48 protein-coding genes (2 of these 48 cut by a window edge) are annotated in these 57,671 nt (G+C 65.2%); 35 read left to right on the top strand and 13 right to left on the bottom strand.

Annotation, left to right across the window (positions count from 1 at the left end; translation table 11 throughout):
• The 4 genes in view from atpD to IWX81_RS04765 are tightly spaced (at most 22 nt apart) and all read left to right on the top strand, a layout consistent with a single transcriptional unit that may run on beyond the window.
• On the top strand, nucleotides 1–1,045 hold the 3' portion of the coding sequence (gene atpD, locus IWX81_RS04780; protein WP_199280070.1) for a F0F1 ATP synthase subunit beta. 434 nt of this gene lie to the left of the window's left edge; the window shows 1,045 of its 1,479 coding nt (coding positions 435–1,479); its start codon lies off the left edge, out of view; the stop codon is at nucleotides 1,043–1,045.
• A 2-nt stretch (nucleotides 1,046–1,047) separates the two neighbouring features.
• A complete protein-coding gene (locus IWX81_RS04775) occupies nucleotides 1,048–1,308 on the top strand; it encodes a F0F1 ATP synthase subunit epsilon (RefSeq protein ID WP_199280069.1) in 261 nt (86 codons plus the stop codon).
• Between the two features lie 22 nt (nucleotides 1,309–1,330).
• Nucleotides 1,331–1,849, top strand: coding sequence for an AAA family ATPase (locus IWX81_RS04770; RefSeq protein WP_199280068.1), 519 nt, complete (start codon nucleotides 1,331–1,333; stop codon nucleotides 1,847–1,849).
• Nucleotides 1,850–2,587 carry a YaaA family protein gene (locus IWX81_RS04765; RefSeq protein WP_199280067.1) on the top strand — a complete coding sequence of 246 codons (738 nt, stop codon included), beginning with the start codon at nucleotides 1,850–1,852 and terminating at the stop codon, nucleotides 2,585–2,587. It abuts the gene before it with no gap.
• A gap of 22 nt (nucleotides 2,588–2,609) precedes the next feature.
• Here IWX81_RS04765 and IWX81_RS04760 read toward each other — a convergent pair whose 3' ends face one another.
• On the bottom strand, nucleotides 2,610–3,227 hold the full coding sequence (locus IWX81_RS04760; RefSeq protein WP_334593074.1) for a DNA-3-methyladenine glycosylase I: 618 nt from the start codon (nucleotides 3,225–3,227) through the stop codon (nucleotides 2,610–2,612).
• On the bottom strand, nucleotides 3,224–3,763 hold the full coding sequence (locus IWX81_RS04755; RefSeq protein WP_199280066.1) for a methylated-DNA--[protein]-cysteine S-methyltransferase: 540 nt from the start codon (nucleotides 3,761–3,763) through the stop codon (nucleotides 3,224–3,226). Before IWX81_RS04755 ends, IWX81_RS04760 begins: the two co-directional genes overlap by 4 nt.
• A gap of 94 nt (nucleotides 3,764–3,857) precedes the next feature.
• Here IWX81_RS04755 and IWX81_RS04750 point away from each other — a divergent pair, with 94 nt between their 5' ends.
• On the top strand, nucleotides 3,858–4,805 hold the full coding sequence (locus IWX81_RS04750) for an aldo/keto reductase (RefSeq protein ID WP_199280065.1): 948 nt from the start codon (nucleotides 3,858–3,860) through the stop codon (nucleotides 4,803–4,805).
• A gap of 6 nt (nucleotides 4,806–4,811) precedes the next feature.
• On the opposite strand, the gene IWX81_RS04745 is transcribed toward IWX81_RS04750, so the two are convergent.
• From IWX81_RS04745 to IWX81_RS04725, 5 genes are all read right to left on the bottom strand, one after another.
• Nucleotides 4,812–5,861 carry a hypothetical protein gene (locus IWX81_RS04745; protein WP_334593072.1) on the bottom strand — a complete coding sequence of 350 codons (1,050 nt, stop codon included), beginning with the start codon at nucleotides 5,859–5,861 and terminating at the stop codon, nucleotides 4,812–4,814.
• 35 nt (nucleotides 5,862–5,896) lie between these two features.
• Nucleotides 5,897–6,454 (bottom strand): YceI family protein, encoded by a 558-nt coding sequence (locus IWX81_RS04740; RefSeq protein WP_199280064.1) that lies wholly within the window; start codon nucleotides 6,452–6,454, stop codon nucleotides 5,897–5,899.
• A gap of 87 nt (nucleotides 6,455–6,541) precedes the next feature.
• Complete coding sequence (locus IWX81_RS04735; RefSeq protein ID WP_199280063.1) at nucleotides 6,542–7,900, bottom strand: NAD(P)/FAD-dependent oxidoreductase; 1,359 nt, start codon at nucleotides 7,898–7,900, stop codon at nucleotides 6,542–6,544.
• A 13-nt stretch (nucleotides 7,901–7,913) separates the two neighbouring features.
• The gene (locus IWX81_RS04730) at nucleotides 7,914–9,350 is read right to left on the bottom strand and encodes an aspartate aminotransferase family protein (protein WP_199280062.1); all 1,437 of its coding nucleotides are present in this window, start codon (nucleotides 9,348–9,350) and stop codon (nucleotides 7,914–7,916) included.
• Between the two features lie 5 nt (nucleotides 9,351–9,355).
• Nucleotides 9,356–9,838 (bottom strand): Lrp/AsnC family transcriptional regulator, encoded by a 483-nt coding sequence (locus IWX81_RS04725; RefSeq protein ID WP_199280061.1) that lies wholly within the window; start codon nucleotides 9,836–9,838, stop codon nucleotides 9,356–9,358.
• A 147-nt stretch (nucleotides 9,839–9,985) separates the two neighbouring features.
• On the opposite strand from IWX81_RS04725, the gene IWX81_RS04720 reads away from it, so the two are divergent.
• The 9 genes from IWX81_RS04720 to IWX81_RS04680 all read left to right on the top strand — a co-directional run bounded on the left by IWX81_RS04720 (nucleotide 9,986) and on the right by IWX81_RS04680 (nucleotide 27,611).
• Complete coding sequence (locus tag IWX81_RS04720) at nucleotides 9,986–10,585, top strand: FHA domain-containing protein (RefSeq protein WP_199280060.1); 600 nt, start codon at nucleotides 9,986–9,988, stop codon at nucleotides 10,583–10,585.
• Entirely contained in the window at nucleotides 10,578–11,408 is an 831-nt protein-coding gene (locus IWX81_RS04715) for a PP2C family protein-serine/threonine phosphatase (RefSeq protein WP_199280059.1), read from the top strand. Before IWX81_RS04720 ends, IWX81_RS04715 begins: the two co-directional genes overlap by 8 nt.
• Before the next feature lie 116 nt (nucleotides 11,409–11,524).
• On the top strand, nucleotides 11,525–12,958 hold the full coding sequence (locus IWX81_RS04710) for a serine/threonine-protein kinase (RefSeq protein WP_334593069.1): 1,434 nt from the start codon (nucleotides 11,525–11,527) through the stop codon (nucleotides 12,956–12,958).
• A gap of 10 nt (nucleotides 12,959–12,968) precedes the next feature.
• Nucleotides 12,969–18,872, top strand: coding sequence for an Ig-like domain-containing protein (locus IWX81_RS04705; RefSeq protein ID WP_199280058.1), 5,904 nt, complete (start codon nucleotides 12,969–12,971; stop codon nucleotides 18,870–18,872).
• Between the two features lie 72 nt (nucleotides 18,873–18,944).
• Nucleotides 18,945–19,916: an AAA family ATPase gene (locus IWX81_RS04700; protein ID WP_199280057.1), complete on the top strand. Its 972-nt coding sequence runs from the start codon at nucleotides 18,945–18,947 to the stop codon at nucleotides 19,914–19,916.
• Nucleotides 19,916–21,346, top strand: coding sequence for a DUF58 domain-containing protein (locus IWX81_RS04695; protein WP_199280056.1), 1,431 nt, complete (start codon nucleotides 19,916–19,918; stop codon nucleotides 21,344–21,346). Before IWX81_RS04700 ends, IWX81_RS04695 begins: the two co-directional genes overlap by 1 nt.
• Nucleotides 21,343–23,661, top strand: a complete 2,319-nt coding sequence (locus tag IWX81_RS04690) for a transglutaminase-like domain-containing protein (RefSeq protein ID WP_199280055.1) — start codon at nucleotides 21,343–21,345, stop codon at nucleotides 23,659–23,661. Before IWX81_RS04695 ends, IWX81_RS04690 begins: the two co-directional genes overlap by 4 nt.
• Before the next feature lie 126 nt (nucleotides 23,662–23,787).
• Nucleotides 23,788–24,681, top strand: a complete 894-nt coding sequence (locus IWX81_RS04685) for an FHA domain-containing protein (protein WP_199280054.1) — start codon at nucleotides 23,788–23,790, stop codon at nucleotides 24,679–24,681.
• A gap of 110 nt (nucleotides 24,682–24,791) precedes the next feature.
• Nucleotides 24,792–27,611 carry an FtsK/SpoIIIE domain-containing protein gene (locus tag IWX81_RS04680; RefSeq protein ID WP_199280053.1) on the top strand — a complete coding sequence of 940 codons (2,820 nt, stop codon included), beginning with the start codon at nucleotides 24,792–24,794 and terminating at the stop codon, nucleotides 27,609–27,611.
• Between the two features lie 47 nt (nucleotides 27,612–27,658).
• On the opposite strand, the gene ald is transcribed toward IWX81_RS04680, so the two are convergent.
• Complete coding sequence (gene ald, locus IWX81_RS04675) at nucleotides 27,659–28,774, bottom strand: alanine dehydrogenase (RefSeq protein WP_199280052.1); 1,116 nt, start codon at nucleotides 28,772–28,774, stop codon at nucleotides 27,659–27,661.
• Between the two features lie 184 nt (nucleotides 28,775–28,958).
• Here ald and IWX81_RS04670 point away from each other — a divergent pair, with 184 nt between their 5' ends.
• From IWX81_RS04670 to IWX81_RS04655, 4 genes are read left to right on the top strand one after another with little or no spacing between them, the layout of a single operon-like run.
• Nucleotides 28,959–30,182 (top strand): ABC transporter substrate-binding protein, encoded by a 1,224-nt coding sequence (locus IWX81_RS04670; RefSeq protein ID WP_199280051.1) that lies wholly within the window; start codon nucleotides 28,959–28,961, stop codon nucleotides 30,180–30,182.
• Nucleotides 30,182–31,381: an ABC transporter ATP-binding protein gene (locus IWX81_RS04665; protein WP_199280456.1), complete on the top strand. Its 1,200-nt coding sequence runs from the start codon at nucleotides 30,182–30,184 to the stop codon at nucleotides 31,379–31,381. Before IWX81_RS04670 ends, IWX81_RS04665 begins: the two co-directional genes overlap by 1 nt.
• Nucleotides 31,381–32,295 (top strand): ABC transporter permease, encoded by a 915-nt coding sequence (locus tag IWX81_RS04660; RefSeq protein WP_199280050.1) that lies wholly within the window; start codon nucleotides 31,381–31,383, stop codon nucleotides 32,293–32,295. Before IWX81_RS04665 ends, IWX81_RS04660 begins: the two co-directional genes overlap by 1 nt.
• Nucleotides 32,292–33,092, top strand: a complete 801-nt coding sequence (locus tag IWX81_RS04655) for an ABC transporter permease (RefSeq protein ID WP_334593061.1) — start codon at nucleotides 32,292–32,294, stop codon at nucleotides 33,090–33,092. The genes IWX81_RS04660 and IWX81_RS04655 overlap by 4 nt, the downstream gene beginning before the upstream one ends.
• A 12-nt stretch (nucleotides 33,093–33,104) precedes the next feature.
• Here IWX81_RS04655 and IWX81_RS04650 read toward each other — a convergent pair whose 3' ends face one another.
• Both IWX81_RS04650 and gabT read right to left on the bottom strand, forming a co-directional pair.
• Nucleotides 33,105–34,064 carry an asparaginase gene (locus IWX81_RS04650; RefSeq protein ID WP_199280049.1) on the bottom strand — a complete coding sequence of 320 codons (960 nt, stop codon included), beginning with the start codon at nucleotides 34,062–34,064 and terminating at the stop codon, nucleotides 33,105–33,107.
• A complete protein-coding gene (gene gabT / locus IWX81_RS04645; protein ID WP_199280048.1) occupies nucleotides 34,064–35,407 on the bottom strand; it encodes a 4-aminobutyrate--2-oxoglutarate transaminase in 1,344 nt (447 codons plus the stop codon). Before gabT ends, IWX81_RS04650 begins: the two co-directional genes overlap by 1 nt.
• Nucleotides 35,408–35,458: 51 nt before the next feature.
• Between gabT and IWX81_RS04640 the strand changes: the two genes are divergently transcribed.
• From IWX81_RS04640 to dxr, 3 genes are all read left to right on the top strand, one after another.
• Nucleotides 35,459–35,926 (top strand): OsmC family protein, encoded by a 468-nt coding sequence (locus IWX81_RS04640; protein WP_199280047.1) that lies wholly within the window; start codon nucleotides 35,459–35,461, stop codon nucleotides 35,924–35,926.
• A 68-nt stretch (nucleotides 35,927–35,994) separates the two neighbouring features.
• Nucleotides 35,995–36,978: an FKBP-type peptidyl-prolyl cis-trans isomerase gene (locus IWX81_RS04635; RefSeq protein ID WP_334593054.1), complete on the top strand. Its 984-nt coding sequence runs from the start codon at nucleotides 35,995–35,997 to the stop codon at nucleotides 36,976–36,978.
• Nucleotides 36,979–36,985: 7 nt separating this feature from the next.
• Nucleotides 36,986–38,068, top strand: a complete 1,083-nt coding sequence (dxr, locus tag IWX81_RS04630; RefSeq protein WP_199280046.1) for a 1-deoxy-D-xylulose-5-phosphate reductoisomerase — start codon at nucleotides 36,986–36,988, stop codon at nucleotides 38,066–38,068.
• Here the strand turns inward: dxr and IWX81_RS04625 are convergent.
• Nucleotides 38,065–38,466, bottom strand: coding sequence for a hypothetical protein (locus tag IWX81_RS04625; RefSeq protein ID WP_199280045.1), 402 nt, complete (start codon nucleotides 38,464–38,466; stop codon nucleotides 38,065–38,067). The two genes, dxr and IWX81_RS04625, sit on opposite strands and share 4 nt — an antisense overlap.
• A complete protein-coding gene (locus IWX81_RS04620) occupies nucleotides 38,463–39,656 on the bottom strand; it encodes a serine/threonine-protein kinase (protein ID WP_334593051.1) in 1,194 nt (397 codons plus the stop codon). The genes IWX81_RS04625 and IWX81_RS04620 overlap by 4 nt, the downstream gene beginning before the upstream one ends.
• 105 nt (nucleotides 39,657–39,761) lie before the next feature.
• Here IWX81_RS04620 and IWX81_RS04615 point away from each other — a divergent pair, with 105 nt between their 5' ends.
• The 13 genes from IWX81_RS04615 (at nucleotide 39,762) to ndk (ending at nucleotide 55,229) form a co-directional block, all read left to right on the top strand.
• Complete coding sequence (locus tag IWX81_RS04615; protein WP_199280043.1) at nucleotides 39,762–41,120, top strand: M50 family metallopeptidase; 1,359 nt, start codon at nucleotides 39,762–39,764, stop codon at nucleotides 41,118–41,120.
• Between the two features lie 68 nt (nucleotides 41,121–41,188).
• The gene (ispG, locus tag IWX81_RS04610) at nucleotides 41,189–42,337 is read left to right on the top strand and encodes a flavodoxin-dependent (E)-4-hydroxy-3-methylbut-2-enyl-diphosphate synthase (protein WP_199280042.1); all 1,149 of its coding nucleotides are present in this window, start codon (nucleotides 41,189–41,191) and stop codon (nucleotides 42,335–42,337) included.
• A gap of 45 nt (nucleotides 42,338–42,382) precedes the next feature.
• A complete protein-coding gene (locus tag IWX81_RS04605) occupies nucleotides 42,383–44,176 on the top strand; it encodes a proline--tRNA ligase (RefSeq protein ID WP_199280041.1) in 1,794 nt (597 codons plus the stop codon).
• Complete coding sequence (locus tag IWX81_RS04600) at nucleotides 44,173–45,174, top strand: AAA family ATPase (protein ID WP_334593047.1); 1,002 nt, start codon at nucleotides 44,173–44,175, stop codon at nucleotides 45,172–45,174. The genes IWX81_RS04605 and IWX81_RS04600 overlap by 4 nt, the downstream gene beginning before the upstream one ends.
• 45 nt (nucleotides 45,175–45,219) lie before the next feature.
• Nucleotides 45,220–46,107, top strand: a complete 888-nt coding sequence (locus tag IWX81_RS04595) for a DUF58 domain-containing protein (RefSeq protein WP_199280040.1) — start codon at nucleotides 45,220–45,222, stop codon at nucleotides 46,105–46,107.
• A 2-nt stretch (nucleotides 46,108–46,109) separates the two neighbouring features.
• Nucleotides 46,110–46,589 (top strand): hypothetical protein, encoded by a 480-nt coding sequence (locus IWX81_RS04590; RefSeq protein WP_199280039.1) that lies wholly within the window; start codon nucleotides 46,110–46,112, stop codon nucleotides 46,587–46,589.
• Nucleotides 46,580–47,560: a vWA domain-containing protein gene (locus IWX81_RS04585; RefSeq protein ID WP_199280038.1), complete on the top strand. Its 981-nt coding sequence runs from the start codon at nucleotides 46,580–46,582 to the stop codon at nucleotides 47,558–47,560. Before IWX81_RS04590 ends, IWX81_RS04585 begins: the two co-directional genes overlap by 10 nt.
• A complete protein-coding gene (locus IWX81_RS04580; RefSeq protein WP_199280037.1) occupies nucleotides 47,557–48,624 on the top strand; it encodes a vWA domain-containing protein in 1,068 nt (355 codons plus the stop codon). The genes IWX81_RS04585 and IWX81_RS04580 overlap by 4 nt, the downstream gene beginning before the upstream one ends.
• Nucleotides 48,621–49,319: a hypothetical protein gene (locus IWX81_RS04575; protein ID WP_199280036.1), complete on the top strand. Its 699-nt coding sequence runs from the start codon at nucleotides 48,621–48,623 to the stop codon at nucleotides 49,317–49,319. Before IWX81_RS04580 ends, IWX81_RS04575 begins: the two co-directional genes overlap by 4 nt.
• A 236-nt stretch (nucleotides 49,320–49,555) precedes the next feature.
• Nucleotides 49,556–52,834, top strand: a complete 3,279-nt coding sequence (gene ileS / locus IWX81_RS04570; RefSeq protein WP_199280035.1) for an isoleucine--tRNA ligase — start codon at nucleotides 49,556–49,558, stop codon at nucleotides 52,832–52,834.
• The gene (locus tag IWX81_RS04565) at nucleotides 52,827–54,392 is read left to right on the top strand and encodes a bifunctional folylpolyglutamate synthase/dihydrofolate synthase (RefSeq protein WP_199280034.1); all 1,566 of its coding nucleotides are present in this window, start codon (nucleotides 52,827–52,829) and stop codon (nucleotides 54,390–54,392) included. Before ileS ends, IWX81_RS04565 begins: the two co-directional genes overlap by 8 nt.
• Nucleotides 54,389–54,781 (top strand): DUF4233 domain-containing protein, encoded by a 393-nt coding sequence (locus IWX81_RS04560; protein ID WP_199280033.1) that lies wholly within the window; start codon nucleotides 54,389–54,391, stop codon nucleotides 54,779–54,781. Before IWX81_RS04565 ends, IWX81_RS04560 begins: the two co-directional genes overlap by 4 nt.
• Before the next feature lie 34 nt (nucleotides 54,782–54,815).
• A complete protein-coding gene (ndk, locus tag IWX81_RS04555) occupies nucleotides 54,816–55,229 on the top strand; it encodes a nucleoside-diphosphate kinase (RefSeq protein WP_199280032.1) in 414 nt (137 codons plus the stop codon).
• A gap of 100 nt (nucleotides 55,230–55,329) precedes the next feature.
• Here ndk and IWX81_RS04550 read toward each other — a convergent pair whose 3' ends face one another.
• Complete coding sequence (locus IWX81_RS04550) at nucleotides 55,330–55,923, bottom strand: vitamin K epoxide reductase family protein (protein ID WP_199280031.1); 594 nt, start codon at nucleotides 55,921–55,923, stop codon at nucleotides 55,330–55,332.
• A 428-nt stretch (nucleotides 55,924–56,351) separates the two neighbouring features.
• On the opposite strand from IWX81_RS04550, the gene IWX81_RS04545 reads away from it, so the two are divergent.
• A protein-coding gene (locus tag IWX81_RS04545; RefSeq protein ID WP_199280030.1) for an Rne/Rng family ribonuclease crosses the window boundary here: on the top strand, nucleotides 56,352–57,671 show its beginning. The gene runs 1,341 nt beyond the window's last position; the window shows 1,320 of its 2,661 coding nt (coding positions 1–1,320); it begins with the start codon at nucleotides 56,352–56,354; its stop codon lies beyond the right edge, outside the window.

Below are 57,671 nucleotides of genomic sequence, written 5' to 3'. Positions count from 1 at the left end.
GCTCGAGTCGAAGACCGAACTCTTCGAGACCGGTATCAAGGTCATCGACCTGCTGACGCCCTACGTGCTCGGTGGAAAGATCGGCCTCTTCGGTGGTGCAGGTGTCGGCAAGACGGTCCTCATCCAGGAGATGATCCAGCGCGTCGCCCAGGATCACGGTGGAGTGTCGGTGTTCGCCGGAGTCGGTGAGCGCACCCGTGAGGGCAACGACCTCATCGCCGAGATGGACGAGGCCGGCGTCTTCGACAAGACCGCGCTTGTGTTCGGCCAGATGGATGAGCCGCCGGGAACGCGACTTCGCGTGGCGCTCTCCGCCCTGACCATGGCTGAGTACTTCCGTGATGTGCAGAACCAGGATGTGCTGCTCTTCATCGACAACATCTTCAGGTTCACCCAGGCCGGTTCTGAGGTGTCGACCCTTCTCGGTCGTATGCCGTCCGCCGTGGGTTACCAGCCGAACCTCGCCGACGAGATGGGTGTGCTCCAGGAGCGCATCACCTCGACGCGTGGCCGCTCGATCACGTCCCTGCAGGCCATCTACGTGCCTGCCGATGACTACACCGACCCGGCTCCGGCGACGACCTTCGCGCACCTCGACGCAACGACCGAGCTCAGCCGTGAGATCGCGTCGAAGGGCCTCTACCCGGCCGTCGACCCGCTCACCTCGACGAGCCGCATCCTCGACCCCCGTTACCTGGGCGCCGACCACTACCGCGTCGCTACGAGCGTCAAGGCGATCCTCCAGAAGAACAAGGAACTCCAGGAGATCATCGCGATCCTCGGTGTCGATGAGCTTTCCGAGGAAGACCGCATCACCGTGTCGCGCGCACGCCGCATCCAGCAGTTCCTGTCGCAGAACACCTACATGGCGAAGAAGTTCACCGGTGTCGAGGGTTCGACGGTTCCGCTGAAGGACACAATCGAGTCGTTCGACGCGATCGTCAAGGGCGAATTCGACCACGTCGCGGAGCAGGCGTTCTTCAACGTCGGTTCAATCAACGACGTCGAAGAGCAGTGGGCGAAGATCCAGAAAGAGAACGGCTGATAATGGCCGAACTCAAGGTCAGCGTCGTCGCGGCCGATCACGAGGTGTGGTCGGGCAAGGCGAAGCAGATCATCGCGCGCACCACCGAAGGTGAGATCGGTATCCTGCCGGGCCATGAGCCTGTGCTGGCGATCCTCGCCCAGGGTGAGGTGCGTGTGACCACTGTCGAGGGAAACGTCATCACCGCTCAGGCTGACGACGGATTCCTCTCGGTCGAGAACAACACCGTGACTGTCGTCGCGCGAAACGCCGAACTGGTCTAATCGCCATGTTCGAGCCTTCATCATGCTGATCGCGATGGCTGGGCTTCCCGGATCCGGGAAGTCCACCATCGGGCAGGTTCTCGGTTCCCGTCTCGGGCTCCCCGTGATCTCCGTCGATCCGATCGAATCGGCCATCCTGAAGGCCGGGATCGACTCAGACCAGCCGACGGGCCTTGCCGCGTATCTCGTAGCCGAGATGCATGCTGAGACCACGCTGGCGGCCGGTCGAAGCGTGATCGTGGATGCCGTCAACGCGGTGAATCCCGCTCGTGAGCAGTGGATCAATCTCGCCCAGCGGCGAAGTGAGCCCCTGAAGTTCATCGAAGTGATCTGCTCGGATCCCGAGATCCACCGGGAGCGCATCGAGAATCGTGAACGGCAGCTGCCACACCTCCAGCTCACCTGGCACGCCGTCGAGCAGAGCCTCGAAGAGTACGCGGAGTGGTCGGGAGCCAGCGCCGCTGTCGGGCGCATCACGCTCGACTCCGTGGAGCCCCTCGGTGTGAACATCGACCGCGCCATGGCGTTCCTCGAGTCATAGGTGCTCGTTCTTCTCCCACCGTCTGAAACGAAACGGGACGGCGGGATGGATGCCGCGTCGCTCGACCTCGGCGGGCTCAGTTTCGCGAGCCTCGCCCGGCAGCGCGGCGAAGTGATGACCGAAATACGGCGGTTGTCCCGCTCGGTCAGCGGATCCATGGCCGCGCTGTCCCTCGGCCCCACCCAGCGTTTCGAGGTCGATCGCAACCGGACGGTGTCGACCTCTCCGGTCATGCCTGCGCTGGACCGCTATACGGGAGTGCTCTACGACGCACTCGACGTCGAGAGTCTCGACGCCGGTGCGCGCGAGTTCGCCGACGACCACCTCGTGATTCACTCGGCGCTGTTCGGCCTACTGAGGGGCAGTGACCCCATCCCGGCCTACAGGTTGTCGCATAATTCCCGGCTGCCGGGGTTGTCATTGCGCAGGCATTGGCGCCAGGCCGTCACGGAGGCGCTGGTGGCGACCGATTCGCTGGTGATCGACCTCCGTTCCGACTCCTACATCGCGCTCGGGCCCGCTCCGGCATCGGCGGTCACGGTGCGGGTGGTCTCCGAGGATGCCCGGGGGCGTCGCACCGCGCTGAGCCACTTCAACAAAGCTGGGAAGGGGCGCTTCGCGAGGTCGCTCGTGGAGTCGGGGATTGCGCACGCCGACGTCGACTCGCTGCTGGAGTGGGCGGCCAGCCGCGACATCCGGCTGGATCGTACGGAATCCGGGGTGGATCTCGTCGTCTGACCTGCCACAGTGGGAAGCTGGGTCAGTGCGTCCGCCAGCATGACTGCACGTGGTCGTCGACCATGCCCGAGGACTGCATGAGGGCATACATCGTGGTCGGTCCGACGAATTTAAAGCCGCGTCGTCGGAGTTCAGTGCTCAACGCTGTGGATTCGGGTGTGATGGCCGGAACTTCGGCCATCGAGACGAATTGCGTGGCGCGAGCGGGCGGTGCGAAGCTCCACATGAGTTCATCGAGGGCGCCGGGAGTCTCAGCGATGAGGTCGAGTGCACGCTGCGCGTTGTTGATCGTCGCGAGCACTTTCGCCCTGTTGCGGATGATGCGCTCGTCTCCCATCAGCCGGTCGACGTCCCCTGCGCCATAACCGGCCACGCGATGCGGATCGAACCCGTCGAACGCGTCACGGAATCCGGGACGCCTGCGCAGGATAGTGATCCATGACAGCCCGGCCTGGAACGCTTCGAGGCTGAGCTTCTCGAAGAGCGGAAGGTCACCGTGGAGGGGGTGGCCCCATTCCTCGTCGTGGTAGCGCTGGTATTCGAGGTCTGTGCCGACCCAACGGCAGCGTGCGATGCCATCGTCCCCGATGATCACGCCTCTGTCGAGTGTGGTGCCTGCCGAACTGCTCGAGTCCGTCACGACCGGTGCTCGATGCCCTCATGATCGAGGAGCCACGCCTTGGTGGCGATGCCTTCCCCGGCGCTGAACCCCGTGATGCGACCGTTGGCGGCGAGCACCCTGTGGCACGGCACAATGATGGGGACCGGATTCGCTCCCACCGCTCCGCCGACGGCCCGTCCTGCCGTTGCCCTGCCTGTGACCCCGCCCAGGAAGCCGTAAGAGACGACGGAACCGTACGGCAATCGCGAGAGCTCGGCCCAGATCTTCTTCTGGAAGTCTGTGCCGGTGACATCGACCGGTACGTCGAACTCGGTGCGCCTGCCATCGAAGTACTCGGCGAGTTGTGTCAGGGCGACCTCGAGCACAGGTGCGGTGTTCTCGGGACGATCGCCCCACGGCAGCGACCCGGCGCGCTCGATGGCCAGCGACGTGATGGACGTACCGTCGCTCAGAAGTTCGATGCGACCCAGGGGAGAGTTAGTCCGGCGGAGGAATACCGGGGCGCTCCCGCGTACGGTCGAGCGAGTGGTGCTCGAGTGCTGTGCTGTGGTCATGACACGACTGTAGCCGCGGAATTCGACAGGGCTCTGGCGCAAATCGGACATCGGGGTGAAGCGATCCGAGGCGACGACGGTGGAGGATAGGAGGATGGCTGACATTGAATTCCGTGCACTGGGTCTCGGTGGCCCCCGGGTCTCGACGATCGGGCTGGGCTGCAACAACTTCGGTAGGGCGGGCACGGCCACGGAACATCAGGACGGGACCAACGCCCTCATCTCCGAGGCGATCGAGCTCGGTGTCACCCTGTTCGACACGGCCGATATGTACGGAGGAGCGCCGGGAGTGAGTGAAACCCTCATGGGTATCGCCCTCGACGGTCATCGTGACAGCGTGTTCCTCGCCACGAAATTCGGGCACGACAGCTTCGACATGGGAATCGCACCCGGGGTACCGAAAGGATCGCGGACCTATATCCGGGAAGCGCTGGAAGGCTCCCTGCGCCGCCTGCAGACAGATCGCGTCGATCTGTACCAGATGCATACGCCGGACCCGCATACGCCGATCGAGGAGACGATCGCTGCCCTCGATGAGCTCGTGGAGGAGGGCAGGGTCATCCACTACGGCCATTCGAACTTCTCCGCGAACCAGATCGATGCTGCTGCCGCTGCGGGTGGGCGATTCGTGTCGTCCCAGAACGAATACAGCCTGCTGGCACGAGGCATCGAAAGAGACGTGTTGCCGGCCATCAACCGCCATCACCTCGGGCTGCTGCCGTACTTCCCGCTCCAGAACGGATTGCTCACCGGAAAATTCACGCGATCCGACTTCCCCGCGGATTCCCGGATCATGCGCCAGCGTCCCCACATTGCCGAGAACGCGCACTGGGACGTGCTCGAATCCTATGCGGCATTCTGTGAAGAGCGGGGAATCACGATGCTCGAGGCCACCTTCGGATGGCTGCTCGCCCAGCCCGGGCTGTCGAGCGTCATCGCCGGGACGACGAGGCCCGAACAACTGAGGCAGAACGCCGCGGCAGCGACGGCATGGACGCCGACACCGGCGGAGGTCGCGGAGGTCACAGCGATCTTCGAGTGACCGGCGTCAGGAATCACCCTCGCTGCGCGGTCTGATGTTGATGCTCTGGTTGAGCTCGGTGACTTCGGCGTTGAGCGCGTCGAGCTGCGCGACCAGGTCGTCATACTGCGTGACCCTGTCGGCAATGGATGAATACAGTGCGTCGAGATCCGCCTGCCGCGTGACCAGCTCATCGCGCTGATCGTCGAACTCCCGCTGAGTGAAATAGCCGCCTTCGTCAGCCTTCTGGTTGAATGCGGTGATGTCGGCGTTGAGCGTGTCGTAGCCCGAGTTGTACGACGCGTAGTCGGCATCGATGCTCGACTTCAGGGCGGTGGTCTGGTCGACGATGGTGGTGATGGCGGCCTGGCGCTCGGTGAACACCGCGTCGGACGCGAGGTGGAGCTGCACGAGTGCCTGCCGGTCGGCGAAGTAGGTGGCGTAGTGGGACTCGAGTTCGGGGCTCACGTCGGCGAACTCTGTGCCGACGATGGAATGGAGCTCGTTGAGCCGCTCCCCGGGCTCGGCTGTGGCGTAGTAGTCCAGGGTCTTGACGAATGCGGGATCATCGGCACGCTCGGTGGCCTCGGCTTCGAGCAGGGGAGTGATGGCGGCGCGCTCGGCGTCCGGCATCCGATCCCATGCCGCGTGGAGCATCTCGTGGGCGGCGACGACCTCTTCCAGGCCGTCCAGCCTGTCGTCGGTCACGTTGAACAGGAAGATCTTGCGCTCGCCGTGCACGTAGCATCCGAGAATTCCGACGTCTTCGGTCTCGCTGGCGCAGTGCGTGTCGAACGACTCAGTCGATTCGATGGTCGGACGGCTCGCGTAGAACAGGAACCGCCCTTCGTCAGTCATCGTCGAGCGCTCGGCATACGCCGCGATCGTTGCCGTGGGCTCGTACTGCCAGACGACGAGCTGGTCGCTGACCCGTTGCTGGTGAGTGAGCACCCAGATGCCGGCTCCGCCGAGGGCCAGCACGAGGATGACGCCGAGCGTCGTGAGCAGAATCCGTGCAAAACCGGGTCGAGCCCGCTCCCGCTGCACAGGCAGCGGTGCGGGCTCGAAATCTGTCACGGCAGCGACTCTATCTTGGCGCTGTCACGATCCGGTTACGGCTGGAGGACAACCTGAAGTTCGAAGTTGATCGTCACGTCGTCGCCGAGGGTGAGTCCGCCGGCTTCGAGGGCCGCGTTCCAGCTCACTCCGTAGTCGTGACGGTTGATAACGGTGGATGCGGTCGCGCCAGCCTTGGTCTGGCCGTATCCGTCGGTGACGATGCCGCCGAATTCGCCCGTGATGACCTCTGACTTGGTGACGCCACGCAGCGTGAGGTCGCCGGTCACGGCGAACTTTTCGCCAGAGACCTCGATGGACTTCGACACGAAGGTCATTGTCGGGAACTCGTCGGCAAGGAAGAAGTCGCTCGTGCGGAGGTGAGCGTCGCGGTCCTTCTGGTTGGTGTCGACGGAGGCGATCTCGACGGTGGCCTCGATGGTGGAATCTGCGGGATTCTCGGCGGTCACGATGGTGGCATCGAAGGTCTTGAACGAGCCGCGCACCTTGCTGATCTTGAGGTGCTTGACCGAGAACGAGATCTCGGAGTGGGTCGGGTCGAGCGTCCAGGTGCCTGCGACGTAGCCGGGGAATGTGTCAGTTGAAGTAGTCATAGGTACATGCAATCGCATCGAACCCGAAAGTATTCCCAAAAAGGGTGACGTGTCACATTAATTCTTCGAAAGTTAATCTGGCCGGGCTTAATGCCCCGTCAGAGGGCCCATCAGTCGTGCCGCGATGGACGCTCGACCCGTCACCTTCTCCTCCGCATCGGCGACCGTCATCGCGGTCAGTCCGGCGTTAGCCCCGAGGAAACGCCACGGCTCAGGTTCCCAGGACGGAGAGCGGTGGTTGACCCACGGCAGTGCGACGAGTGCCGTGTCAGCCCCGGTGATGAGGTCGGCGAGGGTGCGCCCCGCGAGGTTCGTCGTGCTCAGACCATCACCGACATATCCGCCGGCGCTGGCCAGGCCGCTGCTCGGGTCATAGTTCGCGCTGGCGTGCCAATCGCGTGCGACACCGAGCGGACCACCCCAGCGGTGGGTGACGCCGGCGTCTCCGATAGCGGGGAACATCTCACCCAGCGTGCGTCGGAGGTGGTCGAACACCGCAGGAACGCGGTCGTAGTCCGACCGGATCGAGCTGCCCCAGTGGTACCGGGCGCCGCGCCCGCCGAAAGCGAAGCGGTTGTCGGCCGTGCGCTGCCCGTACACGAGAAGATGCCGGAAGTCGGTGAAGGTCTGCCCGTGCTCGATACCGATCTCCTCCCAGAGCGTGTCCGGGAGCGGCTCTGTCGCGATCATCAGCGAGTAGAGAGGAAGTACGCGACGTCGGGTGGCGGGCAGCGTCGCGCCATAGCCTTCTGTCGCCACCACCACGTCCCTGCACCGCACAGTTCCGCGGGTCGTTCGCACCGTCCGTGACTCGTAGTCGACGACCTCGGTGCCTTCGACGATGGATACGCCTCTCGCTTCGAGCGCACGAGCCAGGCCCCTGACGAGTTTCGCCGGATGAAGTCGCGCGCAGGTGGGATCGAAGGTGGCTCCGAGTGCGCCGGCCGCCCTGACCCGATCCTGCCCCCAGAATTCGACGAGGTCGACGCCGAAACCTGCAGCCTCGGCCACCTCGGCCCTTGCTGCGTCGAGCTGCACGCCGGAACGCGCGAACGCGACGGTGCCACCCTTGACGAAGTCGATATCGAGACCGATGGATGCCGCAACCCGCCCGACCTCGTCGACGGTATCGATCATCGCCCGCCGCATCGCCAGGGCCGCCTCCCGGCCGTGTGCCCGTTCGAGTGATGCCGTCGATCGCGGAAACAGTGCGCTGCACCATCCGCCGTTGCGCCCTGAGGCGCCGAACCCGACAATCTCTTTCTCGAGAACGGCGATCGAGAGGCTCGGATCACGCTCGAGCAGATACCACGCCGTCCAGAGACCGGTCAGGCCCCCGCCCACGATCGCGACGTCGACCTCGCGATCCCCGTCGAGCGCAGGGCGGGGAGTGAGGTCATCCGGCACCGTGGCATGCCAGAAGCTCAAGTGGCGGAAGTCGGTCACAGGAGTATCTGGCTCAGAGCCGCGCCCATGCCTCGGTCAGCACGGAACGGAGGATCGCCTCGATCTCATCGAACTCAGCCGGCCCGATCGTGAGGGGCGGAGCGAGCTGGATGACGGGGTCGCCCCTGTCGTCGGCGCGGCAATACAGGCCGGCGTCGTAGAGCGCCTTCGACAGGAACCCGCGCAGCAGTCTCTCCGACTCATCGTCATCGAAGGTCTCCTTGGTCACCTTGTCTTTGACGAGCTCGATGCCGAAGAAGTAGCCGGCTCCGCGCACATTGCCCACGATGGGCAGGTCGAGCAACTTCTCGAGCGTCGCGCGGAAGACGGGGGAGTTCTCGCGCACGTGCGCGTTGAGGTTCTCCTCCTCGAAGATGTCGAGGTTCTCCATGGCGACGGCCGATGACACCGGATGCCCGCCGAACGTGTAGCCGTGGTAGAACGCCGTCGAACCGTGCTTGAACGGCTCGTAGATGCGGTCGGACACGATCGTGGCGCCGATGGGGGAGTAGCCACTGGTCATTCCCTTGGCGCACGTGATCATGTCGGGGACGTATCCGTACTCGTCGCAGGCGAACATGTGTCCGATGCGACCGAACGCGCAGATCACCTCGTCGCTGACCAGGAGCACGTCGTACTTGTCACAGATCTCGCGGACCCGTTGGAAGTAGCCGGGCGGTGGCGGGAAGCATCCACCCGAATTCTGGACAGGCTCGAGGAACACCGCGGCCACGGTCTCGGGCCCCTCGAACAGGATCATCTCCTCGATGCGGTTCGCTGCCCACACGCCGAATTCGGCCTCGATGTCGGTGGCGCCCGCCGATGCGACGAACCCCATCTCTTCAGCACGGTAGAAGTTCGTGTTCGGTACACGGAAGCCGCCGGGCACGACGGGTTCGAACATCTCCTTCATGGCGGGGATGCCCGTGATCGCAAGCGCGCCCTGCGGAGTGCCGTGGTACGCCACAGCACGAGAGATGACCTTGTGCTTGGTGGGGCGCCCCTGCAGCTTCCAGTAGTACTTGGCGAGCTTGAACGCGGTCTCCACGGCTTCGCCTCCGCCGGTCGAGAAGAAGACGCGATTGAGGTCTCCCGGCGCGTAGTGAGCGAGCCGGTCGGCCAGCTCGATCGCGTTCGGGTGGGCATACGACCAGAGGGGGAAGAAGGCGAGCTCCTCCGCCTGTTTCGCGGCGACCTGTGCGAGCCGCTTGCGACCGTGCCCGGCGTTGACGACGAACAGGCCGCTCAGCCCGTCGATGTACTTCTTTCCGTTCGAGTCCCAGATGTGGTGACCCTCGCCCTTGGTGATGATGGGAACGCCGTGACCGTCTTCCATGAGCGACTGTCGAGTGAAGTGCATCCAGAGGTGGTCTTTCGCCTTCTGTTGCAGCTCCGCGTCATTCCAGGTGTGACGCGATACCGTGGTCAGATCCGGTTCGGTGATAGTCATCGGTTTTACCTTGTTCCCCAGTTGTAGAACTGTTTTTGTAGTTTCAGGTACACGAACGTCTCGGTGGACGCCACGCCCTCGATGGAGCGGATCTGCTTGTTCAGCAGGTTGATCAGATCGTCGTCGTTCTCGCAGACGACCTCGGCGAGGATGTCGAAGCTTCCCGCGGTGAGCACCACGTAGTCGACAGCGCTGAGCGCGCTCAACTTCTCGGCGACGGCGGTCGTATCGCCGGCGACCCTTACGCCGATCATGGCCTGCCGGTAGAAGCCGAGCTGCATGGGGTCGGTCACGGCGACCACCTGCATCACTCCGGAGTCCGTGAGCTTCTGCACCCGCTGCCGCACGGCGGCTTCACTCAGGCCGACGGCTTTGCCGATTTCGGCGTACGAACGTCGACCGTCAGCCTGGAGTTGCTCGATGATGCCTTTCGACACGTCGTCGAGTTGGATCGGACGGGATCCCGGATGACGCGGCGAAGAGCTCATGAGACGATTCTCTCAGCGTGACGGTGTAGAAACAAGCGATTCCGAATGAGTTTCGGCCCATTTTCGACGAAATCGGTAGCCTGAGGCCGCCGGATCCTCGCATGCTGTGGCGGATGCCGCGCCCCATCAGCCCATAAAGTTAGGCGCATGACTGAGGAACGCGACGACACACGGCCAGCGCCGTTGCGGCGGGATTCCGGTGCATCCACTCCGCCCTCGGAGCGCGCAGACGAGGTAATGGCTGACACGGTGATGACATCGCGACGACCCGTGGCCGACCTCGTGGAACCCCAGCGTCAACAGGTGTCGCGACAGGTGATGGATGCCGCGCTCGGGCTGCCGTCGGGAGATGCGCAGCGCCCCAGCGGTCACTACAGCTTCAGGGTCGGCGAGTATGCCGAGCCCGTGATGCTCGACAGGCCGGCGAGAGTGGGACGTGATCCTCGCCTGTCCCGGATTCCGACCGGCGCAGAGCCCAGGCTCGTCCCGGTCTCGTCGCCCGGGCACGAGGTCTCTGGAACGCACGTCGAGCTGCGCCAGGTGGGGACATCCGTCATCGTCACCGACCTGCGTTCGACCAATGGATCCGTGGTGAAGCAGCCCGGAAGCGTTCCCCGAAAACTGCGTCAGGGTGAGTCGGTGGTCGTCTCACCGGGCGCGCTGGTGGATATTGGTGACGGGAACATTCTCCAGATCCTTCCGATGCAGCGCCTCGGCCAATCGATTGAGAAAGGCAGCCGTGACTGAAATCGGCTCGAATAATTCCGGAGTGGACGTGTCCATACCCGCGAGACCGGAGGCTGCCGTCAGGCTGGCGTGGGCATCTGCGACCGATGTCGGTCACCGGAGGCACGTCAACGAAGACAGCTATGTCGCCGCCGTGCCGCTGTTCGCCGTCGCCGATGGCATGGGCGGACACTCTGCGGGCGATCTCGCGAGCCAGGCTGTCGTCACTCGCCTCGCCGAGATCGACGGCGGGGAGTTCGTCGACCCCGAGCTCGTCGAAGAAGCACTGCTGCTGGCGACGGAGGACATCACGGTCATTGCGCTCGACAGTGAGCTGGGCGTAGGAACCACCGTCACGGGAGCCGTCCTGACGCTCCAGGGTGACGAACCGTACTTCGCCGTCTTCAATATCGGGGACAGCAGGGTCTACAAGTTCGAGGCGAACGAACTGAGCCAGGTCACCACCGACCATTCAGTGGTGCAGGAGCTTGTCGAATCCGGGGCTCTCTCGCGCGAGGAAGCCGAGAACCATCCCGACAGCAACATCATCACGCGGGCTGTCGGATTCAGTGCGCGACCGTACCCTGATTTCTGGATGCTGCCACTGCGCACGGGCCTGCGGCTGCTGATCTGCTCAGACGGCCTGACCAAGGAGGTCAGCGATGATCGCCTGCGCCTTCATCTGGCGGCGGGATTGAGTCCGCAGGAGACGGCGGGGGCACTCGTCGACGCAGCCCTCGCCGCGGGCGGACGGGACAACGTCACGGCGGTCGTGGTCGACGTTCTCGAGGCGCCGGATCAGGTCGACCTGGACGACACCGCACCCCGATTGCGTCGCCTGTAGCACGTTTGGGCGCTACTCGGAATGGGGGGCGCGCAGACGCCCCCCATTCGGGGGCTATAGCGGCTCTTGCCGCTATGGACCTGCCTACAATTGGGAATCCGACCAAAGTCCAGGAGGTGACCGTGGCCCGCCGACTGCCGTCGTCCCCTCCGATCCTGCCCGGATTTTCCCACATTCACGTGCTGGGATCGGGCGGATTCGCTGACGTTTTTCTCTACGAACAGAACATGCCGCGCCGCCAGGTCGCGGTCAAGGTGATGCTCAGCGAAGTCGTCAACGACCAGGTCAGGCAGATGTTCCAGGCCGAAGCGAACCTCATGGCCCAATTGAGTTCGCACCCCTCGATCCTCACGGTCTACCAGGCCAGTGTGTCATCCGATGGCCGGCCCTACCTCGTGATGGAACTGTGCTCATCGTCACTGAGCCAGCGCTACCGCACAGAGCGGCTGCCGGTTGCCGAAGTGCTCAGGATCGCCGTGAAGATCGGCAGTGCTCTCGACACCGCGAACCGTGCGGGAGTGCTCCATCGCGACGTGAAGCCGTCGAACATCCTCACCACGGCCTACGGAAATCCCGTGCTTTCTGATTTCGGTATCGCTGCCACGATCGGCGAGGCGGGGAATTTCGATGCAGTGGGGATGTCGATTCCCTGGTCTGCTCCCGAAGTGCTGATGGACGAGACGGCGGGCACCATCCAGTCGGAGGTCTGGGCGTACGCCGCGACCATCTATTCCCTTCTCGCTGGCCGGTCGCCGTTCGAGGTGCCGGGCGAGTCCAATAAGTCGACCGATCTCATCTCACGTATCAACCGCGCAAAGCCCCAGCCGATCGGGCGAAGTGACGTGCCGGTGGCACTCGAACGGGCCCTCGTACGCGGCATGTCCCGTAAGCCCGATGCGCGACAGGGATCCGTGATCGAGCTCGTGCATGAACTGCAGGCGATCGAATCCGACCTCGGGCTCCCGCAGACCGCGATCGAGACCGTTGTCGATGAATGGGCACTGGCGACGGTGTCGGATCTCGAGGACCGCACCAGGGTCAGGGGAGGCGACTCGCCCGCCGTCTCGGTGGGGGAGCGGCGGCGTCGCCGTCGTGGAGCGGCGGCCAGCACTCCATATACGGGCATCGACACCATCGGCCGCGGCTCACAGTCCGTGCCCAAAAGCTCGGTGGCTTCGGCCCCCAGAGATACGGGAAACAGGCGGGGGTGGATCTGGGTCGGCGTCGCCGGCGCTGCCCTGATCGTTGCGTTGATCACGACCCTCGTGGTCGTCTTCACGACAACCGGACAGAGTGACGTGCCGGTGGTGGCGAACATCCAGGTGACGGAGGCCGACGGTACTGTCACGTTCAGCTGGCAGGATCCGGGCATCAATGAGACAGACTCCTACCGCATCCTCACCGATGACGGACAGTCGAGCATCCAGCGCAGCCCCGAATTCACCTATGACGCTGAGCCGGGACAGCGCGTCTGCATCACGGTCACCGTGAACCGTGAGGGCAAAGACGGTCCGGCGAGCGGTGAAAAGTGCGCAGACACACCGGGATGATGAGTTCGTCATGCTGAGAAAGTGGCTTGCCGCCCACGGGTCCCTCGCCGTGAGTGTGACCAGTGGCGTCGTGATTGCCCCACTCGTCGCGACCATCGCCATCGTCTCCACCGGCTACACGGCGCAACGACTCGACCTCGGCGACGGCTCGGTGTGGGTCGCGAACAGCCAGCAGCAGGCCATCGGCAGGGCCAACCCCGAAGTACTCGAGCTGAACACCGTGGTGGCCACCAGCGGCAATGATGTCGACGTGCTGCAGCGCGGTAACACGGTGCTGCTGTTCGATCGTTCCGAGATCAAGATCGACATCGTCGACCCGGCGACGTCCCTGGTCACCGACAGCGTTCCGCTGCCCCCCGATCAGCCCGAGGTGTTCCTCGCCGGGGACAACGTGATCGTCTTCGCCGAGGGAACCGGTGAGTTGTGGATCGTCTCCACCGAAAGTTTCAGGAACTTCGACGCCGAGTCGGAATCCACTCTCAGCCTGGGTAAAGGGGCTGCCGTCAGCGTCGATCCTGACGGACTGCTCTTCGCATACTCGCCGGTGACTTCACTGGTCTATACGGTCGACGCCGCACAGTCGGGAGCAGTCGAATCGAGCCAGCAGGTGCGACTAGCCGCGGCCGATGCCTCGGTGGCACTGACATCAGTCGCCGGTCAGTGGGCGATCCTCGACCTCGATGCGAACTCTCTCTATCTGGATGGCAGGACGGTGGATCTCTCGGCTCTCGTCGGGGATTCCGGTTCGGTGACCGTGCAGTGGGCCAGCGCGACAGGTGACAGGGTGCTGGTTGGATATTCCGGGGGGCTCATCAGCGTTCCGCTCAGCGGCGCGGCGGCGGTGAATCTCGCCGACGGCCAGTCCGGTATCGCAGCGAGACCGCTCATGCTCGACGGCTGCGAGTTCGCTTCGTGGACCAACGGCACGAGCTGGCGACGATGCCTGGACGGCGGCGGTGACGGCACGACGGCCACTCTCGAATCCGTGACGGCAAACGCCCAGCTCGCGTTCGTCACCAACGGCGATAGTGCGGTGCTCAACGATCGGCGCACGGGCCGGACCTGGGCGGTTCAGCGAGAAGGCCAGCTGATCAATAACTGGGATGACCTCATCGCTACGGACGACCAGCAACCCGAGGAGCAGCAGAACGACGACTCACTCCAGCCGGAGGTCGAGAAGGTGCAGGAGCCGCCGGTCGCCATCGACGACGCCTTCGGCGCCCGCCCGGGCCGGGCCACTGTGCTGCCCGTGCTGCTCAACGACTACGACCCCAACGGTGATGTGCTCGTCGTCGGTGACCTCGCACCTATCGACGAATCGATCGGACGGATCGACCTCATCAACGAGCGCCAGCAGGTGCAGCTGACGCTCAATGCCAACGCGACCGGGCAGATCTCCTTCCCCTACTCGATCACGGACGGGCGCGGCGGCACGGCCTCGGCGACAGTAGTGGTGACGGTTCGCGCTGCGGGAGAGAACTCTCCTCCGGCGCAGGTCCGGTCGACGAAGACGGTCGTCGTCGAGGGCGGCCGGGTGACGACGCAGGTGCTCGCGGACTGGATCGACCCGGACGGCGATGCCTTCTATCTCACCAGCGCCAGTGTGGCGGCCCCCGCATCCGTGACTTACAAGCCCAACGGCACAGTGACGTACTCTGACGCAGGCTCGGGCAGCGACCTCGCGATCATCCCCCTGCTCGTCTCCGACGGTTCCGCGGAGGGCACCGGCTCATTGTCCGTGTCGATCAAGGCGTCAGGCGACGTCGACATCATCGCCGATCCCTTCGTCGTGCTCGTGTCGGCCGGTGAAGAGAAGACGATCTCACCGCTCGATCACGTGCGCGGAGGTTCAGGCATCCTGAGACTCAACAGCGTGCCCGCAAAACCCGATGTGACCATCACTCCGAGCTATGAGACCGGCACCTTCCGATTCACGAGCAGCCAGGTGCGCAGCCACTACCTGGAGTACGTGGTCACCGACGGGAAGCTCACGGTTACCGGGCTGGTGCGGGTCGATGTCGTCGCGCCGCCCGAGGCGAATACCAAGCCCATTACTGTGCCGAAAACAGTCTTTGTGAGAGCCCTGCAGAACGAGCGGATCGATGTGGCGTCCACGGATGTGGATCCTGCGGGCGGGGTGCTGCTCGTGACCGGGCTCATGAACCTGCCGAGCAACTCCGGCGTGCGGGCGGAGATCCTCGACCAGCGCGTGGTCAGGGTCAGCCTCGATCGACCTCTCGACAACGGTCCTGTGTCATTTAATTACCGGATCAGCAACGGCCTCGCCGAGGCCGAGGGCGTCATCACCGTGATCGAGATACCGGCGCTGACTCGCATCCAGCCCCCGATCGCCAACGATGACAACGTCACCGTGCGAGTGGGGGACGCGATCGACATCCCCGTGCTCACCAACGATGAGCATCCCGACGGTCTCCCGCTCGCTCTTCAGCCCGTGCTCGACCAGGCCCTCCCCGAGAACTCCGGATTGCTGTTCGCCTCGGATCGGGTGCTGCGGTACCTGGCTCCCAACAAGACCGGGAATTTCACCGCTGCCTATCGCGTGACAGGCCCCGATGGCCAGGCCGCGACGGGCCTCGTGCGCATCTCGGTGCGCGAGGCAGATGCGGCCACGAATAATGCCCCGGTGCCGACGACGGTCACGGCGCGGGCGATCGCCGGGGAGAGTGTTCGCGTGCGTATTCCGCTGAGCGGCATCGACCCCGACGGGGATTCGGTGCAGCTGTTGGGGCAGTCCACGAATCCCGATAAGGGATCGGTCTCCGCGGTCGAAGACGACACTTTCGTGTACGAGGCTGGCGATTATTCCGCCGGCACTGATTCGTTCACGTACACGGTGATCGATTCCCTGGGAGCCCGGGCAACAGGGATCGTACGGATCGGCATCAGCCCGAGGCTCGAGGGAGCACGGAACCCTGTCGCGATCGCGGACGAGGTCACGGTGCGCCCCGGTGTCACGGTGTCCGTCCAGGCGCTCGTCAACGATTCCGACCCTGACGGAAGCCCCCTGACCATCACCACGGTGCTCCCGAACGACGCGCTCACCACCGCCGTCATCGTGGGCACCGATGTCGTCGACATCACGCCCCCCAGTGTCCCTGGCAGCTATGGCGTGATCTACACGATCGAGAACGATAAGGGCGGCACGAGCCAGAACTTCATCAGGGTCATCGTCGATCCCGACGCCCCGCTCTCGTATCCGATCGCGACAGACAGCATCCTGACCCTGTCTGACGTGCTCGATCGCCCGAGGGTCACCGTCGATGTGTTGGCCAACGTGTTCTTCGCCGACGGCGATTCCCGGTCTCTCGGGCTGTCGGTGTACCCGGGTTACTCCGCCAACGCGAGGGTCACCTCGGATAAACGCATCGAGGTGACGGTCACCGCACAGAGCCAGATCATCCCGTTCAGGCTGACGCATCCCGACGACCCGAACATCTTCAGCTTCGCGTTTATCAGGGTGCCCGGTCTGGATGACGCCCTTCCCCAGCTCGATCGCCGCGCGCCCGCGCTCAGGGTGGTCAGCGAGTCCGAACTCACGATCGACATCAACGATTACGTGATCGCGGTAGGGGGAAAGCAGGTCAGGCTGACGGACTCGAGCACCGTGCAGGCAACCCATTCGAACGGGCGCAGCCTCGTGACCGACCAGTTCACCCTGCGGTTCACCTCGGCTGACAGGTACTTCGGGCCCGCGTCGATCTCGTTCGAGGTAACGGATGGAACATCCGCAAGCGATCCCAACGGTCGGAAGTCGATCCTCGTGCTGCCGATCACCGTATCGCCGCGGACCAACCAGCCTCCGGAATTCGGTGGAGCCGTCATCGAGTTCGAGCCCGGTGAGGAACGGGATATCGATCTCCTCAGGCTGACGAACTACCCGTATCCCGACGACATCGACGAGCTGGTGTATTCGATCCTGGCCCCGCAGCCTGAGGGGTTCCGCGCCGTTCTCAACGGGACGATCCTCACCCTGCGAGCGGCAGAGAACGCTCGAAAGGGCACGGTGAGCACAGTCGCTCTGGGAGTGCGCGACGACGTCACGCAGGGTGGCTCAGGTCGGATACAGCTCACCATCGTTCCGTCGACCCGACCACTTTTGGTCCCGGCTGCCGACAGGGGCGTCGCTCGCCGCGGTGCCACCACCACCGTGGATGTCCTGGCCAACGACGCCGCGACCAACCCGTTCCCCGGCACGCCGATCCGCGTCGTCAACATCAGGGGACTGGATGGCGCCTCCCTGCCTGCTGGCATCACCATCACCCCGAACGCAGACAACTCGAGGCTCGCCGTCACCGTCGCGAGGAGCGCACTCCCGGGAGATGTCACCCTGCAGTACCAGGTGGCGGATTCCACGAACGATTCGGATCGGTACGTCTGGGGATCGATCACCGTCTCAGTCCAGGACCGACCGGATCCGGTCGCGAATGTCGCGCCCACCGGCTTCGGTGACAGGTCCATCACGATGCGGTGGAACGCCGGTGCCTTCAATAACTCACCGATCACGGCATATCGGGTCACAGCATCATCGGGCGACAGCATCGTATCGTCGACGGACTGCTCCGGAACCACGTGTTCGATTCCCACAGCGGGTAACGGCCCGGCGAATGCCGTCACGGTGGCGGTGGTCGCCGTCAACGCGATCGGAGAATCCGACCCGACAGTGCTCGCGGATGCCGTCTGGTCTGACCTCATTCCCGAAGCTCCGACATCGTTCAGTTCGGTTGCCCTCGATCGTGGCCTGAGCATTTCGTGGAATGCGGTGTCGTCCCCGGCTGGCGCGTCACCGGTGGACCGGTACCGGCTGAACGTGGGCGGATTCACGGGAGACTTCTCACCGGCGGCGATCTGCGCCAACGGTACCTGCACCGTCAACACCCTGTCTGCCGGATGGACTCTCGACAACGGGGTTGCCGTCACCTACACGGTCAGTCCGCGCAATGCCGCGCTCACGGCCCTCTCGGTGTGGAACACGAGCGAGCCCCGCTCCGACATCCCTGCCGGTCCGCCGATTGCTGCAGGGTCGCCGCTGGCCACGGTGACCGGTGATGCGAGCGTGCGACTGGACTGGCCGGGGATCTTCGGCGACAACGGTCGACAGATCACGGGATATCGGGCTGCCGCCTACACGGGCGCGGCTCCCACGTGTGCGCCCGACGGCTCGGTGACAGCGAACGGCGCCATCGTGATCGATGCCGGGACCGGGACGTCCGCACAGTTCTCCGGATTGCAGGCCAATGCGACATACTCGCTGCTCGTGTTCGCCAGAAATGCGCAGGGTTGCACGGCGAGTCCCTCTGTGGTCGCCCGCACAGCTCCCGGCGTGATCACGGCCATCGATCGCGGGACGGGCCCCGTGGCCAACGGCGACGTGTTCGACTTCCAGCTCCTCGGCGGATCCATCGGGGCCGAACCGCTGACGAGCGACTATTCGATCATCTACAGGTTGATCGGACCGACGGTTCCCGCGACCGAATCCGGGAGGGTCCCGCTGGGTTCCTTCCTGGTCACCGACAACCTGCAGTACGGGCAGAACATCGCCGTACAGGTCCGGGCCTGCCGCAACTGGGATTCCGTTGCCCTGTGCCAGTCCTCGTGGTCGGAGCCGTTCGACCTCGGCACGCCGGTGGATCCGCGGGTGACGGGTCAACTGACATTCGTCCCCGACGATGCGGTGTTGTCGAAATCGGGCACGTTCCAGTGGGATGGGCTGCCGGTTGGTTACTCGCTCGTCGAATATGCCTGCGGAGCACCACCCCGCGAGTTCTTCCCGGCAGGAACGGCGACGACCTGTCATGCTGACGCGAACCCGGTCGAAGATCCGAAACTCATCATCCGGGTCGCGGCCAACGGCACGACATACTCGAAGACCTACAACGCGTCTGACTATGACTGACATGCCGTCGACCGTCACGTCGCGACTCGGGACGCAGGCCGAGCGTCCGAATCCAAGCAGGGGAGTTCCAGAATGACCATGACACCAGAACAGGCGACCTGGTTCTCCGGCATCTTCAACAGGCTCGTGGCCAATGTCGACCAGGTGCTGCTGGGCAAGACCTTCGTGATCAGGCTCGGGTTCACCGCGCTGCTCAGCGACGGCCACCTGCTGCTCGAAGACTTCCCCGGCACGGGCAAGACCTCGTTCGCACGCGCCATCGCGCAGAGCGTCGCTGGGTCGAGCAGCCGCATCCAGTTCACCCCCGACCTCCTGCCCGGGGACATCACCGGAGTGAGCATCTACAACCAGTCGGTCTCGGATTTCGAGTTCCATCGCGGACCGATCTTCGCCAACATCGTGCTCGCCGACGAGATCAACCGCGCGAGCCCCAAGACCCAGTCGGCGCTGCTGGAGGTCATGGAGGAGGGGCACGTGACGGTCGATGGTGTCACGCATCCCGTCGGCGCACCCTTCATGGTGATCGCGACGCAGAATCCGATCGAACAGGCGGGCACGTACCGACTGCCGGAGGCCCAGCTCGACCGGTTCATCATGAAGGCATCGATCGGATACCCGGACCACGCCTCGACGCTGCGCATCCTCGAGGGCGCCGGAGTGAAGGCCCACGAGACGACGGTGCCTGCGATCGTCACGGCCGATGTGGTCGCCGAGATGTCCCAACTGGCTCGCACTGTGCACGTCGACCCCACCATCAACGACTACGTCGGTCGACTGGTCGAGTCGACCAGGACGGTGCCGGAGGTGCGCCTGGGCGCCAGCGTGCGTGGTGCTCTCGCTCTCGTCCGCACCGCGAAGACTCTCGCGGCGGCGAGCGGAAGACACTATGTGATCCCGGATGACGTGAAGGCGCTCGCCGAACCCGTCCTCGCCCACAGGCTCGTGATCGACCCGGAGGCCGAGTTCGACGGAGTGACGGCACCGAGCATCATGAGCCAGATCCTCATGGAAACTCCGCCACCCAGCGAGCGGCAATCCGTGTAATGGCAGACCGCAGGACTGCACCGGACAGCACTCAGCCGAGCCGCACCTCGAGAAGCACCCAGAGGTCCGTGGTGTCGGCGACGCGCTTCGACTCCCAGTTCACAACGGGCACGGGGGGACTCACCAATACCCGAACGAGGATCGTCGGGGAGCGGACCGGCTTCCTGGCGGACACGATCATCGCAGCAGTGCGATTGGGTCGTGCGATCGCCGGTTTCCTGCGGCGCATCTTCCTACGGATGGCTGCGGTCGTCACGCCGCTCGGCTGGACCATGCTGGCGCTGGTGCCGACGGCGCTGATCGTCGGGTACCTGATCGGGTGGATCGAGCTCATCGTGGTGGGATTCGCTGGCGTCGCGCTCATGATCATCGCCGTGATCTATCTCGTCGGCCGAAACAGCATCCGCATCGACCTGAGCATTCCGCACCGCAGAGTGGTGGCGGGGGAGCGTGCCGTCGGAGACGTGGTAATCGCCAATACGGGTCGACGGCGCAACCTCGGTGTCACCGTCGAGATCCCCGTCGGAACGGCACTCGCGGAGGTCGCGCTGCCGAGTCTTCGCAAGGGCCGGTCATTCACCCACAGCTTTTCGATTCCCACGGCTCGTCGGGGAGTCGTGCCGGTCGGACCGGTTCGCACAGTCCGCGCGGACCCGGTGGGACTGGTCCGCCGGGAACTCCAGTGGACGGACGTGAGGGAGCTGTTCGTTCATCCGCGTACGGTCGGAATACCCAGTATGAGCACGGGCTTCATCCGGGATCTCGAGGGCAATCCGACGCGAGACCTTTCCAACAACGACGTGTCGTTCCACGCGCTGCGCGAATACATGCCGGGTGACGAGCGCCGCAACATCCATTGGAAATCGACGGCGAGAACCGGTACATACATGGTGCGCCAGTTCGAGGAAACCCGCCGCAGCCACCTCATGATCGCGTTGAGTCTCGCCAGCTCCGACTACGCCAACGACGAAGAATTCGAGCTGGCCGTGAGCGTCACGGGGTCGCTCGGCATCAGGGCCATCAGGGACACCCGCACCGTCACGGTCGTGGCGAGTGAAGATACGCCGGAGTTCGCCAAACGCAAGGTGTTCGCTGTGCGGTTGCTCTCGACCCTGACGAGAACCAGGCTTCTGGATGATCTCGCCGTCGTCGAGCACACCGAATCAGCCCTGACGATCACCGATGTCGCCCGCGTCGCAGCGGAGCAGGCGAGCGGTGTGTCCGTGGCGTTCCTCGTGTGCGGCTCGAGCGTGACGCGCCCGCAGTTGCGGGCGGCATCCACCAAATTCCCGCTCGGTGTCGAGGTGGTCGCGGTCGTGTGCGACCCCGAAAGCGCCCCGGGTCTGCGTCGGATCGCGGGATTGAGCGTGCTGACGATCGGGTACCTCGACGACCTGAAGCAATCCCTGGCGAGGGCGGCGGCGGCATGAGCAGGCGTCAGCGCAAGTCCCGGGCATTCCCGCAGGGAAACCCGCTGTTCATCGTGGTCAACGTCGCGATGTTCTGGGTCTCCATGGCGATCGCCGCCACGGCGCTGTGGCCGATCTACCGGAGCACCGCTCTGCTGATCCTGGTCGCCGGTGCGCTGGCGCTCGGCACGATCATCGCGGTCGTCGGCGCCTACTTCCGATGGCCGGCAGTCGTTACGATGCTCGTCACGACTGCGGGATTCCTGCTCGTCGGGGTTCCCCTCGCCGTTCCGTCACGGACGCAGTATGGGGTGCTGCCGACGCTCGGCGGGCTGACCGATCTCGTCACGGGGGTCGCTCTGGGCTGGAAGCAACTGCTCACCATCACCCTGCCTGTCGGAAGCTACCAGGCGCTGCTGGTACCCGCGCTCGTGCTGGTCCTTCTTGCGACAGTCATCGGCCTGAGCGTCGCGCTGAGATCGACGCGGGGCGAGATCGCCGCAGCCTTCCCGGTGCTGGTGTTCCTCGTCGCGACCGCCTTCGGGCCGAAGTTCCCCGATCGGCCGCTCGTTACGCCCATCGCACTGCTGGTGACCGTGCTGCTGTGGCTCGTGTGGCTGCGGTGGTACCGCCGACGTATCGCCGTCAACTCCCTGCTGGCACGATCGACGGACGCCGCGAGCACCGGTCGTGCGCTCGACGCCGGCGTGGCGGGACTTCGCACCGCTGTCAGCGCAGCCGTGATCCTCGCCGTCGCATCCACCGCGGCGATCGGGGCCGTGACGCTGGCGCCCCCGGCCGCCGACCGCACAGTGCTGCGCACAGCGATCGTGCAGCCGTTCGATCCGCGAGACTATGTGAGCCCTCTTTCTGCGTTTCGTAGCTACTGGCAGCCGGCCACCGTCGACTCCACCCTGTTCCAGGTCACGGGTCTTCCGCAGGGCGGTCGCATCAGGCTCGCTACCCTCGATACCTACAACGGGGTCGTCTACTCGGTCGGCAGCAGCCGGGTGACGAGCCAGTCAGGCTCGTTCACGCGAGTGCCGTCGACGTTCGACCAGTCGGCCGTCGACGGCACCCAGCAGGAGCTCGAGGTGACGATCCGCGAATATTCCGGCGTGTGGCTGCCGACCACCGGTCAGTTCGAAGCTGTCGATTTCACCGGTGCGGATGCCGCAACCCTGCGTGACGGCTTCTACTACAACAACGTCTCGGGTACTGCGGCAGTCGTGGAAGGGCTGGTCAGCGGGGATTCGTACACGCTCTCGGCGATCGCGCCGCGACAGCCTTCGGTGAGTGCACTGGCCGGGCTCGACCCTGGTTCCGCGATCGTACCGACCCCCCAGGATGTTCCGGATGAGCTCACCGCCAGTCTCGAAGAGTACACAGCGGGCATCTCCGGCGCAGGCAACAGGCTGGTGGCCGCTCTCGCCGGACTCACGACAGACGGCTACATCAGTCACGGAATCGATGCGGATGAACCAGCCAGCCGCTCTGGTCACGCCGCCGACCGCATCTCCCAGTTGTTCACAGACCCCCGGATGATCGGGGATGCCGAACAATACGCAGTATCGGCTGCGCTGATGGCCGACGACCTCGGCTTCCCCTCCCGGGTCGTGATGGGATTCCTGCCGAAGGGCGATCGGGTCACGGGAGCAGATGTGACGGCGTGGATCGAGATCAACACGGCCCAGTTCGGCTGGGTGACGATCGATCCGAACCCGCCGGTGCGCGACATCCCCGAGGAGATTCCGCAGGAGACGTCGCAGATCGCCAGGCCACAGACGATCGTGCCACCCCCGGTTCTGGAACCGGACAGGTTCGACCGCCAGCTCACCCCCGACACCGAGCAGCAGCGTACTCCGGATGTCAACCTCGCTCTCCAGATCGTTCTCGCGGTGCTGAGGGTGCTGGGGGTTGTCGCGATCGCCGCCGCGGTCGTGCTCGCGCCGTTCCTCGTGATCGTCGCGGCCAAGGTTCGACGGAGACAGCAGCGCCAGAATGCCTCGACTCCCATCCAGCGTGTCAGCGGGGGGTGGCAGGAGTTCGAGGATGCCGTCATCGACCACGGGCTGAGGCCTGAGGCGGCATCCACTCGTACCGAATTCGCGATGGTGGCCGGGGGAGTGCAGTCCGCGGTGCTTGCAGCCATTGCCGATCGTGCGACATTCGCTCCGGATGCGCCATCCGGCACGGATGCGGACAACGTCTGGCGTGCCGTCGACGAACTGCAGGCCTCGCTCGACGACGGCCTCACGAGGTGGCAGCGCATCAAGGCCAGAATCTCCCTGCGATCCCTCGGTGGATATAGTGTCAAGAAGTTCTTCTCACGATAGAAAGCGCGTGCCGTGACCTGTTTGTATTGCGGTACCGATCTTCCTGCCGGTGCCATGTTCTGCGGCGAATGCGGCCGATCGACCGGCGCGCGCCCCGCACACCCCCAGTCGACGGGGGTTGCGACCGTGGAGGACTCCGGAGTGGTTGTCGTCGACGAGGCGGTGGCGCCGCCCTTGTCGGAGCCGGAGCCGGAGCCGGAGCCGGAGCCCGAGCCCGAGCCCGAGCCCGAACCCGAACCCGAGCCCGACGCGCAGCCGGAGCTAGAGCCAAAGCCGGAGCCGGAGCCCGAACCCGAGCCCGACATCGAGCCCGACATCGAGGTCGACCTCGATCCCGAGACGCCCGACGCGGCTGGAGAGGGTGAACTCTGCGCCCAGTGTGGCAAGCGATTCGAGGAATCCGATATCTTCTGCGCCGAATGCGGGTTCGTTCGCCCTCGACCGGTGTCCGAGGTGCGCCCTCACGACACCGTGGCCTACGATCCCTTCCCCTGGGGACTGCCGCGGTCCACCGAATATGCGCCAGCCCACCGCGAGCCGTCGGCCTCGGCATCCGGCCCAGCACGCCCCGCCGAGACGGTGGATGAGGAGCCTCCGGCACCCGTCGTGGCGGCACTTCCGGACTCATTCCCCCCGGTCGAGTCGGATTTTTCCGATATGGAAGAGACGCGCATCGTAACCAGCTCATCGCGCAAAGACAGGTTCGTGCTGCAATTCAGCACGGGCGAGAGTGTCACGGTGTTCGGCACCGGAATGGTCGGCAGGCATCCACTGGCCGAACCAGGAGAATACTTCGATACCTTCGTGACGATCGTCGATCCGGGAAAATCTGTGTCGAAGACGCATGTCGAGTTCGGCCAGGAGGCCGGGAGCTTCTGGGTAAGCGACAGGTTCTCCGGCAACGGGACCGTCGTTCGAGAGCCCGATGCGCAGCCGAAACGGTGCGAACCGGGAAAGCGTTATCGGATAGCGCGGGGCACCAGGGTCGAGATCGGTGAGCAGTTCTTCATCGTGAGTTAGGGCCGGATCGCGGTCCAGCACCTCTCCTCTGGACCGTGCCGTCACGGTGAGAATCCACTGACCTGACCCATCGGGCGAGAGCCAGTGTCAACTCGTGGTTATCTGCAGTGATGCTGAACCCAGAACCCCGGCGAATTGCGGCTCCTCGACCTCCGGGCTCGTCACAACCCTTTCGATTTCCCGTCATCGCCAGTATCGCCCCGCTGGTCGCAGCACTCGTGTTGTGGTTCATCACGGGGTCGCCGTTCGCGCTGCTCTTCGCGTTCCTCGGGCCAGTCACGGCTCTCGCCAGTTTCGCCGATTCGACCTTCGGCTCGCGCAAGGTGCTCAAACGGGAACGGGCGAGGTTCGCCCAGGATCTCGCGAGCACCGTCTCAGCGATCCACGCGGCTCACGCCGCTGAAGTCTCAGATCTCGCGGAGGCGGGGCCCGGCGCGGAAGCGATAGCCAGCCGCGATGGTGCTGACCCCGATCGCTGGATCGCGACTGCGGCATCGCCGATCCTCGTGCGGGCTGGGATGGGGTCGGTTCCGAGCATGCTGCGGCTCGACTCTCCATCCCGCGCGGCACCGACTCCGGTCGATTCCGACCTCGACAGGATCGAGGCCATCGCCTCGATCCTCGACACTGCACCGGTGCTCGTGGATGCCCGATTCGGCATCGGTATCTGCGGATCGCGGGTGCTGGCGCTGGCAGTCGCGAGGGCCATCGTTCTCCAGCTCGCCTGGGCCCTCTCACCAGCCGATTACTGGGTTGCGGTGGCGGGCCACGCTGAATCCTGGCTCGGCCTGCTCCCGCACCGCCGGCTGCGTGAGACCCGGCAGGGATTCCTGGCCGAGTTCGGTGCGAATCCCGATGATCGAGTCGCAGCACTCGTCGCCGTGGCGCGGGAGGACAGGGAGCTGCCCGGTGACTGTCGCATCGTCATCAGGGTCGGATACGACAACGGGGCAGAGATCATCCGGCATCCTGACCGACGCCAGCGCCGGGTCGTCAGCCCAGCGCTGGTGTCGAAGGAATCTGCTCTCTCCTGGGCGGCACGGGTGGCCCGTGAGGCGACCAGGGATGGACTCGTCTCACTCGGTCTCGATGTCCCCGCGTTCGTGCCGCTCGCGACTCTGCTGCCCGCGACTCTGCTGCCCGCCACAGCGCGTCACGAGAGCAGCTCGACCCTCGCCGCCGATTTCGCCGTGGATGCTGCCGGTCCCGTCACCATCGATCTCGTCACCCACGGCCCGCACGCCGTCGTAGCGGGCACCACCGGCAGCGGCAAGAGCGAGCTCCTGATCTCCTGGGTGCTCGCGCTCGCAGCGCGGCACGCACCGACAGATGTCACTTTTCTCCTTCTCGATTTCAAAGGTGGCTCGGCTTTCGAATCCCTCGCCGCTCTTCCGCATTCGGTGGGAATCATCACCGACCTCGATGCCAGGGAGGCAGCAAGAGCGCTCGCGAGCCTGGGCGCCGAACTGAAGTATCGCGAGCGTGCTCTGGCCAGGGCAGGAGCGCGCGATATTGCAGACCTTCCCGCAGACGGCTCGCTCAGCCTGCCCAGGCTCGTGATCGTCGCCGACGAGTTTGCCGCGATGCTGGGAGAGCATCCCGACCTTCATCCCCTGTTTACAGACATCGCCTCCCGGGGACGGTCCCTCGGCGTGCACCTCATCCTGTGCACGCAGCGACCCGCGGGAATTGTGAGGGACGGGGTGCTGGCCAACGCCGATCTCCGCATCTCGCTGAGAGTCAACAATGCCTCAGACAGCTCTGCGGTGCTGGGGACAACCGCCGCTGCGGAGCTTGCGGCGGGGGAGGTGGGTCGTGGACTGGTCGGATTCGCCGGGGAGCGGCCCCGTACTGTGCAGTTCGCGATGGCAGGCGCAGGCGATGCTCGCGACATCGCCGAACGGTGGAAGGATGCCGCGACGCCGAGACGCCCGTGGTGCGACCCACTCCCCGCGACTCTCACTCAGCACGATCTCCCGGCGGGCGACCTCGATTCGGGCCGCGTACCGTTCGGGCTCGCGGATCTGCCGCACGAGCAACGCCACGCTGTCGTGCACTGGGATCCCGCCGTCGACGGCCACGTCCTTGTGCTCGGGATGGCCCGCAGCGGCAAGTCCACGGCGCTCGCGGCACTGGCACGCGGTGGTGTGCTCGTACCGGCAGACGTTCCCGGGGCCTGGGATGCCATCGCCGCTCTCGATCACGCTCGAGACGAGGTCGTCGCCATCGACGACGTGGACTCGCTCCTGGCGCGGTTTCCTGCCGAACATAAAGACGCCGTGATCGAGAGACTGATGCGGCTGCTCCGGGACGGCCCTCAGCGGGGACTGGTCCTGGTGCTGGCGGCGCAAAGGCTGACAGCAGATATCCATTCCCTCGCCGCTCTCGCCGCCGGGCGGCTCATGCTGAAGCACGCCAGCAAGTCCGAGTTCGTGCTCGCCGGAGCGGACGGTGCCGGTTTCGACTCGACACTTCCTCCCGGTGGCGGAAGCTGGCGGGGCGCGCGAGTGCAGGTACTGGGCGATCCTCTTCCCCTGCGATCCCCGGACACCCGGCCATCGGTGCACCCTTCGGCAGACAAGCCATGGGCGATCGTCAGTTCGCGCGTCTCAGCCGTCGGCAGGCAACTGCGGGGCGCCGGTCTCGAGGTGCTTCACCTCGCGACCCTGGCTCCGGGCGAATGGGAATCTACCATCGGGCCGGGGCAGGCGATCGTGGGTGATGCTGATGACTGGCAGTCGAGGTGGGGCCTGCTGCCGACCCTCCGACCGGTCGCCGAGGTCATGTACGACCGCTGTACGGTGGCCGACTTCCGGGCACTGACGCGATCCCGCGAACTGCCGCCGCCGCTCGGTGCCCTTGAGAACACGGTATGGCTCGAGGCAGAGGATGGGGCCGGCCGAGCGACGATTCCCGGCGGGGTCGCTTGAGGCGGGGAATCGCTGTGAACGGGGAATCGCTGTGAACCGTTGCGGGATCAGGCGAGAGCGACGGCCAATTCGGTGTGGGAGACCCCGTGGGCGGCAGCTACGGGTGAATTGACCACTGCGCCTCCGAAGGTATTGAGCCCGAGGCCGAGCGCGGGGTCGGCACGCAGCGCTGCCTTCCAGCCGAGATTCGCGATCGCACGCACGTACGGCATGGTGGCGTTCGTCAGGGCGTACGTCGAGGTGTTCGGCACAGCGCCCGGCATGTTAGCCACGCAGTAGAACAGCGAACCGTGCACTGTGAAAGTCGGGTCGGCGTGGGTGGTCGGGCGAGTGTCTGCGAAACAACCGCCCTGGTCGACCGCGATGTCCACCAGGACGCTGCCGGCCTTCATCCTCGACACCAGTTCGTTGCTGACGAGCTTGGGGGCCTTCGCGCCGGGCACCAGCACAGAACCGATCACCAGGTCTGCCGTGAGAAGCGCCCGTTCGATTTCGAAACCGTTCGACGCGATCGTCTTGACTCGACCCGCATACAGGGCGTCCAGTTCACGCAGTCTCTGGATGTTCGTATCGAGCACCGTCACGTCGGCGCCGAGACCCACAGCCACAGACACTGCGCTCGTGCCGGCGACTCCGCCGCCGAGCACGACGACCTGTGCAGGATGCGTTCCCGGAACCCCGGGAACGAGCAGTCCGGGGCCTCCGTTGGGCTTGAGCATGGCGTTGGCGCCCACGATCGGCGCGAGCTTGCCCGCGACCTCGCTCATGGGGGCGAGCAAAGGCAGTGCGCGGGACGGCAGCTGCACGGTCTCGTAGGCGATCGCGGTGACGGAAGCCCGGGTGAGGGCGTTGGTGAGCTCGGCCTCTGCGGCGAGGTGAAGGTATGTGAACAGCAGCAGATCATCGCGGAAATACTGGTATTCCGACTCCACCGGCTCCTTGACCTTGAGCAGGAGGTCGGCTGCGGCCCAGGTGGATGCGGCGTCGGGCGCAATGCTCGCGCCGGCGGCTACGTAGGCCGCGTCGGTGATGGATGACCCGAGACCGGCCCCGGTCTCGACAAGAACCTCATGGCCGTGCGACACGAGATCATGCACTCCCGAGGGGGTGATCGCGACGCGGAATTCGTTGTTTTTGATCTCCCGAGGGACAGCCACTCTCATGCGCCCCAGCGTAGTGGCGATGTGTCGTGATGAGTAGTCGTGACCGTGGAATCCGCAGAGATTCGCCCACTTCAATGCTGATTTCGTGAAATTCTTGTTACGAAATAGGCGCTTTGCACGTGAAAGCTGTGCGTGGCGCTGCTCGTGTGCAATTATCGACCAACGCGCGAAGGAGTTGCCCCCGATGTCATCACTGCCGAAATCGCTTCCCGAAGATCCGATCATCCGCCAGCTGGTAATGCAGGCCAGAAAGTCGCAACTGAGCAGGAGACATCTGCTTCAGGGAGCGGGGATTGGCGCTACGGCACTCGCACTGGCCGCGTGTGCCCCGGCTGGTGGAAGCGCTCCTCAGCCCGCGGCCGACGTCTCAGACACCGATAAGACTCTCACCTGGTCGAACTGGCCCGCCTACATCGACGAAGACGACGCCGGTGGATACCCCACACTCATCAATTTCGAGAGCAGCCTCGGCATCTCGGTCGAGTACAAGGTCGATATCGACGACAACAACACTTACTACGGCACCATCAAGGACCAGCTGGCGCTCGGCCAGGCGACCGGGGCCGATACGTTCTGCCTGACGGAATGGATGGTCGCACGACTCATCAGGTTCAAGTACGTGCAGGAGCTGGATGCTGCCAACATCCCCAATAAGAAGAACCTCGCCCCCGCGCTGCTGAACCCGGACTTCGATCCCGGCCGCAAGATGTCCCTGCCCTGGCAGAACGGTTTCGCCGGCATCGCGTGGAACACCGAAGAGCTGCCCGCAGGCCTCGAGAGCGTGGATGACCTGTGGGATCCGAGTCTCAAGGGCAAAGTCACCGTGCTCAGCGAAATGCGCGACACGATGGGCCTCATCATGCTGAGCCAGGGCGTCGACGTCTCCACCAGCGACTGGGGAACAGACGAGTACGCCAACGCCATCGAGGTGCTCGAGAAGCAGGTCACATCCGGCCAGATCTCGGGAATCAAGGGCAACGAGTACATGCAGGACTTCGTGTCGGGCGACGCGATCGCTGCCATCGCCTGGTCGGGCGACATCACCGTCCTCAACGCGGAAGCGGGCTTCGAGAAATGGAAGTTCGCGCTTCCTGACTCGGGGGGAACGCTCTGGGGTGACACCTTCGTCGTGCCGATGGGTTCTCCACGCAAGAAGAACGCCGAGGCGCTCATGAACTACTACTACGAGCCCGAAGTGGCAGCGGAGGTCGCGGCCTGGGTGAACTACATCACCCCCGTGGAGGGCGCGCAGGCGGTCGCCGCAGAGAAGTACCCGGAGGTGGCGGACAACCAGCTGATCTTCCCGAGTGAAGAGACACTGGCGAACTCCTACATCTTCCGCACGCTGGACTCCGCTGACGACCAGGCCTTCAACGCCGAGTTCCAGCGCGTCAAGCTGGGTGCGTGATGGCACAAAGCGCGTTCGCCGAGGAGGGCGCTGATCTCGAACTCGTCGCGATCACGAAGCGCTTCCCCGGTTTCACGGCGATCGACGACCTGGATCTGCGTATTCCTGCTGGGTCGTTCTTCGCGCTTCTCGGCCCGTCCGGCTGCGGCAAGACGACCACCCTTCGGTTGGTCGCGGGCCTGGAACAGCCGACGTCCGGCCGAATCCTGATCGGTGGCAACGACGTGACGGACACGAAGTCGTTTAAGCGACCCGTCAATACGGTTTTCCAGAGCTACGCGCTCTTTCCGCACATGACGGTGCTCGAAAATGTGGCGTTCGGCCTCCGGCGTCGCGGCATCAGTGACGCCATCACGAAGGCTCACGAAGCACTCAGGCTCGTAGAGCTGGATCACCTCGCGACGCGAAAGCCTCAGCAGCTCTCCGGTGGGCAGCAACAGCGCGTCGCGCTCGCGAGAGCTGTGGTGAATCGTCCGGCGCTCCTGTTGCTCGATGAACCCCTTGGCGCACTCGACCTCAAGTTGCGACGCCAGATGCAGCTCGAGCTGAAGTCGATCCAGACCGAGGTCGGGCTGACGTTCCTCCACGTCACGCATGACCAGGAAGAGGCCATGACGATGGCCGACACCGTTGCCGTGATGAACAAGGGCCGCATCGAACAGATGGGTGCCCCGGAGGAGCTCTACGAGTTGCCCAGAACCGCGTTTGTCGCGAATTTCCTGGGTCAGTCGAACCTTTTCACGGGGGATGTCACGTCCAGTAGTGGCACGTCGATCGTCGTCGACATCAGCGGGGTGAAGATCGAGGTTCCTCGCGAGCGCGCCCAGCGGCACACCGGCGAGGTGACCGTCGGTGTCCGTCCCGAGAAGCTCATCCTGCACACCCGGGCGCCGAAGAGCGTGCCGGGAACCAATGTGCTCGGCCCGGGTCGGGTGATGGATGTGTCGTTCAGCGGGGTGAGCACGCAGTACCAGATCGCCATTCCCGGGATCGGGATGATCACCGTGTTCGCGCAGAACATGGTCTTCGGCCCCGTGGCCCACGTGGGAGCCGAAGTGTGGGTCTCGTGGACTATCGACCACGGATTCGGGCTCGCCGACGAGCCTGGCGAGAACCCCAGATTCTCAGCCGACACCGACACCGCGACGATCGCGATGCAGACCAGGCACAACCTTCTTGCGGAGATCGAGGAAGGCTAGTGGCGTTCGCAGCCTTCGGGTCGAACTCGACCCAGACAGAACCGGCGCCACGGCGCAAATCCAAAGTGGCGCTGCTCCTGCTGCTTCCCGGGCTCGCCTACCTCGCGCTGTTCTTCCTGACGCCGCTGGTGTCGCTCGTCATGACCTCCCTCCAGGCTCCCGTCGAATTCGGTGATGTCGGCCAGTACCAGACGGCGTTCAGGATCGAGAACTACGCCATCGTGATCCAGGCGTACTGGCCGCACTTCCTGCGGGCCTTCGGCTACGCGCTCGCCGCCACCTTCTTCGCCCTCGTGATCAGTTACCCGCTCGCGTACTTCATCGGTGTGAAAGCGCGCCGCTGGCCACTGCTGCAGGCGCTCATGCTGACGCTGGTCATCGCCCCGTTCTTCATCTCCTTCCTGCTGCGCACCCTCGCCTGGAAGCAATTGATGTCGGATGATTCGGCCATCGTCTCCGCGTTGAAGGCGCTTACGATCCTCCCCGCAGACGGACACCTGACCGGCACAGCGTTCTCGGTGATCTTCGGCCTGACCTACAATTTCCTCCCCTTCATGACGCTGCCGATCTACACCACCCTCGAACGCCTCGACGTGCGCTATCTGGAAGCGGGGTCGGATCTCTATGCGAGCCCTGCGACCACGTTCTGGAGGGTGACACTGCCGCTGTCGCTGCCCGGGGTGGTGTCTGGCACCCTGCTCACGTTCATCCCGGCCTCGGGCGACTACATCAATGCGAGCGCGAGCTTCCTCGGCTCGGCGCAGACCCAGATGGTCGGCAATGTGATCGAGTCGCAGTTCATCTCGCTTCTGAACTATCCACAGGCTTCCGCTTTGTCGGTGATCCTGATGGGACTGATCCTGCTGATTGTGGGGCTCTACGTGCGACGCTCAGGAACTGAGGAGCTGCTGTGAGGCTCTCGCTCGGCAAGTGGCTTCTGCCGCTCTACAGCGCGCTCGCGCTGGTCTTCATCATGATCCCGATCGTCTACACCTTCGTGTTCTCGTTCAACGCATCGGTGAAATCGAACATCGTCTGGGTCGGGTTCACCCTCGACAACTGGACGAAGGTCTGCGAGGCGCAGGGTGTCTGCGCTGCGTTCGGCACGAGCATCCTGGTGGGAGTCGTCGCGACCCTGATCGCGACAGCCCTCGGCACGATGATCGCGATCGCTCTCGTGCGGTTCAAGTTCCGCGGGCGCTCGGCCATCAGCCTGCTGCTGTTCCTTCCGATGGCGACCCCCGAGGTCGTGCTCGGAGCAGGGCTCGCGGCACAGTTCCTCAACGCGGGAGTGCCGAAGGGGCTCGGCACGATCATCATCGCCCACGCTCTGTTCTGCCTCAGTTTTGTGGTGGTCACCGTGAAGGCGCGAGTGGCGAGCCTGGATCCGGCCCTCGAGGAGGCTGGTCGAGATCTCTACGGCTCATCGGCGCAGGTCTTCATGAAGATCACGCTGCCGTTGCTCATGCCCGGCATCATCGCGGCGGCCCTGCTGTCGTTCGCCCTCAGCTTCGACGACTTCATCATCACGAGATTCAACAACGGTGGCGTCGAGACGTTCCCGGTGTTCGTCTACACGGCGGCGGCCAAGGGAATGCCCCCCGAGGCGAACGTCATAGCCTCTGCGGTCTTCCTGTTCGCCCTCGTGCTCGTCGTCGTCACGCAGGTGACGGGGGCGGCGAGGCGCAAGCGACTCGCGAAGCTGGGCTAGTTCCGAGCCTCTCTATCGCGCGGTCACGATGTCGGTGACGTGAATGCCGCCGACGACGATGCCGCCGCCGAGCACGGGTTCGACGGTCGCGGCGATCGCGGACTGTGCCGCGGCGTCATCCACCGCACCCACCGAGGCGAGCAGCGACAGGCCGACAGCAATGGAGGCCCTGGTGCTGCCATCCATGGTCTTGAGTGCGACGGATGCGCCGTCCGGGGTCACGGCCACGAAGACGCCCTCCGCGCCGTTCTTGGCCACGAGCCCGAGCGAATCGATGATCGTGGCGACAGCGGGGGAGTCCAGTGCCCAGGAATCGGCACGGATCGCGGTCGCGAGTCGAGCACCATCCGGATCGGAGACCAGTCGCGACATGGCCAGGGCAAGCCCCCCGAGGCTGACGGCGAAGACCGGAGCGCCGCAGCCGTCGATGCCGCTGTGTACGACGGGTTCGCCGGTGAATTCCTCGACAGTGACCCGGATCGCCGCCTGTAGTGGATGATGCGGTTCGAGGTAGGACTCCGTCGGCCAGCCGTTGAGCACACAGGTCAGCAGGAAGGCGGCATGCTTTCCCGAGCAGTTCATGGTGAGGCGGCGCTTTCCTGCGGCCGCATACCTCGACGGCGCGTCGACCGGATAGTCCAGGGGGCACTGCAGCGCGTCCTCGCCGAGCCCTGCCCGCCCCAGGATCTCCTCGACGACGGCGAGGTGGCGTGGGGTTCCGGTGTGGCTGGCCGCCGCGAGCACGAGTTGCTCACCGTCGAGATCGAGACCCACCCGCATCATCGTGACGGCCTGCAGGAACTTGAGGGTCGAACGTCCGTAGACCAGCGCCGATCCGTCACCGAGCTCGCGCAGCACCGATCCATCCGCGCCGACCACGACCGCCGCTCCGGCATGCCGCGACTCGATCATCCCCGAGCGTTCAAGCCGGGCGAGCTCTACAGTTCCTTCAGCCGACAGGGCGCGATGCATCACAGTGACGCGAAGGCGTCATCGATCACGCCGATGGCGTCGGCCAGCAGCTCATCACTGATGGCGAGACTCGGCAGGAACCTGATCACATTGCCCAGCGTGCCGGCGGTCAGCAGGATCACTCCGTGCTGGGCAGCGTAGGCCGCCACCGCGGCGACGGCGGCGGGGTTCGGAGCGAGTGAACCGTGCTGCACGAGCTCGATGGCGATCATGGCGCCGATGCCGCGCACGTCACCGATGATCGGGTACTTCAGCGCGAGGGCGTGCAGTGCGGGCTTGAGAATCGATTCGATCCTGGATGCCTCGGCGAGGAGGTTTCTGCGCTCGATCTCGTCGAACACCGCGATGGCTGCGGCAGCGGCAACGGGGTTGCCCGCGAAGGTGCCCCCGAGGCCGCCCTTGTGGGGGGCGTCCATGATCTCGGCGCGACCGGTCACGGCGGAGATGGGCAGGCCGCCGGCGATGCCCTTGGCGGTGATGACCATGTCAGGCTCGAGGCCGAAGTGCTCGCTCGCGTAATACTTTCCTGTACGCGCCATGCCGCTCTGCACCTCGTCGGCGATGAACACCACCCCGTTGGCCGTGCACCACTCCTGGAGGGCGACGAGGTATCCCTCGGCCGGCACGATGAATCCACCCTCACCCTGCACGGGCTCTGCGACGACGCAGGCCAGGTCTGAGGCGCCGATCGACTTCTCCAGGTACGTGATCGTGCGGGCAGCGGCATCCGCTCCGCTGAGTCCGTCACGGTACGGGTACGAACCGGGTGCGTGGAACACCGACGGTGCCAGCGGCCCGAAGCCCGTCTTGTACGGCATGGCCTTGAAGGTCATCGCCATGGTGAGGTTAGTGCGCCCGTGGTACGCGTGGTCGAGCACGGCGACGCCGGAGCGCCGCGTGTAGGAGCGGGCGATCTTGACCCCGTTCTCGACGGCTTCTGCACCCGAGTTGAGCAGTACCGATTTCTTGGCGAAGGAGCCAGGCGTATGCTCGGCGAGTAGTTCAGCGACGCGCACATAAGACTCGTACGGTGTGATCGTGAACATGGCATGGGTCAGCTCGGTGAGCTGGTGGGAGGCCGCGGCAACAACCGCCGAGTCGGTGTGGCCGATGGTCATCACGCCGATGCCGGCGCCCAGGTCGATGAACTGGTTGCCGTCGACGTCGACGACGATGGCCCCATGGGCGCGTTCGGCAAAGATCGGCAGCGCCGAGGCGACTCCCGAGGCGACAACCGCCTCACGGCGCTTCTGGAGGGCGATCGAATTCGGGCCGGGAATGGCCGTCATGATCCTGCGCTCCTGAGCGATCGGTGAGACGTGGGCGGAGAGGATGTCAGTCATAATAACTAGAGCCTAGATGCAGTATTCGGGCCACGCGACGGAGGATTTCCCGTGAATCTCGATCATCGTTACGAGGTGCGGGTCGAGTGGACCGGCAACACCGGATCCGGTACAACCGGCTACCGGGATTACGGCAGGAACAATCTGGTGTCGGTCGCGGGAAATGCGCCCATCGAGGGCTCCGCAGACATCCCGTTCCGCGGTACACCGGGTCGCTGGAACCCCGAACAGCTGCTGCTCGCCTCCCTCAGCCAGTGCCACATGCTCAGCTACCTGCACGTGGCTGTGAGGAACGGAATCGTCGTGGAAGGCTATGTCGACGACGCCGTAGGGCAGATGCGACAGGTGGGGGAGGGCGGCCACTTCACCTCGGTGACGCTGCGTCCCGTCGTCACGATGTCTGCCGGCGATCCTGAGGTCGCCCGGGCCATTCACGCTGAGGCCAGCGCCCTGTGCTTCATCGCCAGTTCGGTAAACTTCCCCGTGGGCCACGAGCCGACCATCCGCCTCGTGCCATAGGCGTTCACAGTTCGTTCAGGAAAACTGCGTCAGTATTGCTCGGGACCTCCGATCAGAAAGGTGCCTCCTTGCGCATCGCTACAACCATGCTCGTCACCGCGGGACTCGTCGTCACGCTCGCCGCGTGTACGCCCACCTCAGGGGACGGCGCTGCGGCGGACTGTACCCCGACCCCCTCCGGATCCATCTCCGATGCCGTCAAGGCGACCGGGGACATCGGCACGCTTCCCATCGTGGTCTTCGATTCGCCGACAGCCGCGAAGGAGACAGAGCGGACCGTCGCGATCGAGGGAGATGGGGACGTTGCCCAGCAGGGTGACACGGTCAACGTGCAGTACTCGATCTTCAACGGCGCCACGGGCGTCAACATCGCGGGCACCGACTACACGGAGGCGACGCTCAGCGCGTTCCCTCTCAACGAGAACCTGCTGCCCGGCTTCGTGAAGACCCTGGAGTGCTCCGCGGTCGGGTCCCGCGTTGTCGGCGTCATCCCGCCGGTGGACGCTTTCGGTGAAGCCGGTTCGGCAGACCTCGGTATCGAGCCGGGGCAAGATGTCGTGTTCGTCGCGGATATCGTCTCGATCGAAGCTGCAGCACCCTCCGGTGAGCCCGTCGACCCGCCCCTGCCCAAGGCAGACGGTGTCGACCAGCTGGCCACTCCGGGATTCCCGACCGTCGTCCTGGCTGACGATGGCCGGCCCACCGTCACGATTCCCGACGAGGCGCCGCCCGCCGAGCTGAAGATCGCCGTGCTGAAGAAGGGTGACGGTCCCGAGGTTCCTGCAGCCTCTGATGTGATCGTGCACTACGAGGGCATCAACTGGAACACGAAGGAGATCTTCGACGAGAGCTGGGCTCGCGGCGAACCGTCTCCGTTCAATACAGCCCAGGTCATCGCGGGATTCACCAAGGCGATCGAGGGACAGACCGTCGGCTCACAGGTCATCGTGATCATCCCGCCGTCGGAAGGCTACGGTGAAGCCGGCCGCGCGCCGTCGATCGGCGGCACGGACACCCTCGTGTTCGTGGTCGACATCCTCGGCCTGGGCTAGACGTCCAATGCGCCGCGTCATCATCCTCGGCTCGACGGGCTCCATCGGAACCCAGGCGCTCGACGTGATCGCCGCCAACCCCCATCTCTTCGAGGTGGTGGGGCTTGCGGCCGGCAGCAATCGTGTCGAGATGATGGCGCAGGCGCACACGTTCGGCGTCGAACACACGGCGCTGGGTGCGGCCGAGGCCTGTGAACTGGTCAGGGATGTTGCGGCAGATGTGGTCCTCAACGGGATCACCGGCTCTGTGGGACTCGGTCCGACCCTCGCGGCGCTGAAGTCCGGAGCGACCCTTGCCCTGGCCAATAAAGAGAGCCTGATCGTCGGAGGCGACCTCGTGACCGCGGCAGCGGGACCCGGACAGATCGTGCCGGTCGACTCCGAACACTCCGCGATCGCCCAAGCGTTGCGCTCGGGCAGCCGTGCCGAGGTGCGGAGGCTCGTACTGACGGCTTCTGGTGGTCCGTTCCGTGGGCGCACCCGCGAGTCACTGCGGAATGTGACGCCGAGCGAAGCTCTGGCGCATCCGACCTGGGACATGGGGCTCGTCGTCACGACCAACTCGTCCACCCTCGTGAACAAGGGACTCGAGGTGATCGAGGCCCACATTCTGTTCGATGTGCCGTACGACAGCATCGACGTGACAGTGCATCCCCAGTCGATCGTGCATTCGATGGTGGAGTTCGTGGATGGTTCCACTATCGCGCAGGCAAGCCCTCCCGATATGCGCCTTCCCATCTCCCTCGGTCTCGACTGGCCGAATCGCGTGCCAGGGGTCGGGGCACCGCTGGACTGGACCACGGCAAGTCAGTGGACGTTCGAGCCCCTGGACACCGAGGTGTTCCCGGCCGTCGCGCTCGCGAAGCAGGTCGGCAAAGCCGGCTCGACCTTTCCCGCGGTGTTCAATGCCGCGAATGAGCAGGCCGTGCTGGCCTTCCACGCGGGTCGGATCGGGTACCTGGACATCCTGGATGTCGTGGCGGCCGTCGTCGACGCCCACGAACCGCGCGAAATCGACCTGGATGCGGTCCTGGAAGCCGAACGCTGGGCTCGAGAACACGCCGACGGACTTCTCGCCGCGCGAGGCTAGTCGTCTTTGTCGGGCTTCTCCGGCTTGTCGGGCTTATCTGAATTTCCGGGCTTGTCCGGAGCGTCGTCATCGTCGTCGTCATCGGTAACGACCTCCGCCGACTGGATCACGGCCAGTTCGAGATCTGCTCTGACGAGAGCGATGGCTGCGGTCATGTCGTCGAATCGGGATTGCGGCACGGAACCGGCATCGAAGGCGGTGAGCAGCGAATCCTGCAACTCATCGAGACGGGCCAGGGCCGACTGGGGATCACCGGCGGCCGAGGCTTCCGTCACCGCCATCACGCTCGACTGGAAAGAGCCGGCGATCTCGGTGGCGTACCTGTCCTCGGCGGAGGGCGCGCAGCCCGACAGCAGGATGCACGTTCCGAGCACGATCGCGGTCATCCGACGCATCACGGTGCCACACTCTCCTGCAGTTGTTCGAGATGGAGTCCGAGGTCACCCTCGACGGCCGGGTAGACGACGGGGGTGCTTGTCGATCCCGCGTCCGCCGGCTGGCCGGGTCGCGACACCCAGAGGCCGATACCGGTCGACACCACGACGACCGCCGCCACGGCAGCGCCGATGATGCGAACTCGGATGGGGATGCTGCCAGCGCGCTCCTGCGGAGCTGAGGACTGCGACATCGGCAGGGTCTCGGTGGGTGCCATCGTCATCGGTGTGGTCTGCTCGCCGTCGCCGGACGGTGCGGCCGGATTCAGCGGCAGCACGAGCGTGGCGTCGGCTGTCGCGAGCTCCTCGAGTTTCCGGGCGAATTCGATCGCACTGGGCCGCGCCGATGGTTCCCTGGCCGTTGCCGACTCCAGCAACTCGACCCAGGCAGATCCCAGGCGAACCGGGACGTCGGGGTCACGATGGAGTCGGGCAAACGTGGATTCGACCGCGGTGCCCGGAAACGCCCGATCGCCCGTCAGGCTCTCGAGGAGGGTCAGCGCGAGCGAGTAGACATCGCTGGCCCCTCCGATCTCTCCGCCTTCCGCCTGCTCGGGGCTGAGAAAACTCGCCGTGCCGATGAGGGAACCCGTTGCCGTGAGGTGGGTCGAGTCGATCAGCCGGGCTATCCCGAAATCCGCGAGCTTCGCATACGTGGGGTTCGACGCATCCACGTCGCGCGTGAGCAGGATGTTTGCGGGCTTCACGTCCCTGTGCACAACACCTTTGCCGTGGATGTAGGCCAGCGCCCTGGCGACATCCGCACCGATCAATGCTGTGGATCTCGAGTCGAGAGGCCCGGCCTGCATCCGGTGTTTGAGGTCGTCGCCATCGACGAATTCCATGACGAGGAACGCGACGTCGCCGTCTGTCGCCGCGTCGAACAGCGTGACGAGGCCCGGATGGTTGAGGCTCGCGAGCAGGCTCGTCTCTTCGCGCTGGCGACGGGCATCCTGAGCATGGGCCAGCCCCGCGTGGAACATCTTGACCGCGACGGTGCGCCCGAGGGATTCGTCGTCGGCGCGATAGACGGTCGCCATGCCGCCGCTGCCGAGCAGGTCACGAAGCCGATAACGCCCTGCGACGAGTCCACCCGCGGGGAAGTCGTCGCTCGTCGCGTATTCGGCTGTCGCGTCGTCGCCCCGGGTGTCCACCTGATACACAGTACCAAGGCGCAGGCGTCGCGTTATGGTTCGAACGCTGTGACCTCCCAGCGCGCGCACAGCGAGATCCCGAGATCGCGCCGCTAGCATGAGCCAGTGGAAACCGTCCTGCTCTACCTTCTCGGCATCGTGATCATCGTTGTCGGGCTCGCCCTGTCGATCGGTCTCCACGAGATCGGCCACCTCGTGCCCGCCAAACTCTTCGGCGTTCGGGTCAGCCAGTACATGATCGGGTTCGGACCCACGCTCTTCTCCCGAAAGCGCGGCGAGACCCAATACGGGCTCAAAGCCATTCCGCTCGGCGGATATATCTCGATGGCAGGGATGTTCCCTCCCGCCAAAGAGGGAGCGAGGTCGCGAACGGCGACGACCGGCATCATGCAGAGCCTGGTCCAGGATGCCCGCACCTCCAGTGCCGACACCATGGTGGCCATCGACGAGGCCACCGGCGAAGAAACCGTGATCGACGAGCGACGCGCCTTCTATCGTCTTCCCGTCTACAAGCGGGTCATCATCATGCTCGGTGGACCGTTCATGAACCTCGTCATCGCCGTGGTGCTCTACGCCGTGCTGCTCTGCGGATTCGGACTGGCCCAGCCCAGCACGACCGTCGGCAGCGTGTCGGAGTGCGTGCTCCCGGCGTCGAGCCAGCAGCAGGAGTGCGGACCGACCTCCAACCCCGCCCCTGGGCTTGCAGCCGGGCTGAAGCCCGGCGACCAGATCGTCAGCATGAACGGCACAGCGATCACGAGCTGGGCCCAGGCGACCTCCATCATCCGCGAGTCTGCGTCGGACGACCTGTCGATCGTCGTGAACCGTGACGGCTCGCCCCTCACGCTGACGGCATCGCCGCTGCTGACCGAACGCTATGTCTACGACGCACAGGGCACGATCCGGAAGGATGCCAGCGGTGCTTCGATCACGGAGGATGTCGGATTCCTCGGCATCGGTCCGGCCAGTGAGGTCGTGCAACAGCCCATCACCGCGGTGCTGCCCGCGGTCGGCGACAATATCTCGAGGGTGACCCACCTCATCCTGAATCTTCCGCAGCGCATGATCGACGTCGTCAACGCGGCGTTCGGCCCGAACGAACGAGACCCGAACGGTCCCATCAGCGTCGTCGGCGTCGGTCGGCTGGCCGGAGAGATCACGAGCCTCAACACCATTCCGATCGTGGAGCGGGCATCGGCTCTCGTCGGCCTCGTCGCCTCCCTCAACGTTGCACTCATGGTCTTCAACCTCGTGCCGCTGATGCCGCTCGATGGCGGCCACGTCGCGGGCGCACTGTTCGAGGGCATCCGACGATTCTTCGCGAAGCTCTTCGGCCGCAAGGATCCCGGTCCGGTCGACACGGCGAAGATCATTCCGCTGACCTTCGTCGTGGCGTCCCTGCTGATCGTGATGAGCGCCATCCTCATCTACGCCGACATCGTGAAGCCGATCTCGATCCTCTGACCCGCAGGTCATTTCGCCACCAGCGCACCTCGCGCGCGCTGACGCCATGCCCGCGTAAGCTGGACGATGTGCCAGCCATCAATCTCGGTATTCCCAAGGTTCCCGAAATACTCGCCCCGCGCCGCAAGACCCGCCAGATCAAGGTCGGCAAGGTCGGCGTCGGCAGCGAGTCGCAGGTGAGCGTCCAGTCCATGACGACCACCCAGACGACGAACATCAACGCAACCCTCCAGCAGATCGCCGAACTCACGGCGACAGGCTGTGACATCGTGCGCGTCGCAGTTCCCCATCAGGATGACGCTGACGTGCTGCACATCATCGCGGGCAAGAGCCAGTTGCCAGTGATCGCCGACATCCACTTCCAGCCCCGCTACGTCTTCACCGCGATCGACGCCGGCGTCGGTGCGGTGCGCGTGAACCCCGGAAACATCCGCAAATTCGATGACCAGGTGGGCAAAATCGCAGCCGCGGCCAAGGCGGCGGGCGTCAGCATCCGGATCGGTGTCAACGCAGGTTCACTCGAGCCGAGCATCCTGCAGAAGTACGGCAAGGCGACGGCCGAGGCTCTCGTCGAGAGTGCCGTGTGGGAGGCCGCGCTCTTCGAGGAGCACGACTTCCACGACTTCAAGATCTCCGTCAAGCACAATGACCCCATCGTCATGGTGAAGGCGTACCGCCAGCTGGCTGAGCGGGGCGACTGGCCGCTGCACCTCGGTGTCACCGAAGCCGGTCCCGAGTTCCAGGGCACCATCAAGAGCGCGACGGCGTTCGGCATCCTGCTGTCAGAGGGGATCGGAGACACGATCCGTGTTTCGCTTTCGGCTCCGCCGGCCCAGGAGGTCAAGGTCGGACTCCAGATCCTGCAGTCGCTCAACCTGCGTGAGCGAAAACTCGAGATCGTCTCGTGCCCGAGCTGCGGGCGCGCACAGGTCGACGTGTACCAACTGGCCAACGACGTGACAGCCGGTCTCGAGAAGATGACGGTTCCGCTGCGTGTCGCCGTGATGGGGTGCGTCGTGAACGGACCGGGCGAGGCTCGCGAAGCCGACCTCGGAGTCGCCAGCGGAAACGGCCGAGGCCAGATCTTCGTCAAGGGTGAGGTCATCAAGACCGTGCCTGAGGCCGACATCGTCGCCACTCTCATCGAGGAAGCCAACCGCCTGGCAGCCGAAATGCCGGCCGGCGCGGTCGGCTCGCCGCAGGTGCTCACGAGCTAGTCGGCACCGAAGGGCGGCCTCAGCCGCCGCCGGTAACATGGGCTGGTGTCTACTCGCCTCTCGCAGCTCTTTGTCCGCACCCTCCGCGAAGATCCCGTCGATGCGGAGGTCGCCAGCCATCGCCTGCTGGTGCGCGCCGGCTACATCCGGCGCCAGGCTCCCGGAGTGTTCGCGTGGCTGCCGCTGGGGCTGAAGGTCCGTCGCAGGATCGAGACGATCATCCGCGAGGAGCTCGAAGCGTTCGGCGCGCAGGAAGTGCTGTTCCCCGGCCTGTTGCCGCGGGAACCCTACGAGGTGACCAACCGCTGGACCGAATACGGTGACGGCATCTTCCGCCTGAAGGACCGCAAGGGCGCGGACTACCTGCTTGCCCCGACACATGAGGAGGTCTTCACGCTGCTCGTGAAAGACCTCTATTCGAGCTACAAAGACCTGCCGCTGTCGCTGTACCAGATCCAGGACAAGTACCGCGATGAGGCTCGCCCCCGCGCGGGACTGCTGCGCGGTCGCGAGTTCACCATGAAAGACAGCTACTCCTTCGACTACACGGATGCCGGCCTCGATGCCTCATACCAGCAGCATCGCGACGCCTACGAGCGCATCTTCACGAGGCTCGGCCTCGACTACGTGATCGTGAAGGCGGATGCCGGCGCCATGGGTGGATCGAGGAGCGAAGAGTTTCTGCACCCCACCCCCGTGGGTGAAGACACTTTCGTGCGCTCCGCGGGCGGATACGCCGCCAACGTCGAAGCGTTCACCACGGCCGCGCCGGAACCCCGCTCGTTCGACGGGCTCACCCCCGCCGAAGTGCTCGACACCCCGGACACCCCGACGATCGCGACCCTCGTGGATGTCGCGAACGAGAAGCATCCCCGGCCCGACGGCCGCGCGTGGACTGCCGCTGACACGCTCAAGAACATCGTGCTTGCCCTCACGGCCCTCGACGGAACCCGCGAACTCGTCATCGTCGGAATCCCCGGCGACCGCGATGTCGACCTCAAGCGCGCAGAGGTGGCCTTCGCACCTGCGGAGGTTGAGGCCGCGAACGAGGGTGATTTCACGAAGCACCCCGGGCTCGTCAAGGGCTACATCGGCCCATGGTCACCCGCCGGTGCCGTGCTGGGAGCCGCGCCCGAGGGCGACCCCGCGCGGTCGACCACCGGCATCCGCTTCCTGCTCGACCCGCGAGTGTCTGAGGGAACCGGCTGGATCACCGGAGCCAACGTGCACGGACAGCACGTGTTCGGCCTCGTCGCCGGGCGCGACTTCCAGGGCGACGGCATCGTCGAAGTCGGCTCCGTGGTCGCCGGCGATCCCGCTCCCGACGGATCGGGCCGGGTAGAACTCGCCCGCGGCATGGAAATCGGTCACGTCTTCCAGCTCGGTCGCAAGTACGCCGATGCCCTCGGCCTCAAGGTGCTGGACGAGAACGGAAAGCTCGTCACGGTCACGATGGGCTCATACGGCATCGGTGTCACGCGCATCCTCGCCGTCATCGCCGAGAGCAACAACGACGGCAAGGGACTCATCTGGCCGAAGAACGTGTCGCCCTTCGACGTCCACGTCGCGGTCGCCGGCAAGGATGCCAGCGTCATGGCGATCGGTGAGACCATCGTCGATTCGCTCGAAGCCAGCGGTTTCGATGTGCTGTTCGACGACAGGCCCAAGGTCTCACCCGGGGTCAAGTTCGGCGACGCCGAGCTTCTTGGAGTGCCTTTGATCGTCATCGTCGGCCGGGATGCCGCTGACGGCACTGTCGAGCTGTGGAACCGCCGCACGGGGGAGCGTTCGAGCATCGCGATCATCGAGCTGGGCGCGGCCCTCGTGGCCCAATCGTGATCGATGAGACCGGCACACTGCCCGCCGCGGACCTCGCTCGGGCCACGTCCATCCTTGCGACGATCGGTGATGCCTTCGGCTCCAAAGTGGTCGGCCAGGCGAGTCTCAAGCGGAGCCTGCTGATCGGGCTTCTGACGGGCGGCCATGTGCTGCTCGAGAGTGTGCCGGGGCTCGCCAAGACGACGGCGGCGCAGGCGATCGCCGATGCGGTCAACGGTTCGTTCAAGCGCATCCAATGCACGCCCGACCTGCTGCCGAGCGACATCATCGGAACGCAGATCTTCGACTACAACCGCCAGAGCTTCGAGACCCAGCTCGGCCCCGTGCACGCGAACTTCGTGCTGCTCGACGAGATCAACCGCTCCAGCGCGAAGACACAGAGCGCGATGCTCGAGGCGATGCAGGAACGCCAGACGAGCATCGGCGGCACCGTGTATCCGCTGCCGACGCCGTTCCTCGTGCTCGCGACGCAGAACCCCATCGAACAGGAGGGCACGTACCACCTGCCGGAGGCGCAGCTGGACCGGTTCCTGCTCAAGGAGGTGCTCGACTACCCCGAATTCGCTGAGGAAATCGAGATCATCCGGAGAATCGACTCGGGCGTCTACGACAGCGACGCACCCGAGTCGCCGACGGTATCCATCGAGGACGTGCTCTTCCTGCAGGATGCCGTCAAGAAGGTCTTCGTCGACGCATCGATCACGAACTACATAGTGTCTGCGGTGTACGTGACCCGCCATGCGTCGACCTACATCTCGCAGGAGCTGGCCGACGGCATCGAATACGGCGCGAGTCCCAGGGCGAGCATCGCGTTCAGCAGGGCCGCCAGGGCGCTCGCGCTGCTGGAGGGCCGCGACCACGTGATCCCTGAGGACGTCAAAGAGCTCAGGCACGTCGTGCTGAGGCACCGCATCATCCTGAACTTCGAGGCCATCGCCGACAACATCTCGCCGGAAACCGTCATCGACGCCATCTTCGAATCAGTGAAGGCCCCCTGACCGTTGCTCACCGGGGGACTGAGTCGATGACGGGTGGACGGGCCCATGGATAGCCTGCTGCGCCGCGTCAAGACGAAGCTGTCGATCCATGCGCACCGCAGGGTCCGCGGGTTGATCGAGGGGGAATACCGCTCGGTGTTCCATGGGCGGAGCATGGACTTCGACGACCTGCGGCCCTATGTGCCGGGGGACGAGTTCAAGGACATCGACTGGAAGGCCACGGCCAGGCACGGCTCGCCCCTGATCAAGCGCTACATCGCCTCGCGCAAGCACACCCTCATGCTCGTCGTCGACACCGGTCGGGACATGGCGGCTCTCGCCGAGAGCGGAGAGTCGAAGCGGGATCTCGCGATCCTCGCGGCAGGAACTGCGGGCTACATCGCCATCCGGCATGGCGACCAGGTCGGACTCGTCACGGGCACGGCGGAAGCGACTCACGTCATGCCGCCCGAACTCACGGAATCGCACCTCGAGAGGATGCTGCAGCGCATCCATTCCTCGACGAGCCTGTCGAGCGGGCCGAGCGACCTCTCCCGCCAGCTCGAGTACATCGCGCGCACATTTCGACGCAGGATGATCGTGATGGTGATCGCGGATGACCGGCAGCTCAGCCCCGTCGAGCAGCGCCTCGTGCGCAGGCTCTCGGTGCAGCACGAGATCCTCTGGCTCATGATCGGCGATGCCGACCTGATGCGCGAGGACTGGGCGGGGCGTGCCATGTACGACGTCGCAGACTCGGCCGCACTGCCGGAGTTTGTGCGAGACGACCCCCACCTGCGCGCGGAGTATGCCTCCACGGTGCTGACGTCGGCCACGTCGACCGAGGAGTTCTTCGAAAGCGTGACGGTCAGCAGCCGGCGCGTCACCTCCGGCGCCGCTGTCGTTCCCGGATTGTTCAGGCTCCTCGAGGCGCACAAGCATGCGAGGAGGTAGCCGTGCCAGGCGATAGCGAATTCTTCCCACCGGTGCAGTACCTGCCGTGGTGGGGCATCATCGGCTTCGTGCTGCTGGTGCTGGTGGCCGGGTGGTACGTGTTCCTGTTCGTCTCGACGAGGGCGAGTCGCGTTCCCGCCCCGGAGAGCGCGGACTATGTCTCCGGACCCCTGCGCACGGCGGAGACCGTGCGCACCGAGTACCTCGAGCTCATCGACCTGACACGCCGCGAACACGCCAGCGGGCGGGTGGATTCGCGGGAGGCTCACCACAGGTTGAGCCAGATCCTGCGATCGTATGTGGCCGAGCGTGAGGGCCAGCAGACCATGCAGATGACCCTGAAAGACCTCCGCGGCACGCGCTTCACGCCGCTCGCGCAGGCCGTCGAGAAGCTGTACCCCGGCGCCTTCGGCGTGCGCGCCGGCGTGAGCGTCGACCGGGCCGTCGACGAAGCCAAGAGGCTGGTGTCGACATGGCACTGATCGTCTGGTGGGCCCCGCTGGTCTGGATCGCCGCGGCCGCCGTCGTCATCGGAGCCGTGCTGTGGTATCGCCGTCGTCATCGCGCGAGCGGCGGGATTCCTGTCGCCCACCGGGAGCGGCTCACCGCCCTGCCGGCGTATCGGCGGGCCATGGGCAGGTACCGGATGCTGGTTGCCGGATTCGTGCTGTGCCTCGTCGCACTCATCGCGGGCGGAGCGGTTCTCACAGCCCGGCCGGCGACGGTCTCGCTTGTCACCCCCGACCTGAACAACCGGGATATCGTGCTGTGCCTGGATGTCTCAGGCTCGATGATCGACTACGACGCCGTCGTGCTCGACGTGTTCCAGGAACTGGCCACCGAGTTCACCGGAGAACGCATCAGCCTCGTGGTCTTCAATGCCTCGGCGGTCACCTACTTCCCGCTGACGGCGGACTACGACTACATCTCCAGCCAGCTCGAACGACTTTCCGGGGAGTTCGATGACCCTTCTGCGCCCTATTACGGCGGCACGCTCATCGGCAACGGATCGTCGCTCGTGGGCGATGGGCTGGCATCCTGTGTCGTCAGGTTCGACGAAGGGACCACAGACAGGTCGCGATCGGTGATCATGGTGACCGACAACTTCGTGGCGGGGGAGCAGATCTTCACCCTCGCCGAGGCAGCGCAGCTCGCCGCCGATCGCGGAGTACGGGTCTACGGGATCAACCCCGGCGACGCGACGGCGAGGGACTATCTCGCCGACCTCGCGACCGAGTTCGAGACTTCGGTGCTCACCACGGGAGGTGCGTATTTCGCGCTCGATGATCCCTCAGTGATTCCGGCCGTGGTCGAGCGGATCACGTCGGAGCAGGCATCCATCCTTCCCGGCCGACCCCAGGTGCAGGTGACCGAGCGACCGGAGCCGTGGATCTGGCTGTCGTTCGCCGGGGTGCTCGGGCTCTCGTTCTTCGGCTGGAGGGTGAAGCGATGACGCTGAATCCCGTGGCACCGATCTGGCTGCTCCTTCTCGTCGGTCTCGCCCTCGCTGCCCTGATGGTGTGGCAGCTCGTCGTGAATCGCGCTCGCCGTCGACTCGTGATCCTCTGGTCATCGAGACTGCTCATGGTCGCCCTGCTGCTCGTGATCGCCGTTCGCCCCACGATCCTCGGCGACGGCCAGGGGCCCAGCGCCTCCGGTGGGCTGGAGGTGTATCTCGTCGTCGACACCACCACGAGCATGGCGGCCGAGGACTGGGACGGCGAGGGATCCGGGAACACTGCCGCGGCGACCAGACTCGACGGCGTGAAGAGCGATATCGCCTTGATCGTGAGCGAGCTGAACGGCGCACAATTCTCCCTCGTGACCTTCGATGCGGTGGCGGTGCAGCGTGTGCCGCTCACGAGCGACAGCTCAGCGGTCCTGTCGGCCGCCTCGGTGCTTCGGCAGGAGGTCTCCGCGTACTCGAGGGGGAGCAGCATCGACGAGCCGCTCGACCTTATGTCGGGCATCCTGCTGGATGCCGCGACGCAGAACCCCGAGCAGCGGCGCGTGCTGTTCTACTTCGGTGACGGCGAGCAGACCTCGAGCGCTGAGCCACGACCCTTCGACCAGCTCGCGCCGTACCTGCAGGGCGGCGCGGTGCTCGGCTACGGCACGGCTGATGGCGGGAGGATGCAGGAGTTCAACGGAGTCGACGAGCGCTACTTCGGCGAAGAGCAGGCGCCGGTTCCTACGGAGGCGCTACCGCCGACGTACATCCAGGACTATTCGGGCGGAACGCCGGTCGAGGCGGTCTCCGTGATCGACGAGACTGCGCTCGGCCTGATCGCGGGTGAGCTCGGGATCGTCTACGAGAAACGCTCGGCCGCGACATCCACCGCCCTCGCGACGACGGGAATCGAGGTCGGCGACCTCTTCGCTGACGAGGGGGAGCCCGGAACCGTCACCGAGCTGTACTGGATCTTCGCGATTCCCTTCGGACTGCTTGCCCTGCTCCAGATCGCCGGCATCGCCGGAGCCATTGCCGAGTTACGACCCGCCAGGAGGACGCGATGAGCACGCTCACGGTCGAACGACTGCGCCGCCGCCGCATCCTGATGTTCTGGATCTCGCTGCCCGTCGTGCTCGTCGTGCTCGTCGCTGCCGTCAAGCTGCTGAGCCTCGCGCCGACCGCGCAACTGGCGATTGACGCCTACGACAACGGTCGGTTCACCTCGAGCCAGGAGATCTCGGAATCACTGCTCGAGCTCAACGTGGTCGAGCCCTACCTGCCCTACTTCAACCGCGGAGACGCGTTCGCCGCTGACCAGTACTACGGCCCGGCGACCGACGACTTCGAGAAAGCACTCGAGCTCGCGCCCGAGGATCGCAAGTGCGACGTGCGGCTCAACCTCGCCCTCACCTGGGAGCGGTTCGGCGACATCTACATGGCCAACGGCTTCTTCCAGGGCGCCGTGTTGCTCTACGATGCATCGCAGGCGGTGCTGGATGCCGCGGGGCCGGAGTGCGACCCGCCGGAGAAGCAGCAGCAACTGAACGACTCGACAGAGCGAGTGCAGCAGAAAATCGAGGACGCCGAGAACCTCCGGGATGCCCAGCAGCCCGACGAGGGTGACGGTGAGCCGAACAGCCAGGACCAGCAACTCCAGGACCTGCAGGACCAGCAGGGGCAGGCCGACCAGGAGAAAGCCGACGAGCAGGCTGAGGATCGCGGCAACTGGGGAGGGTTCTCCGTCGAGAAGCCGTGGTGACGCTCATCCGCCGGGAAGGCACTGGTCGCTCGCGCTAGACTGGGGTCATAACGACGCTGATCCGGCCATCACCGGGGAGTCTTCGGAAGAACAGGCGCGAGCCCCATTAGAACCGAACCGGCAGTTTGAGTGGTGCATCGAAGGGTGCACAAGCGGGGTGGTACCGCGGCAGGGCTTGCAGGAGCACCGTCGTCCTCGTGTTGACACACCCTCGTGACCCAACACCGGAGCCGCACATGTCGTACCCCCGCCACACCCCCGACGAGCCCGTAGCGCCCTCACCGCGCTTCCCGCAGATCGAACAGCGTGTGCTCGAATTCTGGAAACAGGATGCCACGTTCCAGGCGTCGATCGACCAGCGCGAGGGCGCACCGGAGTGGGTCTTCTACGACGGCCCCCCGTTCGCCAACGGTCTTCCGCACTACGGTCACCTCCTCACGGGATACGCGAAGGACCTGTTCCCCCGCTTCCAGACCATGCGCGGCAAGCAGGTGCACCGTCGCTTCGGCTGGGACACCCACGGGCTGCCGGCAGAACTCGAGGCCATGCGCCAGCTGGGCATCACCGAGAAGGCGCAGATCGAGGAGATGGGCATCGCGGTCTTTAACGCGAAGGCGCGGGAATCGGTGCTCGCGTACACGAAGGAGTGGGAGGAGTACGTCACCCGCCAGGCCCGCTGGGTCGACTTCGAGAACGACTACAAGACGCTCGACGTGAACTTCATGGAGTCGGTCATCTGGGCGTTCAAGCAGCTGTACACCAAGGACCTCGCGTACGAGGGCTTCAGGGTGTTGCCATACTGCTGGCACGACGAGACCCCGCTGTCGAACCACGAACTGCGCATGGACGACGACGTCTACAAGATGCGCCAGGACCAGTCGGTCACCGTGACGTTCGCGCTCGACGGTGTCACAGCCGAGAGCCTCGGGCTGACGGCCGTGCGGGCGCTTGCGTGGACGACGACGCCGTGGACGCTTCCGACGAACATGGCGCTCGCCGTCGGTCCGGACATCGACTATTCGGTCGTCCCGAGCGGTCCGCAGGGCGGCGGAGACGGCGCGGCCGAGGGCGTCGCGGATTACCTCCTGGCGACGGACACGATCGGCGCGTACGCGAAAGAGCTCGGATACGAGTCAGCCGAAGCCGCGGCATCCGCCATCACCCGCACGCTCAAGGGCCGCGAGCTCGACGGAGTGCGCTACGCCCGGCTCTGGGACTACTACGCGGATGAAGCGGAGTGGGGCACGGGCAACGCCTGGCAGATCCTGGTCGCGGAGTACGTGGCCACCGGCGAGGGCACCGGCATTGTGCACCAGGCGCCCGCCTACGGTGAAGACGACCAGCTGGTCTGTGCCGCCGCGGGAATCCCCGTGATCCTGTCCGTCGACGACGGCGGAAAGTTCCTGCCCATCATCGAGGATGTCGCTGGCCTGCAGGTCTTCGAGGCGAATAAGCCGCTCATCCGTAAGCTGCGCGACGACGGCCGCCTCTTCCGTGTCGCGAGCTACGAGCACAGCTACCCGCACTGCTGGCGCTGCCGCAACCCGCTGATCTACAAGGCTGTTTCGAGCTGGTTCGTGAAGGTGCCGGAGTTCCGCGGCCGCATGGGTGAGCTCAACCAGCAGATCAACTGGGTTCCCGACAACGTCAAGGACGGCCAGTTCGGCAAATGGGTGGCCAACGCCCGTGACTGGTCCATCAGCCGCAACCGCTACTGGGGCAGCCCGATCCCGGTATGGAAGAGCGACAACCCCGAGTACCCGCGCACCGACGTCTACGGCTCGCTCGACGAGCTCGAGGCCGACTTCGGCGTGCGACCGACCGACCTGCACCGCCCGTACATCGACGAGCTGACGAGGCCGAACCCTGACGACCCGACAGGCCAGTCGACCATGCGCCGCATCGAGGATGTGCTCGACGTCTGGTTCGACTCGGGCTCCATGCCGTTCGCGCAGGTGCACTACCCGTTCGAGAACCAGGAATTCTTCGAGGCCCACAACCCCGCAGACTTCATCGTCGAATACATCGGGCAGACCCGCGGCTGGTTCTACATGCTGCACGTGCTCTCGACGGCACTCTTCGATCGGCCGGCGTTCAAGAACGTCATCAGCCACGGCATCGTGCTCGGCAGCGACGGCCAGAAGATGTCGAAGAGCCTGCGCAATTACCCCGACGTCAACGAAGTCTTCGACCGCGATGGAGCCGACGCCATGCGGTGGTTCCTCATGTCGTCGTCGGTCATCCGTGGGGGAAACCTCGTCGTCACCGAGGAGGGCATCCGCGCCGGAGTCCGGGAACTCATGCTCCCGCTGTGGAGCACGTATTACTTCTTCGCGCTCTACGCCAATGCGAGCGACTACGAGGCCCGATGGCGCACGGATTCGACGAACCTGCTCGACCGCTACATCCTCGCGAAGACGGGTGAGCTGGTACGGGATGTCACGACCGACCTCGAGGCGCTCGACAGCCCCATTGCCGCCGCCAGGCTTCGTGACTTCGCCGACGTGCTGACGAACTGGTACGTCAGGCGCAGCCGCGACCGGTTCTGGCAGGGCGACCACGATGCGTTCGACACCCTGTTCACCGTGCTCGAGACCGTCACCAGAGTGGCTGCACCGCTCATCCCGCTCGTCGCCGAGGAGGCGTGGCGCGGGCTGACCGGCGGGCGCAGCGTGCACCTCACCGACTGGCCCGAAGCCTCGTCGTTTCCCGCCGATCACGAGCTCGTCGCCGAGATGGACTACGTGCGCGAGATCGCGTCCGCCGGGCTTGCCCTGCGCAAGAACCGTTCGCTTCGGGTGCGGCTGCCGCTCGCGAAGCTAACGATCGTCACGACGCGCAGCGAGTGGTTCGACGGGGTGCAGTCCATCCTGGCTGAAGAGTTAAACCTCAAGGCTGTCGCGTTCGAGCCGCTGGCCGCCGGTTCCCTCGAGTCGTTCGGCATCAGCCGCAAGCTCACGGTGAACGCTCGAACGCTCGGTCCCCGGCTCGGCAAGCAGGTTCAGCAGGTCATCCAGGCCGCGAAAGCGGGGGACTGGTCGGAAACGGCAGACGGTGGCGTGACCGCCGGAGCGGTCGAACTGCTCCCTGGCGAGTTCGAGCTGCAGCCCGAGGCGCTCGATGAGTCAAGCGCAATCGCGTTCCTTGCGGACGGTGGGTTCATCATCCTCGACACACAGTCGACTCCGGAGCTCGAGGCCGAAGGTCTCGCGCGCGACCTCATCCGGGCCATCCAGGACACCAGGAAGGCGGCGGGGCTCGACGTGAGCGACCGGATCACCCTGTCGATCGTCGGTTCGGCTGCAGCCGATATCGCCGCGATCGAGCAGTTCGGTGACACCATCGCCGCTGAGACTCTCGCCCTGAAGGTGGATCTCTCGGTCTCGCCCGAGCCCGAAATCTCTGCCGCGGACTCCGTGGCCGGCTCACAACGTGCGACGCTTAAGGCCGGGCAGTATGCGAACGAGGGCGTGCTGGTCATCGACGTCTGGAAATCTGGAGCAGTGAATGTCTGACAACCGCGGATCTGACAACGGCGGATCCGATAATGGTGGATCCGGTCGGGACGACCATGACGGATTCGACACGAGTTCTGAGCGCGACGACGAGTTCGACGAGACAGACCTCGGCGACGACAACGCGAACCCGCTCGCCGACCTCAGCCCGTTCGCCGAGGGCGACGAGGGCACGAACCTCGACGACGACTCCGATTTCGAGCTCGAAGACACCGAGTACCAGGATGACGCCGATCGGGTCTACGAAGAATTGCTGGCCCGCATCGGTGAAGCGGCGCCGCAGCCGCGGCTCGAGGCCACGCGTCGCGCCGTCGAGCTGCTGGGCGACCCCCAGCGCACCTTCCCGATCGTGCACGTCACCGGCACCAACGGAAAGACCTCGACGAGTCGCATCACGGAGAGCATCCTGCGGGCATACGGCCTGCGCACGGGCCTGATGACGAGCCCGCACCTGCGTCGCGTCAACGAACGCATAGTGATCGATGGGCAGCCGATCTCGAACCGGGCCCTGGCAGCGAACTGGGCCGACATCCGCCCGTTCCTCGACATGGTCGATGCCGAACTGATCGCGGGCTCCGAGGAGCCACTCACGTTCTTCGAGGCCCTGACGGTGCTTGCTTTCGCGAGCTTCGCCGACGCCCCCATCGATGTCGCCGTGATCGAGGTCGGCATGGGCGGGGAGTGGGATTCCACGAACGTCGGCGACGGCCAGGTGGCGGTGTTCACTCCGATCGCCCTCGACCACACCCAGCGACTCGGGTCGACGGTCGCTGAGATCGCGCGCACCAAATCCGGCATCATCAAGCCACTCGCGAATGTCGTGTCCGCCGTTCAGACCGATGACGCGCTGGCCGAGCTCGAGCGTGCCGTCGAGCTCACCGAATCGACCTTCGCCGTCGAAGGCACCGGGTTCGAGTTGCTGGGGTCGAGTGTTGCCGTGGGCGGGCAGGTGATCTCCGTCCGTGGCCTCGCCGGCACCTACAGCGACCTGTTCCTGCCGATGTTCGGCGACCACCAGGGTCACAATGCCGCGCTGGCGATCGCCGCCGTCGAGTCATTCCTCGGCGCTGGCAGCCAGGCTCTCGTGGGTGATGTGCTGGCAGAGGGGCTCGCGACCGCGACATCCCCGGGTCGACTGCAGATCATCGGCAACGAGCCGACGGTCATCGTGGATGCCGCGCACAACCCGCACGGCGCTGCCGCTCTCGCAGCCGCCCTCAAAACCTACTTCACCTTCGACGAGGTGGTGGTGGTGCTCGGCGTGCTGCAGGACAAGGACGCGCGCGGCATCATCGCCGCGCTCGCTCCCGTCACCGCTCGCTTCCATGTGACCCAGTCCCAGTCGGAGCGCGCGGTTGCCTACGACGATCTCGCCGAACTGGTGCTCGAAGCCACCCACGACGACGCGACCTTCCGGTTCGATACCTTCGAGCACGCGATGCAGGATGCCCGTGAGTGGGCCGCGGAAGCCCCCCGCCGCGCGGTCGTCGTCACCGGCTCCGTCACTCTCGTCGGTGAGGCGATCGACCTGGCCGCAGCCGAGAAGTGGAAGCAATGACCACGGCTGACGAGCCCACTCCGCCGCGCGTCAGGCGGGTGCGCTCGACCACAGAGTCCCTGCTGAGCATCGTGCTCGTGCTCGAGGCAGTGCTGATGTTCTTCGTCACCCTGACGGTGTTCGGGCTGAGGGCCCTGCCCGCGGGAACGGCGTTCATCGGCGGCGGCCTGCTGATCCTCGCTCTCATCGTCACGGGTCGCCTGCTGCGTCGACCGTGGGGACTGTGGGTCGGCTGGGCGCTGCAGGCTGTGCTCTTTGCAACTGGCGCACTGCTGACTCCGATGTACTTCGTGGCCACGGCCTTTATCGCCATCTGGGTCTACTGCTTCGTCAAGGGGCGCCAGATCGACCGCCAGCGGGCCTCGTTCACCGACCCGACCACGACCTGAATGACCAACCACACCAACCAACCAGGGAGACCCCATGTCCGTTGAAGAAACTCTCGTCCTCGTCAAGCCCGACGGCGTTGCCCGCAACCTCACCGGCGAGATCCTGCGCCGCATCGAGGCCAAGGGATACCAGCTCGTCGACGTCAAGCTCGTCGAAGCCGATCTCGACCTGCTCGCGGCGCACTACGAGGAGCACCAGGGCAAGCCGTTCTACGAGCCGCTCGTGGAATTCATGATGAGCGGGCCGGTTGTGGCGCTGCGCATCGCCGGCAATCGTTCGATCGAGGGATTCCGCGCGCTCGCCGGCACGACAGACCCGACGACCGCGGCCGCGGGCACCATTCGGGGCGACCTCGGTCGCGACTGGGGACTCAAGGTCCAGCAGAACCTCGTGCACGGCAGCGACTCCCCGGAGTCGGCGGCCCGCGAACTCGCGCTCTGGTTCTAACCCCCGCCGCTGAACTCCCGCCGAGTGTTCCGCTTCTGCTGGTGCAGGCGCGCCACACTCCACGCAACCGGAACACTCGGCGTGGCGGACCGTGGTACCTCTACAGCGTGGAGAGCACATCCAGTCGCGCCTGCGCGACGATGGCGATGACCAGATAGGTGCCTACGGTGATCGCCGGCACCCAGTTGAACAGGGCTGAGCCGACCCGCGTCATCCGCTCACCGAATATGCCCGCACGGGCATTGAAGAACGTCAGCGTCCAGAACATGGGGATCGTCGCCGACCAGACGACCATGCACCACGGGCACAGCGTGCTCAACGCGAAGATGCTCTGGAAAGCCAGCCACAGGCAGAAGGCGAAGGCGGCGAGCACCCCGACGTTGAAGCTGATCCAGAACCAGCGGGCGAAGCCTGCTCCGGCCAGAAGGGCCACACCGACGGCCATCGGGGCGACAAATCCTGCGACGCCGAGAATCGGGTTCGGGAACCCGAGGATGGCGCCCTGCCATGAACCGAGGTTCTTGCCGCACTGCACGATCACGCTCAGGTTGCAGTCGAGATCGGCCTGCGGGTTCACGAGTACCTCGAGTTTGTCGAGCACCAACCTGAATGCTGCGTACCAGCCGATCACTCCCGTGACGATGAGAACTATCGCGAGGGGTAACGGGCGGCGGGTGGCCAGTGCCTGAGTCATGTTCGGATTATCGCACGCGCCAAATAGCCTCTTGCTGCGAATGCATGCGATAATCGACTGCAGTTGCTCGAGCCGCGCTCGACGTGACACCAAATACAGATTTACCGGGCATGAAACCGGGCCAGGAATGCAGTTCGGCGCTATGGATGCGCAGAACCGCCCGAGGCGGATAGCAAGTTCCGTTCAGTAGTGACAACAGTTTCGATCCTGACGAACGTCGCAGTGGCAAGGTTCACAGTGGCAACAGTCGCAGTAACACAAGCCTTAGTGACACAAGCATTGATGCAGCGTGAGTAGCCCTCCAGGGGGCAGGCCCGCGGCATGACCTGAAGAATTGGCAGCAGTCTCCCGCACGAGTGGGAGATAGCGCACGAGAGAGTACCCGGTGAGCGGCGCGGTCGCCCACCCGGGATAGGAGTACGCCAGTAATGGTGAATACACACGACAACAACGCAGACGGCCCGAAGAAGAGAAGCCGCCTTTTCGGTGGCCGGAAGGCAGCTCGGGATGCCGCGGCTGCAGCTTCGACACCGGCAGAAGCTCCGGCGGCCGCCCAGTCTGAACCGACCAGGGTTGGGACCGAAGCAGTGCAGTCCCTGGGGGCGGAGCGAACGACACAGGCAGAAAAGCCCGTTGTCGAGAAGCCCGTCACCGAAACGCCAGTCACTGAAAAGCCAGTCACCGAAAAGCCAGTCGCCGAAAAACCAGTTGCCGAGAAGCGCATCAGCGACGAGGCTCCGTCGGAGCAGCCGCCAGCACGACGCACCCAGCAGCGACGCCCGGCCCAGGCTCCCGTCGAGGTCGTCGAGGCCGAGACCACCGAAGCTCCTGTTGCGGTGAAGAAGACCAGGGCACGCCCCAGCACGTCATTGCTGTTCCAGGCTCCGGATCTGCCCCCGATGCCGGAGCGTGCCCCGGGTCGCGAGAGCAATTCCCGACCGGAGCGTGAACCGCGTGACCAGAACCGCGATGGTGGAAACGCCCGCGGTGACCAGAACAACAACGACGCCCCCGACGAGACCGGAACCGTTCGTCGGCGCTCGCGCCGTCGTCCCGGCGAGGAGGCCCGCCCCGGAGACGAGGCGCCCAACACCGTCGTGCGCGTGCGCCAGCCCCGCCCCGAGCCCGTCGTCAGCAACGAGCCGACCCGAATCAAGGGATCGACACGGCTCGAGGCCAAGAAGCAGCGCCGTCGTGACGGCCGTGATGCCGGTCGACGCCGTCCCGTCGTCACCGAGAGCGAGTTCCTCGCCCGTCGCGAGAGTGTCGACCGCGTCATGGTGGTCCGTTCGAAGTTCGACCGCATCCAGATCGCCGTGCTCGAAGACAACGTGCTCGTCGAGCACTACGTGGCCAAGGCCGCCGACGCCAGCCTCATCGGCAACGTCTACCTCGGTCGCGTGCAGAACGTCCTGCCCAGCATGGAGGCGGCGTTCGTCGACATCGGTCGCGGCCGCAACGCCGTGCTCTACTCCGGCGAGGTCGACTGGGATGCCGCAGCGCTCGAGTCCGGCGAAGGAAAGACCCAGGCCCGCCGCATCGAGCTCGCGCTCAAGCCGGGCGACCGGGTGCTCGTGCAGGTCACCAAAGATCCCGTAGGCCACAAGGGCGCTCGACTGACCAGCCAGGTGAGCCTGCCGGGCCGTTACCTCGTCTATGTGCCCAACGGCTCAATGAGCGGCATCAGCCGCAAGCTCCCCGATACCGAGCGTGCGCGCCTCAAGAAGATCCTCAAAGAGGTGCTTCCC

The organism is Salinibacterium sp. CAN_S4 (assembly GCF_015752305.1).
GTDB lineage: Bacteria > Actinomycetota > Actinomycetes > Actinomycetales > Microbacteriaceae > Rhodoglobus.
The sequence above is the reverse complement of the archived record's forward strand: the minus strand, read 5'-3'. Positions and strand labels throughout refer to the sequence as shown.

Bases quoted from the DNA above. Each gene is read 5' to 3' on its own strand.
- IWX81_RS04740 (WP_199280064.1), bottom strand. From the start codon at position 6,454: ATGACTACTTCAACTGACACATTCCCCGGCTACGTCGCAGGCACCTGG.
- IWX81_RS04550 (WP_199280031.1), bottom strand. From the start codon at position 55,923: ATGACTCAGGCACTGGCCACCCGCCGCCCGTTACCCCTCGCGATAGTT.
- IWX81_RS04695 (WP_199280056.1), top strand. From the start codon at position 19,916: ATGGCAGACCGCAGGACTGCACCGGACAGCACTCAGCCGAGCCGCACC.
- IWX81_RS04565 (WP_199280034.1), top strand. From the start codon at position 52,827: ATGTCTGACAACCGCGGATCTGACAACGGCGGATCCGATAATGGTGGA.
- IWX81_RS04690 (WP_199280055.1), top strand. From the start codon at position 21,343: ATGAGCAGGCGTCAGCGCAAGTCCCGGGCATTCCCGCAGGGAAACCCG.
- dxr (WP_199280046.1), top strand. From the start codon at position 36,986: ATGCGCCGCGTCATCATCCTCGGCTCGACGGGCTCCATCGGAACCCAG.
- IWX81_RS04580 (WP_199280037.1), top strand. From the start codon at position 47,557: ATGACGCTGAATCCCGTGGCACCGATCTGGCTGCTCCTTCTCGTCGGT.
- ileS (WP_199280035.1), top strand. From the start codon at position 49,556: ATGTCGTACCCCCGCCACACCCCCGACGAGCCCGTAGCGCCCTCACCG.
- IWX81_RS04770 (WP_199280068.1), top strand. From the start codon at position 1,331: ATGCTGATCGCGATGGCTGGGCTTCCCGGATCCGGGAAGTCCACCATC.
- IWX81_RS04705 (WP_199280058.1), top strand. From the start codon at position 12,969: ATGCTGAGAAAGTGGCTTGCCGCCCACGGGTCCCTCGCCGTGAGTGTG.
- IWX81_RS04730 (WP_199280062.1), bottom strand. From the start codon at position 9,350: ATGACTATCACCGAACCGGATCTGACCACGGTATCGCGTCACACCTGG.
- IWX81_RS04750 (WP_199280065.1), top strand. From the start codon at position 3,858: ATGGCTGACATTGAATTCCGTGCACTGGGTCTCGGTGGCCCCCGGGTC.
- IWX81_RS04650 (WP_199280049.1), bottom strand. From the start codon at position 34,064: ATGCATCGCGCCCTGTCGGCTGAAGGAACTGTAGAGCTCGCCCGGCTT.
- gabT (WP_199280048.1), bottom strand. From the start codon at position 35,407: ATGACTGACATCCTCTCCGCCCACGTCTCACCGATCGCTCAGGAGCGC.
- IWX81_RS04755 (WP_199280066.1), bottom strand. From the start codon at position 3,763: ATGACCACAGCACAGCACTCGAGCACCACTCGCTCGACCGTACGCGGG.
- IWX81_RS04665 (WP_199280456.1), top strand. From the start codon at position 30,182: ATGGCACAAAGCGCGTTCGCCGAGGAGGGCGCTGATCTCGAACTCGTC.
- IWX81_RS04575 (WP_199280036.1), top strand. From the start codon at position 48,621: ATGAGCACGCTCACGGTCGAACGACTGCGCCGCCGCCGCATCCTGATG.
- IWX81_RS04680 (WP_199280053.1), top strand. From the start codon at position 24,792: ATGCTGAACCCAGAACCCCGGCGAATTGCGGCTCCTCGACCTCCGGGC.
- IWX81_RS04670 (WP_199280051.1), top strand. From the start codon at position 28,959: ATGTCATCACTGCCGAAATCGCTTCCCGAAGATCCGATCATCCGCCAG.
- ndk (WP_199280032.1), top strand. From the start codon at position 54,816: ATGTCCGTTGAAGAAACTCTCGTCCTCGTCAAGCCCGACGGCGTTGCC.
- IWX81_RS04585 (WP_199280038.1), top strand. From the start codon at position 46,580: ATGGCACTGATCGTCTGGTGGGCCCCGCTGGTCTGGATCGCCGCGGCC.
- IWX81_RS04560 (WP_199280033.1), top strand. From the start codon at position 54,389: ATGACCACGGCTGACGAGCCCACTCCGCCGCGCGTCAGGCGGGTGCGC.
- IWX81_RS04595 (WP_199280040.1), top strand. From the start codon at position 45,220: ATGGATAGCCTGCTGCGCCGCGTCAAGACGAAGCTGTCGATCCATGCG.
- IWX81_RS04725 (WP_199280061.1), bottom strand. From the start codon at position 9,838: ATGAGCTCTTCGCCGCGTCATCCGGGATCCCGTCCGATCCAACTCGAC.
- IWX81_RS04720 (WP_199280060.1), top strand. From the start codon at position 9,986: ATGACTGAGGAACGCGACGACACACGGCCAGCGCCGTTGCGGCGGGAT.
- IWX81_RS04700 (WP_199280057.1), top strand. From the start codon at position 18,945: ATGACCATGACACCAGAACAGGCGACCTGGTTCTCCGGCATCTTCAAC.
- ald (WP_199280052.1), bottom strand. From the start codon at position 28,774: ATGAGAGTGGCTGTCCCTCGGGAGATCAAAAACAACGAATTCCGCGTC.
- IWX81_RS04775 (WP_199280069.1), top strand. From the start codon at position 1,048: ATGGCCGAACTCAAGGTCAGCGTCGTCGCGGCCGATCACGAGGTGTGG.